Consider the following 57,671-nt stretch of genomic DNA (forward strand, 5'->3'; position numbering starts at 1 on the left):
TTGACGTGCGCTAAGATACCCGCCGCGGTAATGGTAATAACACCATTGTTATCAATGTGATAATAACCATCGGCCGAGGTTTGGCTGCCATTACTGAACGTGTATGTGGTCACATCAGCATTATTCGCTAACGTTCCCACCACGGCATCGGCCACTTGGTTTTCTTCATAACTAAAGCTTTGATCAGCAACACTTGGCGCCGTGTCATCCACATCCGTTTCACTTAAGGTCACGGTAATTGTCGTTTCATTACCCGCGGCATCTGAGGCAATAATGTCATAGTCACCGCTGTTCGCGCCCACCTCAAAATCATTGACGTGCGCTAAGATACCCGCCGCGGTAATGGTAATAACACCATTGTTATCAATGTGATAATAACCATCGGCCGACGTAGTGCTGCCATTGCTGAAAGTATACGTTGCCACATCAGGATTATTCGCTAGCGTCCCGACAACCGCATCGGCCACTTGGTTTTCTTCATAACTAAAGCTTTGATCGGCTATACTTGGTGGTGTTATATCACCATTATCATTCACATTTAATGTAACCGTTGCTGTATCTGTACCGCCATTCCCATCACTAATGGTATACGTAAAAGTCACTAAACCAGTGAAATTTGCTTCTGGGATATACGTTACGACACCGTTAACGAGTGTCACGGTACCATTTAATGGTTGAGTGACTGCCGTAACCGTTAACGTATCGCCATCAAGATCACTATCATTAGTAAGAACATCGATAACGGTCGCGCCATCATTTTTATTGATAGAAACGTTATCATCAACAGCAATAGGGTTATCATTTTGAGGATCGACCGTTAAGGTAACTGTCGCTGTATCAGTACCACCGTTGCCATCACTGATGGTGTAGGTAAAGGTGACAACGCCGTTGAAGTTAGGCTCTGGAATATAGGTAACTACTCCGTTTACAAGTGCCACTGTACCATTTGTCGGCTGTGTTACCGCCGTCACAGTTAAAGAATCGCCCTCAAGGTCGGTGTCGTTGCTTAACACATCAATAATAATCGCACTGCTATCTTCATCAAGTGATACATTGTCATCTACTGCAACAGGTCCATCGTTTACACCATTTACCGTGACGGTAATTTCGTGAGTTTGACCATCAACAGTGCTCACAATAAAGGTTTCAGTAAAGCTTTCGCCAACTCCTAATTCTTGAACAGCAGCAAGTGTATTATCTATGTTGTAGAGCCAATTACCCTCAGCATCGATAGTTAAAACGCCTAGCGTATTGCTACTAGTAACCGACGCAGGATCAAACGCAGCAGTATCACTGGTATCTACATCAGTAACGGTTAAATGACCTGAGGTCGTTAATTGATTATTTACATTCACCGCGGTGTCTTCAGTCACTGAACCAACATCGGTATCGCCTGCTTCAAGGCTTACAACGGATACATCATCAACACCATTTACCGTGACGGTAATTTCGTGAGTTTGACCATCAATCGTGCGTACAATGAAAGTTTCAGTAAAGCTTTCACCCTCATCAAGCGACTGCACTGCCTCTAGAGTATTATCTATGTTGTAGAGCCAATTACCCTCAGCATCGATGGTTAAAACACCTAGCGTATCTTCACTGGTAACCGACGCAGGATCAAACGCAGCAGTATCACTGGTATCTACATCAGTAACGGTTAAATGACCTGAGGTCGTTAATTGATTATTTACATTCACCGCGGTGTCTTCAGTCACTGAACCAACATCGGTATCGCCTGCTTCAAGGCTAACAACAGAGACATCATCAACACCATTTACCGTGACGGTAATTTCGTGAGTTTGACCATCAATCGTGCGTACAATGAAAGTTTCAGTAAAGCTTTCACCCTCATCAAGCGACTGGACTGCCTCTAGAGTATTATCTATGTTGTAGAGCCAATTACCCTCAGCATCGATGGTTAAAACGCCTAGCGTATTGCTACTAGTAACCGACTCGGGATCAAACGCAGCAGTATCACTGGTATCTACATCGGTAACCGTTAAATGGCCTGAGGTCGTTAATTGATTATCTTCATTGACAGCAACATCTTCTGTTACCGCGCCAACATCAGTATCGTCCCCTACAAGGCTGACGATCGATATATCTTCGCTGCCTTGAATCTCTATATTAACGGTATGTTCTGTACCATCAACTGAAGTAACAACAACTGATTCAAATAAACTTTCACCTACATCTAAAGATTGAATAACTGATAATTCATTATTTAATTGAAATTGCCAGTTACCGTCTTCATCAATAGTGAAAACTCCGTATTGAGTTTCTATAGAGTTTACAATAAATTGCGCTTCATCTTCATTAGTATCAATTACATCTAAGCTACCATTAACGACAGTTAATGAATCTTCAATTGCTATGACTTGATCTTCACCGGAAATTATCGCTGGTCTAGGGGCATTTTCATCATCAGCTGGGGGAGTACTTTGAATTGAGCCTTCGCTGTAACTGGTATCAAAACCAGCCGTTACTTCAACTTCTTCGATAGTTGCATCTATTTTAGGTGAAGTAGAAGAGCCTTGATTACCCGCTTCACCTGCGGCAGCTGCTTCAAATTCTTCGACAGAGGTTGGATCAACCCCATTTGCAATAAGCTCTTGTAAGTTATTTATCTCATCTTGGTTTGTAACCGTAGGATCTACGCCATTTAAAATTAACTGTTGTAATTGCTCAACATTTTGCTGTTCTATAGCTAGGACATCACCTGAAATCACTTGAGTTTTAGCAATAGCATTAGCGTTTTCATCCAAAGAAATGCAGGCTATACATGAAGGTTCAATAGCAACAGAATTAGCATGACCATCAAATTGAACAAATACCCTTGCATCATTAGGTGTTAAAATTACATCTCCTGGGCTGACTTTATCCCCAGTTTTTAACGCTCTTTTTTGACCATCAGCATTAATGATTACTACGTTACCAACAACAGAAATAACGTTACCAACTTCAACCAGCTTAACTTCTTGCATACAACTTTTTCCAAGCTTAATAAAAACAGACGGTTTGTTACAAACACGTAAATATAATTGTAGCAATTTTAAGCTAAAAATTAAACAAATTTCAGTTAAATAGCGCCAAAACTATGGTAAACAGCCTCTTAAAAGCAAAATAATGTCTTAACCTTATAAAGACTATAAATGTTAACAAACTGTATACCTTATACCTAAATTCATAAAAATGATTGATTGTATTGGGTAAATTAGCATTATTGCTCTATAGTGCTAGACCATAGAATACTGATTAACTTAAATTAATAATGAGAAGCCAATGAAAAACTTAAACCTTACCCTAGTATTAATACTGATTATTAATCTTTTAAACTTTCGTATTGCTGTTGCTGACGAAGTAACATCAACTATTTCTACTTTTAAAAAATCTGAACAGTTAGCTCCTTTTTTTAAGAATGCTTATGGCTATGCTGTATTTCCAACAATAGGTAAAGGTGGTGTAGGCTTTGGTGGTGCTTATGGTAAAGGCTCTGTATTCAAACAAGGTAAAAAAACTGGCACCACAACAATGACTCAATTAACCTTTGGTTTCCAACTTGGAGGGCAAGCATTTAGTGAAATCATTTTCTTCGAGGATAAGGCGACTTATTACGCCTTTACCAAAGGCAACTTTGAATTTAGCGCGCAAGCATCTGCCGTTGCTATTACTTTAGGTGCTAACGCTAAAGCAAGTACCACAGGCGCTTCAGCCGGCACTTCAACTGACAGTGAAACCCAACAGAAAGGAGTATACCAAAAAGGTATGGCAACATTTACTTATGCTAAAGGTGGTTTAATGTATGAAGCAGCGTTAGGTGGACAAAAATTCAGCTTTACTCCGATAGAAAAATAATATTATCGCATGCAGTAGGCATTGACGCCTACTGCGGATAGCCTGTTATTTCTTTAATGTTTTGATAAATAGGTTTTAATTGTCGATACATTTTTTTATACACTTTTGAATACAACTGATCGTAAAGTTGCACATTGTCTTGTTGTGGAATAAAACTCGCCTCTGTTCGTGTCATCGCCTGAACAGCATCACTATAGTTTCCATATACTCCCATGCCAACTGCGGTATTAATAGCTGCACCTAATCCTGAAGTTTCATAGGTGTGAGGCCTATAAGTAGGTAAATTAAATATATCTGCTGTTAATTGCAAAACAGCATCAGATTGAGAACCTCCTCCTGAGACAATAAGTTGGGTAACCTTACACCCTTGCTTTTTCTGCAAACTTTCTTTACCTTCACGCAACGCATACGCTAGACCTTCAAGAATAGCTCGATACACGTGTGCTCTAGTATGTACATCACCAAACCCTAAAATAGCGCCTTTCGCTTCAAGATTCTTTAAACCAGGCGACCAATAAGGTTGCAACATAAGACCCATAGACCCCGGTGGTACGGTTGCAACCAGTTCATCAAATAAACTTTCAGGGCTAACTCCTAACGCTTTAGCTTGTTGAGTTTCTAATAAACCAAACTCTTCTTTAAACCAGTTAATCATCCAGAAACCCCGATATATCATTACTTCACTGTTGTAGTGATTAGGAATTGCTGAAGGGTAAGGAGGAATAAAACGTAAAGGTTCAATATAGCGGGAGTTATTGGTATTTATGGTCGCGGTAGTGCCATAACTTAAACTTGCTGTATTAGGTGAGATGCACCCTGAACCCAATACTTCGCAGGCTTTATCAGAAGCACTAGCAATTAGCGTTAACCCAACAGGTAAACCCGTAAACTGTGCAGCTTGCTCGGTAATTTTACCTAGTTGCTCTCCTGGCTTCACCAAATTAGGTAGCATTGCCGGTGTGACTTTTAATGCTTTCCATTTCCAATCGAATTTACTAGCCCAACACTGCTTTTTATAATTAAATGGTAAATACCCGACGATACTGGCAACTGAGTCATTAAAATTGTTCGTCAGCTGGTAAGTTAAATACCCTGACAACAACAGAAATTTATCTGTTTTTTGCCAAACATCAGGTTGGTGTTGCGCGATCCAATTTGCTTGTGCTTTGCGTCTAAAGTACTCAATAACGCTTGATTGCCCTATGCAAGTGAAAGCAATACGCCAATACCAAGGCATTTTCTTTGGTTTATCTGCTAAACGCTGATCAAGCCAGAGCATGGCCGGTCTAAGTGGCTTACCATTTTTATCTAAATTAATCACGCTTCCGCGCTGTGTAGTTAGGGTGGCCGCGATGATTTTGGTTTTTAAATTATGTAATAGAACATACTCTTGTTGCCATAGCTCTTGACAGCACTGAGCGAGCATTTGCCAAAAATAGTCAGCATTTTGCTCTGCCCAACCGGGTTGATTTGAGAAATAAGGCGTGAGTGTGATTTGACTTTTAGCAACTAAATTACCTGATAAATCAAATAAAAGCGCTCTTATACTTTGTGTACCATTATCAATAGCTAAAATGAGCTTTTCAGGGATTTTATCTTGATTCATTATTAAATAATAACCGAGTTGACATAAAACCTGAGATAAAAATAAAAGAGGCCTGAATTAACAGAGTTCACTTAAAATGATTACTCACTAACCTTAACGCCTAATAACTGTCGAATAGAAAGCGTTATTTGTTCAATATTATGTACATTGTCTGGGGCGATAAATATTGTATCGTCACCTGCTAATGTTCCTAGAATACCTGCTGATTCTCCCATGCTATCTAACATGCGAGAAATTAATGGTGCTCCACCTATACCTGTTTTTACTATAATCTGCATATTATTATGCTTTACGCTAGTTACCACAGATTCTATTGATTGCTTCGATTTAGGCACTGCCAATTCATCAGGCAAAATATAAATCATTTCATTATTAGCGTTACGTGTTTTGACGGCACCGAGCTTTGACAATAAGCGAGATATCTTAGCTTGTGACATATTCACAAAACCTTGTTCAGCAAGGGCGTCAGCTAATTGACCTTGAGAGCCATAACATTGTTCTTTGAGTAGTTTTTTAAAAGCTTGAACTAGGTTAGATTCAATTTGTTTACGGCTACTATTCATCCAGCGACTTCACATAATTATTCATAAAAACTGTATTCTACACTATTTGTTACCAATTAGGACAGTGTGGTTTGTTGACTAACTTGACTGTTTTCACTTCCTCGCGCAAAATCCATGCTGCAAAAAAGATTAACAATATAATAACATTCACTGTTGAGATATTTCCTATGAGAAAATTAACAAAACTACTTATGCTACCTGTGCTAGCATTTGCTAGTCATACAGCAATAGCTGATGAAGGGATGTGGCAACCACATCAATTACCGACTATTGCAAAGCAATTAACTAAAGCGGGATTAAAGCTAAACCCTAATGATTTAACTGACTTAACAGGTTTCCCAATGGGTGCCATTGTCAGTTTAGGTGGTTGTACCGCCTCTTTTGTTTCTGATCAAGGCTTAGTTGCTACTAATCATCACTGTGTTTACGGTTCAATTCAATACAACTCAACAGAAGATAACAATTTGCTAAAGAATGGTTTTTTAGCAAAGTCTCTTGATGAAGAAGTGCCTGCAACACCTGGTAGTCGTATCTATGTTACCGAAGAAATTACTGAAGTGACTAAACTAGTTAAATCAGGCTTAAGTAACAATATGACAGGTAGCCAACGTTATAAGGCTATTGACGAGAATTCTAAAAAGCTTGTTGCTGAGTGTGAAAATGATGATCGCTACCGTTGTAGCGTTGTTAATTTCCACGGTGGATTAGAATATTACCTATTCAAACAACTAACTATTCGTGATGTTCGATTAGTTCATGCTCCAGCAAGTAGCATTGGTAAATACGGCGGCGATATCGATAACTGGATGTGGCCACGTCACACTGGCGATTATGGTTTTTACCGTGCGTACGTGGGTAAAGATGGACAACCAGCTGACTTTAGCAAAGACAATGTTCCATACAAGCCAAAGCACCACTTAAAAGTGAATAAGAGCAGTGTTGATAATGGCGATTATATTATGGTGCTAGGTTATCCTGGCCGTACTAACCGTTACCGTACAGCTTATGAAGTTGAGAACACATTCACTTGGACTTACCCGCAAGCAAAAGCGTACCGTGAAGAAATTATTAATTTAATTCACACACACTCTGAAGAAGGCAGCGAAGCACGTCTTAAGTATGAAAGCACTTTAGCTGGCCTTGCTAACTATGCTAAAAACTATGGCTCTATGATCCACAGTTTCAATACAGGTACTTTCTTTGCACGTAAACAAGCACTTGAAAGTAACTTATCTCAGTGGGTAAACAGTAACGCTAAACGTAAAGCACAATATGGCGAAGCGTTATCAGGCTTAGACAAGTTATTAAAAATGGACGATGCACAACAAGCTCGTGATTTAATCACAGGTTATATGCGTTATAGTAAAATGCTTACCACAGCTAACCGTTTACATCGCTTAGCCGTAGAAAAGCAAAAGCCAAACTTAGAACGTGAGCGCGGTTATCAAGAACGTGACATAGCACGCTTTGAACAAGGCATGAAAGCGGTTGATCGTCGTTACGATAAAAAAATTGATACTGAAATTTTAGTAGCAATGCTAACGCATTACGTGGCATTACCTAAATCAGATCGTATCACTGCCTTTGACAAGTTCTTTGGTTTAAGCAAAACAACCACTAAAAACTTTAATGAAAAAGCATTACGTAAAACGCTGGCTAAAATGTACAAGAAAACCACGCTTAATTCTCAAGAGCAACGGTTAGCTTGGATGAACAAGTCAGTGAGTGATTTTGAAAAAAGTAAAGACCCTTTCATTAAACTAGCCGTTGCAAGTTTTAAAGAACGCAAAGCGATTGAAGATAAGTCAAAAGAGTTAGCGGGTAACATTAATGCTTACCGTCCTAAATACATGGCTGCATTAATAGCTTACTTTAACGATAAAAACTTACCTGTATATGCTGATGCAAATAGTACCTTACGTATCACATACGGTAATGTTAAAGGTTATTCACCTCAAGACGGTTTAGTGGCTACACCTTACACAACCCTTGAAGGTATTGTCGCTAAAGATACTGGTGTTGCACCTTTTGATGCCCCTAAGAAACAATTAGACCTTATCAAGAATAAGTTCTACGGTGGTTACGAAAAAGAAGCAATTGGCTCAGTACCTGTTAACTACTTAGGTACCTTGGACATTACCGGTGGTAACTCTGGCTCTCCAACACTAAATGACAAAGCTGAATTTGTTGGTTTAGTGTTTGATGGTGTATATGAAAGCATCATTGGTGACTGGGATTACGATACTAAATTAAACCGTTCAATACACGTTGACGTTCGTTATATGCTTTGGGTTATGGAGCATGTAGACGGTGCAACCAACTTAATTGAAGAAATGGATATTGTTGAATAAAGCGCTTAAATATAACAAGGCTATTCAATAACGAATTAAATGTTAAATGCCGTTCACATTATGTGAACGGCATTTTTTTATCTATTTAACACGCCTAAGGCATAGTCAACGCTTGCCACTGACTCATCGCTGCAGGGTCACCATTTTGAGATTTTATATATAAATTAAGTAATTGTAGTTCATTGCTTTGTCTTTCTTCTATTGGTTTAGCTAGCACTTCAATTAAATTAATACCTGCTGTATTTTCAGTCTCGATAAAAGCCTTTTTAAAATCAGCCACGCTTTGGCATGTTTGACTATTACCTTGATAGGCAGACACTAAATGATGAACATTAAACTGCTCATCATTACAGTGATATATTTTACCGTCGCCACTTTTGCCTAAATGAAAAATATTATTGCGCATATAAATAATAGTGACATCGGTTTGATCTTTTAAGAAGTGAATAAGTTCGTTCGATTGAAAATGAAAACCACCGTCACCTATAATTACCACTGCTCGCTCTTTAGCCTGTTGTGATTTAATACGTTGCGCGACAACTCGTGCATAAGGTAATGCAGTCCCCATGGCACCATACCAAGGATTCGTTATCCACGAACGTCCAAGCATTGACTGTTTAACTGTTAAACTATAACTCGCAAAGTAGGAATTCCCCACCTCAGGTAAATAAACATGAACTTTATTACTTTGCTGTTGCAGTTCATTTAAGGTATTGGCTAAATTATTGAAATCAATGTCTTGTAATTCGGCTTCTAACAATGCACTTTGCTCATTAGCTTTTTGCTCCGTTTTAGTAGCAAGGGCTTGAATATCAAAACGAGGAATATCACTATCAAGTAAATAGTTAACTATTTCTATCAGATCTTTCTCAAGTAATGAGCCACCTTTGAGTAAGGTTTTATTGCTAAACCTTTCAATAACATGAGTACCTGTAGCAAAAGCAATATTACTGTCTTGTGCAAAGATGCTGGTAGCAATATCAATTACATAATCAACATCATTTTCTATGTAGTCTTTACCTGAGGTTTGGGTGAATACACCGTTATATGCACCTAAACTTAATGGCGCATACTCGTCAAACAACCCTTTTGCAAACCAGGTTGTTGCATAAGGAATATTAAATTTGTTGGCAAAATCAATAAGTAAACTTTTCAGCTCGGTATTGTGTTTTAACCTGTCACCAATATAAAGCATTGGTTTCTTTGACTGCTGTAATTTTTCAACAATTGATTGCACCACTAACTTAGTACCGCCCAGTACATTGCCACCACAACAAATATGGTCAACAGAGTCTGGCAACTGTAACGGTTGGGTTTTAGCAAACACTTGATCTCTTGGTACCTCGATAAATACAGGCTGTTTACTTTTATACGCTTCAACAACTATTTGATAAAAACGTTGACCGGCAATATTTGGGTGCCCTTCAAGGCGCTGACCTTGTAGCCTTTCTACGCGCATACCTAAAGCAGAAAATGCTTCTAGCGCATTATCATATTCGGCTTTCCATGAAGCGTTAGGGTGGATAGTATGGTGAATAGCCAATTGATTGACTTCACTTTCAGCTGGTGCGCCTGAAATAAACACAACAGGCAAACTTTCAGTTACGGCTAATGCGGCGGCACTAGTGCAAGGTAAGCTGCCTACCATATAGGTAGTTAGGCAAAAACCCATGCCATCTAACTCAGCTTGTGCACATGCTGAAAAGCCAGCATGCATTTCATTACTCGATGGGCAAATATCTATTTCATCACCTAATGCTGAAATAAGGTTTGCAGCAAAATCACCTCCTACACCATAGATATGTTTACCGCCAAAGAATTGAATAACTTCACGCATGACTTCACCTAAGGTGGGTAATTGTTCGCTGTAGGTTTTCCCGAAATTTGTTTCGTAGGACATTTTGTCACCTGAGTATTGATAATAAATAAATCAATACTCTAAAAGAGAAAAAAGTTTACGCGCTGATCGAGATCATAGTTTACCTAAACCACAACAAACCAATGAACACTTAGATGTTCACGGTTTTTTACACTGACTGTAAAGTTTACTTTTGATCGGTTGGCGTAGTAGAAGTTTAGGAGAGCGTTGAAAAAATTTGGCAATAAAAAGGCATGAAAAATCATGCCTTATCTATTTTTCTCGGTAGCGTAACGTAGAACTAATTAGCCATTAGCAACAGTAACTTTTCTTCGACTTTAGTGCAGTATTTTAGTGCGTGGATATTAGGCTTTAATCCCTCTTGATCAGCTTGTCTTCGTTGCTTATTTGCCGCTATATTAATAATAGTCAGTACGTTTTGTTCACCAGATAACTGGCTGATAATTTTCTTATATATATCAGCACCTCCGGTATTATAAAAATCGGTACCTGATCGCTTATGCGCTACATAGCAACTAGCAATTTCACTGGATAATTCATCTTCAGAAACCGCATGAGCATTTGAAAATATATACACACTTAAAGTCGTTATTAATAGCAAACAGCTTATCACTTTAACCATCTTTATTCCTTTAATTCAAATGCAAAAATCCCTAATCAGTTAAAAATATTACTCAATTAACATTGTTTAACTACTGCGCACAGTATAGACATGCCTGAATAAAATGAAACTATTCCCTTAAAAAAATGCCTGAATGCCTGTTTGCGCTCTACCTAAAATAAGCGCATGGACATCGTGCGTACCTTCATACGTATTAACGGCTTCTAAATTCATTACATGACGTATAATATGAAACTCATCGCTCACACCATTACCACCGTGCATATCACGTGCTTGCCTCGCGATATCAAGCGCTTTACCACAAGAATTGCGTTTTATTAATGATATTGCTTCTGGAGCAAGATTGTTTTGATCCATTAGTCGCCCTACCTGCAAACAAGCCATTAAACCTGTTGTAATTTCAGTTTGCATATCAGCCAATTTCTTTTGAATTAACTGTGTTGCAGCTAAAGGTTTGCCAAACTGCTCCCTGTCTAAGGTGTATTGTCTTGCGCCATGCCAGCAAAACTCTGCTGCGCCTAATGCGCCCCATGCAATACCATAACGAGCCTTGTTTAAACAACCAAAAGGCCCTGATAACCCTTTCGCTTTTGGTAGCATATTTTCTTTAGGTACAAAGACATTGTCCATGACAATCTCTCCGGTTATTGAGGCACGCAACGAAAATTTACCTTCAATTTTTGGTGCTGATAAACCTATCATGCCCTTTTCAAGAATAAAGCCTCGAATAACCCCCTCTAACTTCGCCCATACAATAAAGATATTGGCAACGGGTGAATTAGTGATCCACATTTTACTACCAGTAATTTGAAAGCCGCCCGAAACCTCGACTGCTTTTGTCGCCATGCTCGCTGGATCAGAACCTGAATTAGGCTCTGTTAAACCGAAACAGCCTATGTATTCACCAGAAGCAAGTTTGGGTAGGTATTTTAATTTTTGCGCTTCACTACCATAAGCATGAATGGGGTGCATCACTAAAGACGATTGAACACTCATGGCGCTACGATAACCGCTATCAACTCGCTCAACTTCTCGCGCGATTAAGCCATAAGTCACATAATTAACACCAGCGCAGCCATATTTTTCTTCAATCGTAGCCCCTAGCAAACCTAATTCACCAAATTCCTTCATGATATTCACATCGAATTCTTCATTGCGATTGGCAAGTAAAATACGTGGCATCAACTTATCTTGGCAATATTGATGTGCGCTATCACGGACAATGCGTTCTTCTTCACTGAGCAAAGAATCGAGCAGTAATGGATCTTGCCAATTAAAACGAGGTTTTGATGATTGTGATTGAGTCGCCATGTTCTTCTCTATTATGCGCAATAAAAATTTAGCTGAAATAGTAATTGAAAGCGTGCACAAGTCAATTTAAAGCACAATGAGACATGCGCTAGAACAATAAAACAATGTCATTATATTGTCTGACAAAGCAAAACAGTTTAGCGATATTTACATTACTGTTTCACACAAGCTTACTTTGCATGCTATGCAAAAAACATCGACTAATAAATCTCAACACGAAATAAGCAAGATGACTCAGTAAGCTATTTTCGCGCTGTCATACATTGCTTTTTGTGCCAATAAAAAGTATTGACTTAGCCGTTAACGTTATCTTTTAAAAATCAACAGCCATCATCATTTACACTTTTTAAACAAATAAGCATCAATGGGCAAAGTCAGTGTCAGTTACATTATGGTAACATGTCGGCAAATTATCATTAATTAATCATGACTATGCCTAGTAAACAATGCTTATCAACCGCTTTATCGCTCTTTTTTGCTGCCTGTTTACTTAGTATTTCTTTACCAAGTTTTGCCGATAACGAAACTTCGCCAGAGCAAACAGAGAAATCCGGCGCATTCGAATGGCAAATAGTATTGGATTTAGCGTTGGTTTATGACCCTAAAATTATAACGGGAATTGAACAAGAAAAACCATGGCACTATATGAAACCAGGGCTGTTAGTCGACTTATCGTATAAAGGTTTTTTTCTGCAAAGCAACCAGCGTCGCACTAACTTAGCATTAGGCGGTATTGAGTTTGGTTACCACATTCAAGAGAAAGAAGATTGGCAGCTTGATATTCTAATCAAAAGTTATATGGAAGGCTTTGATTCGGAATCTTTAATTGAGTATGGCAGTGGCGATGATGCCCTAAAAGGGCTAAGTAAGCGTGACAGTATCGTTGGCGTTGCTTTAAGGTATTCATATTATACCGATGATGCATTATTAACACTCGATATTGCTTCAGCTCAAGCAGGTGATGATGAAAATGGTAATCATGTCCAAGGCTTTATTTTTGATAGTTTTTATAGCTACTTAATTCAGCATCGTAACTGGGATATTTATGTGGGCGGAGGCTTTACATATTATTCGCAAAATATAATGGATTACTACATTGGTGTTAGCTCTATAGAGGCCAATGAGAACAGAACAGAATTCACCGCTGACGAAGGTTACAGAACACAATTAGAGCTATATGCGCAACACCCTATTTCTGAAAGTTGGTCTTTTAATACTGGAGTAACACATAGCTATTTTTCATCGAATGTAAAAGATAGTCCGCTCGTCGACACAAACCAAGTTACTCAGGTCATGGTTGGGGTGCTCTATGTGTTCTAATCTAGGCAAAGGAGTTGTCTTGTTTTGGTTTTTATTTGTGAGTGTACCGAGTAATAGTAAAGCCTTAATTGAAAAGCAAAGCAAAAGCATGCCTTTAGCTGAAGCTTTAGTTAACGTGAGTGAAACTCCCCTCAAACAAATTGAAGAAACACCTATTAGTTTTAAAGCTCAACCTGAACAATGTGTAACATTACGACAAGGAAGAAAATGTTTTGCCAGCGTAACACTTGAGTGGCAAGCCGAAACAGAACAAAGCTTGTGTTTACACGAATATGGTCATCAAAAAGAAATTGCCTGTTGGCAAGGTAATAAAAACGCCAAAGTTGAGTTTGAATTTGAGTCTAATGAGACTGTCGTTTATCAACTGATAAGCAACGAAAACCAAGAAATTATGGCGCAAACACAAATCAAGGTAAGTTGGCTACATAAAAAAAGCTCTCGCAAAAAGCGCTGGCGACTATTCTAAGAAAACAGTGCACCGAGCACATTAATTAGCATGTATTAAGGAAATTCTATGCACCATATTTTACTTGTTGAAGATGATATGAGTTTAGCCAACTGGGTAAGTGAATACTTAACGGAACAAGGCTTTACAGTAACCCACAAAGCACGTGGCGATGAGGTACTCGATGTTATTCTTAACACACCGATAGACTTAGTATTACTCGATGTTATGTTACCTGGTTTAAATGGCATTGAAGTATGTCGTGCCATAAGACAACACAAATCATTGCCTATAATTATGTTAACCGCGCGGGCTGACGAGTTTGATGAAGTCATAGGGCTTGAAGCAGGTGCTGATGATTATGTTATTAAGCCCGTACGTCCTCGTGCTTTACTCGCGAGAATTAATCGCCAATTAACAAATAAACAGCTCAATACCCCCCCAGATAACAAATTAACTTTTGGTGAACTAGTTATCAACCAAGAAGCCAAACGAGTCACTTATCAAGGTGAAGAAATTGAACTATCAACCAGTCTATTTTCTTTTTTAACCTTTTTGGCTGAACATGCAGGTACCGTTGTAGACAGAGACTCTGTTTTTAAAGCGCTTAAGAAAAGAGAATATGACGGGCAAGATCGTCGTTTCGATGTAATGCTTTCAACCCTAAGAAAAGTCTTTAACGATGATCCTCAAAAACCGCAAAAGTTTAAAACGGTATGGGGAAAAGGTTATTTATTTGTCAGTGACGCTTGGCAAGAAAATTCAACTACTCCCAAGTCTGAAACTTAACAGAGTCAATAAGCTTTATGCGCACGCTTTACCTTAGTATTATTTTTACTGTATTAGGCTCTCTCTTTATTATTGGCCTAGGGCTAGATAAATTAGCTGAGAAAGTTGAACAAGCTCAAGTTTCTCATCAAAAAAACTACACCACTGACGTATACCAACAACTTATCAATGGCTTAAGTAAAGAATTAAACCAATTTCCCGTGCACCGTTTACCTGAAAAGTTGCATAACTTTCATCAGCTCTATCAGTTTAATGTATCACTAATCTCACGAGAAAATATAGCCTTACCCGTTAGCTTGCATCAAAAGCTGGAACAAGAAAGTAGCTTATACCTTGCAACAGATGATGCACAGTATTTACTGAAAACATTAGCCTCTCATCCGCAATTATTATTGCAATTAGATATACCTGACGAACCTGAAATAGACAGTTCATTCAACTTTGTGCTCACTGTAATTTTGTACCTCAGCATATGCTGTATATTGATTATTTGGTTGTTCCCTCTTACTAGGCGCCTTTATTTATTAAACCAAACCGCGGCTAAGATTGGTGCGGGTCAACTTGATGCCAGAATAAAGCCCAGTACTATTTCCTATATCAAAATGTTTGAGAATAGCTTCAATGATATGGCTAACAAAATAGAGAAGTTAGTCGCAGACAATAAACTCCTAGCAAGAGGGTTATCACATGATATTCGCACACCTATTGCCTGTTTACGCTTTGGTTTAGAAGCCGCTATTGATACGCCAACTATTGAAAAAAAGAATGAATATCTCAATAGAATGGAACACGAACTAACCCGCATGGAAGACATGACCAGCGCATTTTTAGATTTTGCTTCAATGGAAAGGCAGGCATTACATCTTAAACAAAGTAAAGTCTCTGTTTTTGAATTACTCTCATCAGTTAAAAATGATTGCCAACCGCTCGCTATCAAAGAAAATATCACTATTAATTTACATGTTAATCATCAGGAGAATACTAAGCAAATTCTTGATTATCACTGGTGTTATAGGGCTCTGACAAACTTATTAACCAATGCAATAAGTTATGCAAATAGTACCGTTGAAATAACGTTAAAGAAGCAAGCCAAGCAACTCATTATAACCATTGAAGATGATGGAAAAGGCATTGATGAGGATAAGTTAGATATTATTTTCACACCCTTTGTAAAATTAGATACTGATATCCCTCGAGAACAAGGCCATTTTGGTTTGGGTTTGGCAATTTGTGCCAAGGTTATGCATTGGCATAAGGGCAGCATTTATGCGAGTCGAAGCGACAAACTAACTGGTGCTTGTTTTACCCTTAAATTTCCAAGCAATTAACGGTGTATAATTGGCGGTATACTATAAGAATACGTTGAGTAAAGTTACGCTTAAATGAAAACATTAGTGATATTAGCCGCTGGTTTAGGTTCTCGATTTGGTGGCGACAAGCAGCTAACAGAATTTGGCCCACAAAGTAAAACCCTGATGGAATACAACATAATTCATGCTGTAGAGGCTGGGTTTGAACGATGCTTATTTGTTATTCGTCCAGCGTTACAATCTTTCTTTGATAAGCAAATAGTTCCCCGACTACCCAAATCACTCACTGTCGATTTCGTTCATCAAACAACCCATGATCTACCTTTAAATTGCTCAATAGCAGAGACTCGACAGAAACCATTAGGCACTGCCCATGCGCTATGGTGTTGTCGCAAAAAATTAACGGGTAATTTCGCCGTAATAAATGCTGACGATTACTATGGCGCTGATTGCTTTAATCAACTCATTTTACATTATCAACATACAACTAATAACTATTTAATGGTTGCTTATCAACTTGAACAAACACTCTCTCAATTTGGCGGTGTTAACCGAGGTATATGCAAACTGTCCGATCACAACACGTTACTTTCGATTGAAGAAGGTAAAAATATTATTGAACACAATCATAAAATAACTGCAATATTTTCAGATCACACCAGAGAATTAACAGATAATAATTTAGTTTCGATGAATTGCTGGTTGTTCACTTCAGATATTTTCTCAGCCATTGAACAAGTACTTTGTTCGTTATTATCAAACGACGCCGTGGATAAACTCAATCAGTCGGCTGAATGTTACTTACCCGACGTTGTTATGTCACAAATCAATACAGTGCAAAAACAAGTTAAGGTGGTAACAACCTCAGCAAAATGGTTTGGCTTAACATTTAGGGAAGACACTGACCTTGTAGAAGAAAAAATAACTGCTCTTTTTTCTAAAAAAATGTAGAATAGCGGCCTAATTTGCAGGTTGTTATTAAACAACAAACAATCATTTCTCACGATTTTCCCGCAAAATCAGTTTGAGCAGTATCATTAAGCATAAATAGTTATATGGATGATAAAAATAAACCTTACAGCAGGGATATCCAGCTGTTATTAAGCCAATTTGAGCAAGACTTCAGCACAGCCTCAATTGCTCCCTTAGGAAACGGCCATATTAATGATACATTCAAACTAACGACAACAACGAATCACTTTGTTATTCAGCGTGTTAATCATACGGTATTTCCTGATCCTGTCGCGGTATGTAATAACACACAACATATTAATCAACACCTGAATAAGCAAAAACTTATCGGCAATTACCCATACTGCGTGCCACAGCAATTACAAACAAAACGTGGTGAAAGTGCGGTAAAAATTGGTGATAACTATTGGCGTATTATGGAGTTTATTGAAAATTCCTACACCTTAGAATCGGTAACTTCTGCTAAACAAGCGGCATTAGTTGCTCAGGCTTTTGCTCAGTTTAGCCATGCATTAAGTGAATTTCCCGCAAGAAATTTATCGGTAATCATTAAAGATTTCCATAACATATCTTCACGCATGGAACAGTTAAAACAAGCCACTTCAAAAGATGAGCATAATCGCTTAATGCACTGCCAAGTAGTGGTCGACTTTTGCTTTTCACAGCAATCATTCATTGACCATGTAATGACCTTATGTCAAAAACTACCTATTCATGTCACGCATAATGACACTAAAATAAACAACCTACTTTTTTCTTCTTCAAGTCATCAGCCCTGCGCCGTTATTGATTTAGACACTTGTATGCCTGGTCTACTCATGCATGACTTTGGTGATATGGTACGTACCTGTTGTAGTAATTTAGCTGAAGATGATACTGATATTCATAATATGGTTTTGAATTTAAGTATTTTTGAAGCGTTAATTGTAAACTATCAAGAAACGTTTGCAGATAATATTACTGCATTAGAAAAACAAAGCCTCATTGTGGGTGCTAGACTGTTACCTTTTATTATTGGTACGCGTTTTTTAACTGATTATTTAAATGGTGATACATACTTTCAAACAGCTCATACAAATCACAACCTGGATAGAGCTAAAAATCAATTTCAATTATATAAATTAATCACTGAAGCAGAAGACAATTTACAACAGTTTATACAATAGGTTTTATCAAAAGAACTTGTAAGTATTGATATTTACTAACCGCTTGAAGATAGTTAACAGTGTGTTTGCGCGCTTAGCGCTAAAATATTTTGCTGAGCATCCACTAACTGACTACTCACATGTTTACCTTCTGAAATAGCACTGGTTAACAATACATGGCTCATAGCACCTTGCTGCTCAGCTATCATTATACCTGTTTCACCAGCAATCACTGCCTGTACTGCACAAACACCCATTTTAGTGGCTAATATCCTATCTTTTGCAACAGGTGAGCCTCCGCGTTGAATATGCCCTAACACACAGGCTGTACATTCGATGCCAGCAAACGTTTGTAGTTGTTCAACAAGCTTTGTCGCACCACCTGACCACAAGTTTTCTGCCATCACTATGATATAACTACCATGTCGATTTTGTTGCGCTTGCTGTATTTCTTCGGCCAGTTGCTTTAACTTACTTGCTTCATTTTCCTGAGAAAAATTTTCAAATGAGAGAACCTGCTCTGCTGCGCACGCAATACCGACATTAAAGGTAATGTGCCCGCTATGCCTACCCATTAATTCTACAATAAAAACACGTTCAAAGGCGTCAGCGGTATCTCTGATCTTATCAATAGCTTCAATACCCGTGTTGACTGCTGTAGAAAAACCAATGGTAAAATCTGTATTTGCTAAATCATTGTCGATAGTGCCCGGCACACCAATAACTTGTCCTTGCCATAATTGTTGAAGAGCTAGCAAGCCTGTAAAAGAGCCATCTCCACCAATAACGATAAGTGCATCAATTGCCTGTTCTGTTAAGGTGTTTGCAGCTTGTTCTAAGCCTGACCTTTCTAGCATCATTGGGCAACGTGCACTTTTTAAAATCGTCCCACCTTGGTGAATAATACTGTTTACATCATTCAAGGTAAGTGTCTTGCTTTGGGATATATACTCTTCTAGTACTAAACCATTGTACCCATGAACGAAACCTATCACATCGATATGATAATGGTGCGCAGCCAAAACTACAGAACGAATGGCCGCATTCATGCCGGGTGCATCACCGCCACTGGTTAACAACCCTATTCGTTTTACTTGCTTTGTTGCTGATGTCATCTAAAACCCCGTCCTAATTTATAGTCGTGCTTAGGTAATTAATTATGTTAAGAGTAATTAACTGCAACAGGAATAGTAAGAATTTTTTTACCTTGTTTTTTAAGCCACATATAAATACCGACAAAGACGAGTATAGCGATAGTAATAGTCGCCATTGATGTCGTTGGAGACGTAGAAAAGCTGCCTAGTTGATAACAAATAGTGGCAACGAGATAGGCAAGAGTAAAACTCCAAATACCTGCGAATGCAGCCCAGCGACTTCCAACTTCATTTTTAATAGCCCCCATTGCTGCGACGCATGGTGTATAGAGAAGAATAAAAAGTAAGTAACAAAAAGCGCCAAGTTTACCTGCAAACGCCGCCTGCATAACATGGTAAGTACTTAGTTCAACATCTTGTTCAAGTGCTGCAATAGATAAGTCACTGACTTCACCAACCGATATCCCCAATGGATCTTCTGGTTCAATACCTAATAAGTTCAGCTTAATGCTTTCAATAGCCTCATGCCAACTATCACTAAAAGTTAGCTCATCTTCATCATCAGAATTTACCGGTGAATATAAGCTATTAAAAGTGGCAACAAGTACTTCTTTCGCAAATATACCGGTAATAATGCCAACACCTGCTTGCCAGTTCTCTTCTTTCACCCCCATAGGAGCCAGCGCTGGCATCACAACTTTAGCACTAGCACTTAAAATAGATTGCTCGCTATCTTGATGGCCAAATTCACCGTCTGTCCCTATTGAGTTTAAGAAATTCAAAAGACAAACCACAATAACAATCGTTTTACCTGCGCCAGTAACAAATCCTGAAGTTCTCTGCCAAACTCGTTTACTAATATCAGACAGTTTAGGTAATTCATACTGAGGTAATTCCATTATATTCAACGAACTATTACCACTTAGAACCGTCGCTTTAAGCAGAAAACCAGTAAATAATGCTGCAGCTATACCAATTAAATACAGTAAAAAAACTAAATTTTGCCCGTTATCAGGAAAAAAAGCGGCAGCAAATAAAGCATATACCGGAAGCCTTGCACCACAAGACATAAAGGGCGACATCATAACCGTAGTAATACGTTCTCGTTCGCTGTCTAATACTCTAGCTGACATCACTGCAGGTACGGTGCAACCAAAGCCAACAATTAACGGAACAAAAGCTTTACCCGGCAAACCGATTTTTTGCATAACAGTATCAACAACAAAAGCCGCTCGCGCTAAATAGCCAGAACTTTCCAATAAGGATAAACCAATGAATAAACAGGCGATGACTGGTACAAAGGTCGCAACCGTTTGCAGCCCAGCACCGAGTCCTTCAAAAATTGTAGCTAGCCATGCAGGTAAGTTTAGTGGGCTTAATAACTCACTAGGATAAGAAACAAAAATAAAGCCACTTAAAATATCAAAAAAATCAATAAATGCGCCACCAACATTAATGGCAAACATAAAGAGTAAATACATCATCATCAAAAAAACAGGTACACCAGTGATGGGATGCAAAATAAAGTTATCTAGTTTATCGGTGATTGTTGACGTTTTTGCAGAGCCTAGGTGGGCTCTTGATAAAACATCGGCAACGTAATCATGACGTGCTTGAATATGACTAACCGATGATCTAGATGTTGAATTAGCAGCGTCATTATTTAATTGTTCAGAGGTTTTATTTACTTTAGCTAATTGTAATAACTGCTTAGATAATATGGACTTGTCGACTTTATTTTTAGCACTCATTGCCACAACAGGGCAACCTAATTCATTTGCAAGTAATTCAATATCTACTGGAATATCATCTTCAATATCCACTTTATTCAACACTACAAGTGTAGGTATACCTAACTCTAATAATTGACTAGTTAGATATAACTGACGGCTAAGTTGGTTAACATCGATAACATTAATCAATACATCTATTTCAGCGTTCTCGATAAACTGTTGAGAAATTGTTAAATCTTGGCCTTGCTCGCCATGTTTATTCAATGAGCTTATGCCAGGTAGGTCAGATAAAAAGGCGTTTTCATCATTTAATATAATAGGAGATTTTTTTGCCGCAACGGTCACACCAGACCAGTTACCTACCTTTTGATGATTCTTTTTTTGCGATTGTTTATCACTTGATTGTAACAATGCATTAAACAGCGTACTTTTACCTGAATTGGCAAAGCCAACTAAGGCAAAGTGTTTATTAGTGCTCATTTATAGCTCACTTGAGAGAAGAAAACAGAACGAAACCTATATGATTAAGCATCAACCATAATTTGTTTGGCCACTGCACGTGCAAGGCTAATTTTGGTATTGTGTAAACGAAAGGCAATAGGACCATTAAAGGGCGCTTTATGAGCTAAAGAAATTTCGGTTCTAACAGCAAAGCCTTGTTCAAGTAGCTGAGCAGCTAATTGCTTATTTTCTGGTAAAGCCAGTATTTTTGCTCGTTTATTTTTAGGTAAATCAATTAATGTCATGCATTACCTCAGCACAAAAAGAATAGTTAATGATAATTACTTTCGTTTAGATTATACCATCTTGTTGTTAAAGCCCATAGCTAAACTAAGCTAAGTTATTTGATTTTGATCAACCGATAGTCTCACTGTTGGTAAAGTTACATAAATAACTTCAAAAATAGCTATCCTTTACTTTACCGTAATGAAAATAACTCCATTGCCCTACTCTTCTCAAAGGTGCAAGCGGAAACTTAGGTAAAGGGGTTTGATAAAGAGGTAATTGAGGTACAGGTTTTTCTGCTACTTTTTCAGCTAAGCGCTTACCTGCTTGGGTTGAAAAAGACACCCCACTACCGCAGTAGCCCATCGCATAAAATACTTGCTGATTTTCATCTTGATATATATGTGGAATATCATCTAATGACATGCATATCCAACCAGACCATGCATAATCAAACTTTAACCTACTAAGTGAAGGAAAGCTTGTTTTTAACACTGAAAGTAATCGGTTAGCGTAATAGGGATCATCGGCTTTTTCTCCTGTAATAGCTCCTCTACCACCAAATAGAATACGATTATCAGGTAATTTTCGGTAATAATACTTTAACGCTCGCGTATCCATAACAACATTGGAAGTAATAAAATTGCATTGTGCTATTTGCTCATCACTTAATGGCTCAGTAACAATAATTTGAGATAATACCGGCAAGCTTCTTTTTTCAATTAGTGGATGAAAGCCTTTTGGCGTATAACCGTTTGTCGCTATCACAACTTTTTTTGCTTTTACATTCCCTTTTGGGGTGTGTAATATTTGCTTATTATTACTTGTAGACCATGACTGTACAGGCGACGAAGTATGAATCGTAACACCGGCCTTAAGCGCTATATCTTGATAACCCAAAGCTAGCTTCAAAGGATTTAACCCAAAACCATCATGGTATCGGATGGCTCCGTATGCATTTTTGTCATCCATATAACGTTGGCGAACATCCTGCTCACTAAGTACTTCAACTTGGTAGTTAAACATTTGCTGTTGAAGTTTTGCTTGTTTAATTAATGTATTCATCATTTTAGGCTTGTGAGCAACCTTAATAAAACCCGTTTCTTGTTGCTGACAATCAATACCTTGAGCAATCAGAGTATTAACAGTTTCGACTCCTTGACACATTTCTTGATAAATACCGTACATGACTTCTTTGCCCCACTCTTTAAGCATACTAGAGTAGGGTTTTCTTCCTGAAGATTTTAAAATAAAACCAGCATTTCGTCCGCTACATCCCCAAGCTGTTTGATTTGCTTCTAAAACATGCGCTTTTATTCCATGGTGCTGTGCAAGGTGAATAGCGCATGATAGCCCTGTATAACCAGCTCCAACAATTGCTACATCAACATCGATATCTGCATTAAGTATCGATGTTTTTTCATTCTGATCAGACCTTTTATTGGTTTTAGAGAAGTGAGAATCTGCCCAGTAACTTTTAGGATAAGGCTCTCCACAACCTGGTGAATGGTGAAGTAATGGGTCATACATAAACAAACCTTTAAGTTATTGGTACTTTGATTAATTATCTAAAAAAAATTTATAAAAATCTAAATAAAACTACTACAATTAATACAGTTATGTTACTTATGAAAATAAAAAAAGATGCAAAAATGATAAAAAAATATAAATTAATTGACTAATACTATCGTGATGAGAACACTATTTATGACAAATAAAATTCACGAATATTCTACAACTCTTTTTAAGCTTACTCTATTAATAGCTTGCGGTTGCCTTTTAAATATATCTGCAATTTCAGCGGGTATAGCCAGCGAATCACACTCTTCTTGGATGGAGACCTCTTTTGAGCAATTACAAGAGCTAAATAAAAAAGATCCCGCGCTTGCCTTGGATTTTGCAGAAAAGCTCTATGCTAAATCATCTGATAAAATGAACAATGCCGACAAAGCATCACTATTTGCTAAAATGGCACTATATTGTTCGTTTTTAGGTAAGTTTGATCAAAGCCAAGAATTTATTAACACCGCAAACACACTTTCTCCCGAGCAAAAAAGCCCAACCGCTATATCTCTTTTACTGACTCAAGCAAGCATTTACGATTCACTAGGAAAAGCGAAAGAAGCATTAACTCTCTATAAAACAGCAGAAAAACACGCTAAAGAGAGCGAAGATTTTAGATCCCTCGCTGACAGCTATAGCTATTTAGCTGGCTATTATTCAATGAATCATAACGATATTGAAGCGATAAAATATTTTAACAAAAGCTATCATTTATTCGATCAACTCGGTGATGAACTAGAATTAGCTTATTTAAAAATACAGATGTCTACCTCGTACTCGTTACTTTATGATGACGAACAAGCAATACGCTACGCTAATGAAGCACTTGAATACTTTCTGAAACATGAATTGTTTTTTGATGCCTTATTTGCACAAAACGCACTCGCTTATAATTATTTACGTAAAAAGTCTTTTGAATTAGCCAAAGAATCATTTTATAAAGTCATTCAATTATCAAAAAAAGCCAACAATGAAAATTATACTGCTAGGGCATACTTAGGGTTAGCTAAAGTATTTTTAAACGATGAACAAAATGACAAGGCTCGATATTACTTTAATAAATACCAACAATATCAAATTCCAGTTAATACGCCTCATGCCACAGTAAATGACTTTTTATTGCTGGCAGAATTAGAATTAAATGATTTGCAATTAGATCTAGCGGAAAACGCAATTACCAGTGCAGAAAGAGTATTACTAACGTTAGAAAAAGAAAATACATTATCAATTTACAGAAGATTTTATGATTTAAAGGCTAAATTAGCAACGCTTAAAGATGATTACAAAACTGCATACGCGCTACAATCAAAAGCAAGAAAACTACAAACTAATTACAGTAACACTGAACGAGAAAAAGTACGTTCTAAATTAAAAGTTATTTTTGATACTGACCAAGCATTATTAAAAAACAAATTATTAGAACAAGAAAAACAACTTAATAGTATCGCGCTTGAAAATGCTCAAAATGAACAATGGTTACAAAACCTTATTATTGCAATTATTTCAGCCCTATCTTTATTGCTAACTTATTTTGTTTATCGACAATTAAAAACAAGTAAAGGGCTACAAATGCTCGCTAATACTGACTCGTTAACGGGCTTATCGAATCGGCGTTTTGCTTTTAGCCAAGCAGAAAAGTATTTAACTCAGGCAAAAAAAATAAAGAATAACTTTGCAGTGATTATGTTTGATGTTGATTTTTTTAAACATGTTAATGATGAATATGGTCATACGGCAGGTGATACCGTTTTAAAAAGCTTATCTGTCTTAGCTTGTGGGTATATAAGAGCAAACGATATTATTGGCCGAATTGGTGGCGAAGAGTTTCTTATTATTCTTCCTGGCGCATCTTCAGAACAAGCAAAGGTTATTGCTGAGAGAATACGTTGTGCTACTGAAGACTTGATAGTCACCAATGATAATCAAGAAATTAAAATTACCGCGAGTTTTGGTGTTGCTCACTTAACCCAAAAAGAAGAGTCGTTCAGTGAAATATTTAACAATGCAGATACTGCTCTTTATCAAGCAAAAGAGCAAGGCCGTAATAAGGTTGTAGCAATTTAGAGAGGTAGTGCATAACTACCTCCTTAAATTAGTTGATTAACCTCAGCTAGGGATAATAAATAGCTCCCTAACAGCTATTTTTTCTTACTTCTGTGTTAAATTCATAAACAAAAGAATAACTATTCTTAATGAATTTTCCTTGAATGAAAAAAACTATCAAGCTAGTGAGTTGCTAAAACCACTAGTCTAACAAATTTCAAACAATTTACTTATCTCTTAACCCAAACTGAGGTTAATTATGCTTGAATAACGCTTTGAAACTTACCTCATCAGTGACTTTTTCTTTAGCACCGTTAATTATTCGATGTGTACCATGACAACGAGCACAGGCCAATACAGCTAAAGTACCTAAATGTCTTCCTTGCTCTTTTAAAGTACCCGATGTTATTGCGGTTTCTAAACTTACCATCGTTGCCTTCATAGTTTCATCAGGATACGTCCTTCTATCCTTTTTATGGCAGTCAACACAGACTTTACCCAATTCATTCATCTCAACTTTTAACGACTCCAAAGAAGATAATGCTAACTCGGTAAAACCATCTTGAGAAGAAATTTTCACTTGGTTTACTTGCTGAGTTAACTTATTCATATGCTCTGTAAAGTCCTCTCCACTTGGTAGTGTTTTATTGGAAAAATCTGGTGCGCGATATGTTAATGCCGTGATTGCTTGATAATCGTTATGGCATGAATCACAGCCTTTCTGCAGAGTATCCAATTCTTGCGAAACCTTTTTATAATCTTTCGCTATAATGGCATTTTCTAATTGCTGCATGCTAGATTCATTGAGCAATTTCTTCCATGGAGGCACCATTTCAGCAATACTTAAGTAATGTTTTTTAAAACCTTCATTCCACTGCTTTAAATGAATATCATCTTCTTTTGCAGCATAAAATGACATGGCTTGCATTTCTCTTCTTAAGGCAAACATCGTATGTAACCAGACATGGCGTTTACTTTCAGGCTTATACCATTGCGCTAACTCTTCGGGAGGTGTTTTGATAAGAGTAACTTTGTCTTCATGTTGATAAACAACAGCCACGACCACAGACAAAATAATAATTTGTAAAATAAAAAAGTAAGACCAACGCATAATAAGCTCTTAAAATAAAAGACATAATTTGAATAAAGCATAGCAGTGTAACGTATGCAGGGCTTTAATGAAATGTTGATATAGCCTTTTTATATCAACACAGTGAGCAAAATAACTTGTGCGTTAATAAATAAGGCTACTGTGTATTTTTCAGTAAGAAAACACTCCCTTCTACACGCCCTAAAATGATGCAGTCTATTTTTTAAAGTAATAACTTTTAAAAAACACCTGTTAAACGGGCTTGCCAACTTTCAACTTTTCCCAATTCTAATCGTTGTTGTATATAGTTTTTCCAATGTTGAGACAATGATTCAAGTTCAATTATTTGCTGTAATGCTTCCTTGTCCATAGGGTTATTAAAAAAAGTATCTGCAACATTATAAACAGATAAACTTTGATTTACCCTACTCACTAAGTCTAGCTTAGCATTAGTATTAATAAAGCCGGGTTTAATTACACGATACAGCCAACCACAACGACTTGTTTGTTGAACCTGCAAAGCAAAGTCCTTAACTTCCATAAAGAGACTTAATTTATAACAAGGAGACCTTGGTTGGCTTACCTCAATGATGGCATCTCCAAGTTGATACTGATCGCCAATAAATACATCTCGCTCAGTCATACCTATAGTACTAATATTTTCCCCCATCGCTGATGCATGAAATAATGATTTACTTTGCGGATAAAGGGATTGCCAATAATGATAGTGCTCACAAGGGTATTGATGCAAAGCCCGCTCAATTCCTCCATGATGTTTTGTGTCAGCACAAACATCACCTTCCACCCCCTGTTCTGACAGATAAATTTTAGAACTAATTAGCGATTTTACAATCGCAGTCTTAATTCCTTTATACTCCTTTGCATTGCCACGATATAGTGTGACATCACAACTGTGCTGGGTAGGCATTAGCGATTTTTCCTTATAATTATGAGTGTTATTGTTCACAGTACACGATAATTATCCTTTTGTACTAGGAGTACAAAAGGATAAAAGTATTATGACAAAAAAAACCACTGTATTAACAGTGGTTTTTTATAAACGGACAACTCAAAACATATTAACTAGAAGGTAGTTCTTCTTGTTTGGTTCCATTACTATGTTCAAGTGCTTTTTTCTTGTGTTTTTTTCTTGAAAACAATTGGCGAATATCTTCAATAATAAGGTATAGACAAGGAATTAACCCTAATGTCACCACTGTTGCAAATAGTACACCAAAAGCCAATGACACAGCCATTGGGATTACAATTTGTGCTTGCATACTCGTTTCAAAGAAAATGATCGGCGCAAGTCCAATAAATGTTGTTAATGAAGTTAACAGTATTGCTCTAAAGCGTTTAGTTCCTGCATGCATAACAGCATCTTTGATACTTTCACCTCGTCGCCTTGCGTTATTAACATAATCAACCATCACTAAGGAGTCATTAACCACAACACCTGCTGCCGCTAGAATCCCCATAACAGATAGTGCATTTAAGTTCATACCTAGAATTAAATGACCAAATACAGAACCTATTATTCCAAAAGGAATCACTATCATAATCATAAAAGCTTGCGAGTAAGATTTTAATGGTATGGCAAGTAATGAGAAAATAACCATCAATGATATAGCAAAATCACGTAATTGATTATTAATGCTATCCATCTCTTCTTGAATACTACCTGTTACTTCACTTTTAACTAATGGGAATTGACGTAGCAATTTAGGAATAAAGTTGTCACGAATATCATTAGCCACTTTAAATGGTTCCACTTGCTCAGCATCTACACTAGCCCATACGTTAATAGTACGGTTACCATTTTCACGTCGAATACGGGTTACACCGTCAGTCAGTTTTATCTCAGCTAATTCTGATAGTGGTAGCTCAGCGCCATTTGGTGCTTGAATCATTACATCTTCAACATGTCCCACAGAACTACGTTCTTCTTGCGGATAACGAACCATCACTTTAATTTCTTCTGTATCACGAAGAATACGCTGAGCCTCTAAGCCATAAAAGCTATAGCTCACTTGTGATGCGATATCTGCTAAGGTTAATCCCATAGAGTAAGCTAATGGCTTTAATTCAAACTGAACTTCTTTAGCACTCGTTTGACGTGAGTCATTTACATCCCCCACCCCTTTTAACGAGTTAAGTTTGACCTTTAACTCTTTTGCTGCGGCAAGTAGTTGCTCGTCATTTTGAGACTCTAATCTAAAGGCTATATCACCATCATCACGACCACCGCCAAAAAGGTTGTCACTTATGGTTAGCGATTTAACACCGGGATAGTTTGGAATAGCATTTCGCCATTTATCGGCTAATTCAAAAGTATCCATTGCACGTAATTCAGGATCAACAAGTTTAACCATAACGCGACCGCTGGTTCGGCTTTGTAAATCAACTTGCATGTCTGAAATCATGCCATTGCCATGCTCTGCTTCAATTTCTTGATCAATTCTATACAGCACATTTTGAATATTTAGTACCGCTGAAAGGGTTGCCTTCTCAGATGCATCAATATTCATCTCTACTGAAACGCGAGGAAAGTCATGGGGAATTTTTGGTTGACCAATAAAACGAACCAAACCACCTTGGAACAAACCAGCACTTAATAACATAACACTAATAAAAAACATCAATACGCCATAACGATATTTAATGCATACTGCTAGCGTTGGGCGATATACGTTATCAATAAAACTTTTTAATGACTTATCAATAATAGCTCGAAGTCTATCTAAAGGGTTTTTCGGGTTGAATTTTTTCATTTTCATCTGCGCTAAATGCGCGGGTAAAATCAGTTTAGATTCAATAAGTGAAAATATTAAACAGAAAACGACAACAAAACCGATAGATTTGCTAAACGCAGAGCCAGGTTCATTATCTAACACGAAAGGTAAAAAGACGGCTATTGTGGTTAAAACACCAAAGGTTGCTGGCATGGCAACACGTTTTACGCCACGTATTACATTATCAACACTATGACCTCGCTCTTCAATTTCATCATGAGCACTTTCGCCCATTACTATTGCATCATCGACCACAATACCTAGTACTAAGATAAAGGCGAATAAACTGGTAATGTTAATCGTGACATTAACGAACTCCATCGGCATAACCAGTAATGTACCTAAGAAGCACACAGGTAAACCCATCATGACCCAAAAGGCTAATCGAACACGTAAAAATAAAGCTAACATTAAGAAAACCAGTACCGCACCACTTTTCATATTGTCCATCATCATTTCTAGACGACCTTCAAGGTAGTATGTCATATCTACCCATGTCTCTAGCTTTACGCCTTGAGGAAGAAACTCTGATTTTTTCTCAACAAAATCATTTAATACCGCAGCAACATCGGTAATACTCTGATTCTCTGATGCACCGATGAAGAAGGTCACTGAATTTTTACCATTAAATTTCGAGTACTGTAGCCCTTCTTCGAAACCATCATTAATCGTCGCTAAGTCACTAAGCATAACCTTAGTACCATCTTCCAAGGTCACTACAGGTATTTGTTCAAATTCATGGCCATAATACGCTTGTTCTTCAACACGTAAATTGATGTAACCATTTTCAGCGCGAATTTGACCAGCAGACATGTTACGGGAATAGCCTCGAACTGCATTAGCAACATCTCTAAAACTAAGATCATATTCTCTTAATTTATCTTTACTGACTTCAATAGAAATTTCGTAACCTAATCCGCTAAAAAATTCAGAGACATTAACTAAAGGAAGCTGTTGTATTTCATCATGTATTTTACGCCCTAGTTCTTTAAGTTCTTTATTAGTTAAATCACCAAACAAACTGATATACATGACTTCTTGACGGAACTTTTCACGCTCGACTTTGATGCGTTCCATACCGTCAGGAAAGCTTGGGATAGAATCAATTGCTGATTTCACTTCTTCTAATACAATTTGAGGATCATAGTCAGTATCCACTTCAAACCAACCATTTGAATAACCACGGTTTGAATAAGTAATCACACGTTTAAGACCTTGAACTGACTCAAGCGCCTCTTCAATCTTAATGGTGATACCTTCTTCAACTTCTTGTGGCGCGGTTCCTGGGTATGGTGCAGCGTAAGAAATCCAATTGATTTTAACTTGTGGGAACATTTGCTTGTTTATGGTATTGATCGTTAGAAAGCCACCAACCAAGATAAAAATCATTAATAAGTTTGCCGCAACACTATTACGGGCAAACCATGCAATTAAACCTTTATGGGTATCAATACCATCAATGTTTTGACTATTCACGTTATCTTTTTCTAACGCATCGTTACTAGGCTTATCAGAAGAGGCCATATTTATTCTCCTGACTCATTATTTGCAACTTGAGTTACCGGTTCTTTAGCTTCTAACTCTTCAGCCTCTGGTGTTTCTTCTGCACCCGCCAAGGCCAGTTTCATACCATTAATTGGGTAGTCAAGTGCAGAAATAATTAACTGATCACCGTCAACTAGACCTTTACCTACAATAACATTGCTTCCTTGTTGACGAACTATGTCAATAGAAGCAAAATGTAATTTTGATTCACTGTCTAATAAAGCTACTTTACCATCAACAACTAAATATCTAGGAATTGACGCGGCTGAAGCAATATTCAACCCAACAATATTAGCGTTTACATAACTTCCAAAACGAAGTGGAGATTCACCATTAGCTGGCTGTGACAATAGGTAAGGATCATTAATTTCTGCCACCAAATAAGTCATGCGACTTTTATTATCAACTACACCTTCACTACGTGCTATCTCAGCTTGCCACTGTGTGTTTTGTCCAGCAAACTTGCCATTTAAATGGACTTTCGCTTGTTTACCTTGCTCAACTAAATATTGAAGCTGATTATCGGCAACTGGCAACCTAACTTCTGCAACAGCCGTGCCTAATACGTGTCCTAACTTGCTACCGACACTGACAAAAGATCCTAAACCAATATCTCTGCTATCAATCATCGCATCGTAAGGTGCTCTTATTTCTGTGCGTTCTAAATTACGCTCGGCTCTTAATTCTGCCGCTTGTGCCGCTTTTACACGAGCAAGCTCTTGTGCAAGTTGAGGCTTACGTAAACTTAACTCTGTTGGTGAAGTATCCGTAATTTGTTTCCACTCACGTTCAGCAACTTTACCCTGTGCGACTTCTTTTTCTAATGCAGCTCTTGCTGACGCCATATTAGCTTGGGCATCGATAAGCGCAGCTTGATAATCACTTGGATCAATACGAGCAAGTAATTGGTTCTTCTTAACAAAGCCACCGCGTACAAACGTATCACTTAACTCAACAATTTGGCCGTTAACTTGGGCAACTAATTGAGTTTCATACTTAGGCTTAACGATACCATGAGAGCTAACTTCTAATGTTAACGGTGCAACACTAATGTTTTCCACGGCAACAATAGGTGTATTATCTACTTCAGCTTTTTCTTCTGGTGGTTTTTTCATACTAGAAAAACCAATCATGGCAAGAACGCCGGCAGCTAAAATGACAATTGGAATAATTATTTGTTTTTTACGAGCCACTTTTTAAATCCCTAATACTAATAAATTAACAGATACGGTATTGTAATGCTTCATAGCATAACCAGTTTTTGGTTACATGCATTAACAAAGTTGTAACGCTCTATTACAAAATTCGCACCACTTTCGACTTCTTTCTAAGAAACCATAGACAATCTCAAATTTAAACATTACATATCAATACATTACAAATTATTTTTTATTTCATTGTTTACAATAACCTTAAGTAGAACCAACGAAGTTTTTTTTGCATTGGCATGTTTAACCAAAAAATCATGCTTTTACTCAATTATTTATGAAATATATACTTACTAAAGGTCTAAGACTTCATGAATAATAAGTCGTAGAATATTAAATGTTATTTTTCATATAAGGTTTAGTCTATGTTTTCTCAATTGAAAGATTTTTTTTCAAGCTTGCATCAAACAGAACAAAGCAGCACGACAATATCTACTGAATTGGCTTGCGCTGTCTTATTTTGTGAAGTCATGAGAGCAGACGACAATTATACGAATGAAGAACAAGAAAAGCTCACTTGCCTATTACAAAATCAATTCTCACTCTCTAATGACCAAGTTACAGATATTCTTGAACAAGCCATTCAACTCAGTGAAAATGCAAACGATTTTTATCAATTTACCAGTCAGCTTAACCAACATTTATCATTAGACGACAGGATTAACATTGTCGTTTTGCTGTGGCAAATCGCTTATGCTGATGGAGAGTTAGCGAGCATAGAAGAACATATTATTAGACGTATTGCCGATTTATTACATTTAAGACATAGTGAATATATCGCGACCAAAATCCAAGCAGAGAAAAAATTTGTATCTACAAACTAGGTGTTGAACTTTGTTTAATAATATCAACAAAGCTCAACACGCCCTAATATGATTAAACAATTAAACCACATTGCTCATTTGTCTTTCGACCTATTATAGATATTACGTTACAATAGACACTTAGATTTTTTTATTGGTAGTATTAATGACTCAAGACACCATCACAAACCAAGCTGAAATTGGTAAATTCAACACCTTAAAGGTTATCGCAAAAACAGATAACGGTGCCTATTTAGATGCTGGTGATTTAGGTGAAATTTTATTACCCAACCGTTTTCTCCCAGATGACTGTGAAGTTGATAGCTTAGTTTCTGTATTCATCTACTTAGATTCAGCAGATAGACTTATCGCAACAACCGAAAAACCTCTTGCTCAAGTAGGCGAATTTGTTTCCCTTAAAGTCGCACAAGTTAATAAGATGGGAGCTTTTCTAGACTGGGGGCTTCCCAAAGATCTATTAGTTCCTTACAACCAACAACATACCAAAATGGAAGTAGGTAAATATTATTTAGTTCGTGTATTTCTTGATCAACGTACTGAGCGTATTGCCGCATCAAGTAAGCTTGATAAATTTATTGATGTTTGGCCTGCAGAATACACTGACGGTGAAGAGGTCTCTTTAACTATTGCTAATAAAACAGATCTTGGTTTTAAAGCGATTATTAATGATTTGCACTGGGGCTTACTTTACGATAATGAAATTTTTCAACCACTTCGCGTTGGTCGAAAAATCACTGGTTATATAAAAAAAGTTCGAGATGATGGTCGCCTAGATTTAATATTAACACGTGGTGGTAAAGGTAAAGTTATCGATTTTGCCGATAAGTTTATTCGCTTTTTACAAGACAACGATGGTTTTACAACGCTTAACGACAAAAGTAATCCTGAATTAATCAAAAGAACCCTAGGGGTAAGTAAAAAAACATTTAAGGCTACGGTTGGCAATTTACTAAAAAAAGGAAAAGTTTCAATAGAGAAGAATGGTATAAAACTACTGTAATATGAGAACAAAGTTAACTGTCTTTCTGATAATAATCAGCCTATTTTCATGCCGAGTTAACGCAATTAATGTCACTTATATTGCTGATACCAATGAAATCACCCCTTTTTGGCAAAATGTTCATGATATTGCTCAGGCTGCTGCTCAAGACTTAAATATTAACTTAACCTTCGTTCGAGGTGAGGGGCATCGTCTATATCAAGATGAAGTCATAAAGAAAATAGTTGAGGCAAAAACTAAGCCTGACTTACTTATTTTTATGGCGCATAAACGCAGTGCCTTGAGAAATTTTACCCTACTTGAGCAAGCAAAAATTCCTTTTGTGACTCTTTCTCATTTTACCTACAAAGATAATCTTAACCTCAAACCTCAAATTGGCTACCCACAAGAAAAGTTTAAATTTTGGTTGGGTGAGCATTATGATGACCACACTCAAGGGGCTTATTTACTGATGAATAATTTGCTCACACGCGCAAAAAAAGTAAAGCCTGACAACCCTCTCATTAAAGTGTTAGCAATAAATGGAGATTTTGCTGCGCAATCACTGCAAAAAACAGCAGGATTTACCAAAAGTGTTAACGAGGATAATCAAGCCATTCTTGTACAAAATATTGTCGCTTATTGGGATTATGACAAAGCCGAAGATTATTTTATAAACCTATATCGGCGACATAAAGGCATTGATGTTGTATTGGCAGCATCAGATCATATGGCTGTTGCAGCGATTGAAGGAGCTAAAGACATTGGCCTGATACCTAATAAAGACATTTTTATTGGTGGTTTTGATTGGGATAGAAAAGCGATAAGAGGAATTAAGCAAGAACAATTAACAGCTTCGGCTGGCGGTCATATCTATAGTGTAGCTTGGCTAATGGCCAAGGTTTATGATCATTTTCAAACTAAAACTGTGTTTCATCCAGGTATTCAATCTCCAAGTAGTGAATTTAGTTTGATTGATATTCACAATGTAAATGCCATGGAAAAATTGACCTATCAAAACGACTTTTTCCATATTAACTTTTATTGCTTCACTCAAACGTACACAAAAGAAAGTGTTTATAACTTTTCAATTAACGCATTAAATAGGCAAATAAATCGCGCATCTAATCATACTTGCCATTAAGGCTTTTGGGATTCTAAGCATATTTTAGCTTCTCTTGACTAAGGCGTATTAACCTTTGCTGATATTTTCAGCAATGCGCTATTTTATTGATAGCAAAGCAGTATGAGCGCAATTTGGTTGTTCCAAATAAGTGAATACTCATACCGCTAGTGTTAAAAAAGCTATTGCCCTTAGGGCTGAGGCTAAAATCACTTTACTCTGTGTTAAAAGCTACTAATTTAGTGGGGGTTAGTGAGTTGTTTTAACCATATGTTAACAATTTCATCTCAGGTTAACTTATCTCTTAACCTGAGATGAAGCTATAAAGTAAAAGATATTGTTTTGCTTTATAGCGTTTATAACTATTTCAAGCGCTGATTACCCTGCTAGAAACTACCTCGAATACCCACACTAAAGCTTCTTGCGGGTAAAGGAGCTACATTTTTTAAAAATGACGAATGTACTCGAGCATTTTCATTGAGTAAATTTTGCCCCTTAATATACAGCACTAAATCATCACCAATTCCATCAATATAATAATTTAAGTGAGCATCGAACATCGTATAAGCCTCTGTTGTTGTTTCAAGCTTAGCAATATCATCTTGCTCAAAATAGTGACTAAGACTTAATTCACCATCAAATTGCTCACCTTGATAGTTAAGTAAGCCAGCGAAACGCAAAGGAGGGATTCTTGGTAAATTATCATTTTCACCATCTTGTACATCAGTTAGCTTGGCACGAATGTAATCACCTAACACAGTCACTTTAAATTCATCTGAAATTTGATAGGCAACTTCGGCTTCAAAACCATATAGTTGCGCATCAGATTGCACATACTGCATAACAGGCAAGCCAGATGATTCCTCTGTATGTTCTTCATCAACATGCTCTTCTTCGCCATGACCGTGTTCATCATGAAAAACAAATCCAGTATCTTGTTGATAGTAATAATCATCAATTTGGTTATAAAAAGCACTTAACACAAAGCCAAAATCACCTGAGAATTTTCGCCAAGTTAAATCTAAATTAAATGATGTTTCAACATTTGGCTCATGATCAGATAACTCAACATGCAGTTCTTCACCTTCCTGCTCAACCTCAAACATGGCGCCAACTTCATAAGTATTCGCACCGATATGTGGACCAAAGGCAAAAAGTTCGCCGGCACTAGGCGCTCGTTGAGAGATAGCAGCAGAAGCGCCAATATTATATCCAGATTGATAATCCCAGACCAAACCTACCGATGCGCTTAATGGCGTGAATGATTGATCTGACAACGTTAGGTGTTCTTCTTCGTGCTCATGATGATCGTCTTCATGCCCATGTTCAAACTCATATCCATCAATATCAATCATGACATGCTCAATACGTGCCCCTAACTGTATCAAAACTTGCCCTACATGCTTCTCTTCAAGCCATGCAGCAGCAATATTTTGAGTAAGAGATGGTGGTGTGAAAGCTTCTGCTCCTTGCGCAGAAAAATCACTTTGCTTGTAATGTAATGTCCAAGCCCCTTGCCAGTCATTCATCGCTTTATGATAGATATCAGCTCTTGCTTCGAACGTTTCATTATCAAAACGTGTGCCTACCTCACCATCATCAATTTCTTCATGGCTATAGTCGGTATAAGCTAGCTTAGTTGCTAACTTTGAAATAAAAGTATTTTCAAATTTCAATTCACTCAACATTTGAAGTCTATCTTGGTTCATCTTGGCATATACGCCATGCTCTTCTTCATGCTCTTCTTCATGCTCTTCATGAGCCTCATGTTCATCGTGTTCTTCTTCATGCTCACCATGTGTATGTCCTGGTATGCCATATTCTCGCGTCATATTGCCATAAGAAAAACCAACAAAACCTTGATCAAACAAATAGCTACTGCCCAATGTAAAACCATTTGATTTTGATGCGCTATTAGCTAACCTTTCACTGTGCTCTTCTTCATGCTCATCATCATGAGCTTCGTGATCATCGTGATCATCAAGCTCTGCTTCACCAGCAAGCTTATAATCTTTAGATTCTCGCCAAAAAGCATCACCATGAAATGCCCAATTATCAAACCCTGCTTGTAAGTTAACTGCAGCTTGTTGCTCGTTAGAAACATCATTATATTGCAACATCCAATCGGCTATGGTTTCATTACTTGTAGGTACACGATTATCAACAACATTTACCACCCCGCCTATCGCACCACTGCCATAAAACAATGTTGCTGGGCCTCGTAATACTTCAACTTGTTGTGCTGTACTCGTTTCAGCAGCAACAGCGTGATCCGCTCCTAAACGTGATGCATCACCAGCATCAAGTCCATTTTGTGTAATGAGTACTCTGGGTCCATCTAAACCTCGAATGATAGGAGAGCTGGCAACAGGGCCGTAATAGCTAGAATGAACACCCACTTCATTTTTCAGTGTTTCGCCTAAAGTAGAAGCTTGCTTTAACTTTAGCTCATCACCACTGATCACATTAACAGGGAGTGCTGACTCTATAGCTGATGCATGTAACACACTACCTTTCACATCGATAACTTCAATTACAGAGGGTAATAATGATACGCTAAGGTTACTTATATTCTGGTTTTCAACTTTTACTATTAAGGAGTTATGACTGAAGTTTTTAGCACTGGTGTGTAATTCGAAAGTACCCGCAGAAATATCGTTAAAAATAAAATATCCCTTGGCATCAGTTAGCTGACTTTTATCTAACCCTTTTAAACTTACTTTAGCATTAGCAATTGCATTGCCTTGTTTATCGACTATTTGTCCTGAAAGTTCAGCTGACAATACCTGACTACACCAGACTAAAGGGAAAGCCGTTATAGCGGAAACTACAGCTGCTCGGGTTGTTTTGCGTGATTTAAGTTTATTTTTTTTTATAGCAGAAGCTTTACTCAAACTATGTGTTTGAGTAACTAATTTATTAAACATCTTATATTCCAGTAATTTTACATAACAAGCGGTAACTCAGAAATACTAAGTACCTAATACGTTCTTCGTGATGATAAAATTAGAAACGTGGTGGGGCTCTTAACTTCGCTAAACCAAAGTAAGGAGTATGCGCGAGCATTAATTCTGTATGTATTACTACATTTTGAAAGTGTTTAACTACGAAAATACTAACTGAGTTATTAGCTTCTACCGTATCTAAGCCTTGATAACAAAGGTAACAGTCTTGCTGTTCAAACTGGGAAGCTTGCGAAGTAATATGGTCACTATGAGAAATAAAAGCACATAAAAAAACCATTAACACAAGTGTACTAATGTAACGGTTTAGGCGTCGTCTTTTTGACAACATTGTAGAGTTTTTATCAATAGAGCACATCATAATGTTTGTTATATTATAACATCTGATTTACCGCATCAATAATAATTCAACAATATTCATTGACTAACACCAGTCGCCAAGACTAACCTTAAAGAGTACCAACCCATCATCTTCTGTTTTTTCATTAATTATTGGTAACTTATGTCAAAATCATTATCCTCATTATTACTAAAAAAAACGAAAAGAATCTCACATTTACCTCGCAGATTAGGCCAAGCTAGTTTTGCTATTTTTATCCTTACATCATCTGCTACAAGTATGGCTGAAAACTTCAATGCAAGAAGAGCAGGTCAAGGTTTCACAGGGATAACTCTTGACTATACCAATGCCTTAAGCAACCCAGCCCTACTGACGGAATATACAAGTAAAGATGACTTCTATTTTTCACTCAACCTTGGCATTTTAGCTTCAGACGAATTTAATGTGATTGATAAAGGTGGCAATGTTGCTCAAGACTTAGCAACTCTTTCTGATGGCATAAATGCTGGCATTCCTTCAGATATTCTCAACACACAAGTCGATAGTATTATTCACGAATTACAGGCTATAAACTCTCAAGTAGTTAGTGGACAAAATGGTTTAAGTTTTCAGGTAATTGTACCCAATAAATATTTAAGCTTCGGTTTATTCACTAATCAATATGGTCGGTATAATGGTGTAATCAATTATAATCAAACCGATGAGCAACTATTGCGCAATGCAATAGATTCAGGCGATTTAAAACTTGATGAGTTAAAATCTACAGCGACAGGCATAGGTTACTCGATTGCAGAGGCAGGCGTTATGCTCGGTGGCGAAGTGCATAAAACTAAGCTATATGATGTCTCAGCAGGCATTAAATTAAAATATCAACGCATTGATTTACTTTTCAATACTAAAAACATTAGTGATTTTAATGATAATGACTTTGACTTAGGAAATGAAGACAACATTACTGATGACTCTAATGGCAATATAGATTTAGGTCTTTATTTTGCTTGGGGTGATGAAAGACAATGGCATGCGGCTGTCGTATCAAATAACTTGATTTCTCATGAAGTAAAACACCCTAAAGTCGGGCTTGCTTTTTTGCTTGAAACTACCAGTATCGCAGGGTTAAGCTATCAAAATGATTGGTTAACTTTAGCCACCGAATTTGATTTAACTGATAGAGAGAGCTTAATTGAAGTAAAAGCATCAAAATACGCTAGTATTGGTGCTGAATTTACGGTTAATAACAGTTTACAATTAAGGCTAGGCTACCGTGCAGATTTAAATGATGTTGATGCTGATATTATGACAGCAGGTCTTGGCATATCTCCATGGGATGTTGTTTCAATCGATATTGCAGGCTATATGGGTGATCATCAAACATATGGTGCTGCTATTGAGTTTGGTTTGAAAATATAGCTTAAAAACCCCTGACAGGGATTAATCATTGATAAACAAAAAGCACACAAAAGTGTGCTTTTTGTTTAATCGTCTACTCGCATAGAAGTTGGCACTAATCAAGTACAAAGAAATCGCTAAATACTTTATATAATTCAGTGCCCTGATTCACACTTGCTGAAGCAAAATGCAAAATAGGTAGCACTGTATGATCTAAGGTCACATAGTGTAACGGGTCACCATCACCGTAATTATCCATTCTTAGTATTCTGGCCAGTGGTTCACCCGTAGCTAGAGGCTCGCCGAAGTTTGCTAGAAAATCAACCATACCACCCATTGGTGAATATAGCGCTTTATAATTTTTTAAATAGCAAGCATACCGAGTCATCTCTTGTGGCTTATATTCAGCCGCATTAATAACGCCCTTATGTTGCAAATAACTTAAAATTCCCATGGCATCTTGATGAGCTACATCCAAGTCAATTTGTTCTTGAGAGCCTAACTCAACAGTAAAGCTTTCTTTATTGAAAACCCCTTGCCCCATAGTAAAAGTACGGCCTTTTGCTACAAACGCTTGTTGTAAATGCCACCAAGGACAAAAAGTCGCTTCATCCATTGCGCCATCAAATTCATTTGGGATAAGAATAGTGTGCGGAATATCAAAGTAACTTGCGCTAGTTTGTGCATATTCAGGGCAATATAAATGCTTACTGGAAATGGGGCCTGTATGTAAATCTAACACTAAATCGGCTTGATGGGCTAAACGTTGCAACTGATAAGCAATACGCTGACCTGTGGTTAAGCCAAAAATATTATGATCAAGCTTTTGCTCAATCTCATTAATCATTAATTGCTTAAACTGATGTTCAATATCAATATCGGTTGCATTAATGTACTGTTCGGTGAAAGGTAATATTATGGATTCATCAAAATGATACATACGGTTCCAGTTTACACCGGTTATGGGATCAAAACGCCCTAAGGTATATTCACCATTTTTGTGATTACAAGCCACAGGATTAGCATAAGGAACTAAAGTAATATTCCCTTGAATATCACAGTCTTTCAATAACTCTAACAACTGAAAAATAACAGCATTGCCCTGCACTTCAGCACCGTGCATATTCGCTTGAATATAAACGTTTGGCCCTTGAGGGTTCGGTGTTTTATAAGAATAAACTGGAACCGTTAATTTTGCCCCACTGGCCATCTCACCAACCGACATAACGGTTTTATTAAATATATTTTGATTTTTTGACATATTAATATCGTTTCTAAGATTAAGCTAAATAACTCGCCGCAGCTTTTGCTGTACGAACAGGGATCATTTCACCTTGTTCAAAGACATACTCAGCAGCAAGTTCATGGCACAAGAAAAATGGCATACTTTCTGTGAACCCATAGGCACCACAATAGCCAAAAACAAGTTTATCTCCGACATCGACATCTTTAGGTAATGCTAGCTGTCCTAACTTATCCATGCTCGTGCATAAAGGTCCATGGATATCGAACATTTTTGATTGTTGCTTTGAATCGCGAAGTAATTGCACAGGAAACGGCTGTTCTGTTATGGCTGGACGCAATAAATGGTTTATACCTGCTGCCAACACTAATTGTTCTTGCTGATAATTTTCTTTTCTATCAACAACTGGCACAATGTAGTAACCACATTCTGCAACAGCATATCGTCCTAATTCTAACCAAAGCTCATCAACACCTGCTTGCGCTTTAATCACAGCAAGGTCATCAATGGTTTGCTGCCAGTTTAACTGTTGACCTTCTGCTAGGTAGTCAATACCTAAACCTCCACCTAAGTCCAGCACTTTCAATGGCATACCTATGCTTTTGGCGAGTTCGACTAATGGTGTCACCATTTGCGCCCATAAAGAAAACATTTTTTCATTGCTAAGCATATTGCCCCATTGAAAAATGTGTAAGCCACAAATATCTAAAGCAGGGTATTGCTCAAGAGAGATACTTTGCCATTGCACTACTGACAAACCAAAAGGCGTCAAACTATTTCCGCCAAGTGGGTTCTTCTCTCCCTCTTGCCACTGTAACTGAACCCTTAATAACACTGTCGGCTTTATTGCTGAACCGGTATTTAGATTATGTTCAGCTGTAGCCTCATTTAGCCATGTTAGTTGGTTTAAACTTTCGACAACAAAAGTTTCAACTCCTTGCTTGATGAAAGCAGCGAGTTGTTTTTTGGTTTTTGCAGGTCCGGTATTAAGGATACGGTTTGCTGAGACACCTTGCGCTAAAACTTGATTGAGTTCACCTGAGCTTGCTACGTCAAAGTTAAAGCCTGCACCATCTAATGTTTGTAATATTTTAGATAATGGATTTGCCTTAACTGCAAACCACAGTTTAATTACATCTTGCTGCTGTAGCTTTTCTAAATGTGATTTCAATGCATCTAACTGATAGACAAAAAGTGCTTGTTCATCATCAGGTGAGCTATGTTGCTCTAGCGCCGAAGCAATATTGCTATCATACCAATCTGGGGTTATTGTCATTTTAATCTCAACTTATTTTCAATTAAGGCATTCATCTTTAAAGCAGGTAAGTAATTATCGTAAAATCGATTCTAACTCTAACGCTGCATCACTTTTTTCATCACGATATTTAACAATTAACGCACAAGCCATGTTTAAACCTTGCTCTTGTGCCCATTCACTTTGCACAGGACGTGTACCTGGAACAACAATAGCGCCTGCTGGAATTTCAGCGCCTTTTTCACGCATTACCTTATTAACACAATCATAAACAGGTACAGACTTAGATAGCGAAACACCTGGTGCCAATACAGCACCTTTTTTCACTACAATACCTTCAACCACAACAACACCGGCACTTAAAAAAGCATTGTCTTCAATAATAACAGGGCTAGCGCCAACAGGCTCCAATACACCACCAATTTGTACCGCGGCTGATACATGTACATTTTTACCAACCTGCGCACAAGAGCCAATCAGTGCATGACTATCAACCATAGTGCCACTATCAACAAAAGCCCCTACATTGATATAAGCAGGAGGCATAATAATAACACCAGCAGCAACATGCGCTCCTGCTCTAACCGATGAGCCACCAGGAACTAAACGCACATTATCACTCGGTGAAAATTGACGTGCAGGTAAATTATTTTTATCGACAAAACCTTGATAGTTTTCACCAAAAGCAATATTTTCACCTGCTTTAAAGGCAGCTAAAATACCTTCTTTGACAGCAACATTTGCATGCCAATTACCATTTTCATCTTGATTTGCCGCACGTAATGTACCTGCTTCTAACTGTGCTAAAACATCTTGCCAGTTCATATATTTCTCCGAATTTCTAATAATAAATAAAAGGGTTTTAACGTTTTAAGCAAAACGTTTTGTTGTAGGTAAATTCTCTGTTAACCACTGTGTAATTTGTAAATCAAAATGCAGCAGTTCGTGTTTGTCTGTTAACTCTTCATGAGTTAACGGCGCACGCAAATTTGGGGTGTTAATGCATTGTTGATGATGCATAAGTACTTTTGCAGGAATAGGGTTTGCGACACTAAATAGCGCGTTAACCGCATTTTTCCATAAAGGAAATAATGCTTGATTTTGCATAGAAGTGCCTTGTAAACACTGCTCTACATAAGCATTTGTTGCTTGAGGCCAGACGTTAGCACACACTGAGACCAAGCCTTTAACACCTGCAGAGGCTAAATAAGGCATCATGGCATCTTCACCACTAAATAGTTCAATGTTCGGGCAATATTCGCGATACTGTAAAAATTGGTTAATATCGCCACTGGCTTCTTTCATCGCCCAACAATTAGGGTGATTTTGTAAAGCTTTGACAGTATCAACAGGAATTGCAATACCGCTTCTAGAAGGCACGTTATATAACATGCAAGGAAAGTCTGCTGTATCGAGTAACTCAGAAAACCATTGGGTTTGTCCAACCACGCCAGGCTTTGCGTACATAGGCGTACCTAATAAAAACGCATCAATAGTTAGGCTATTACAACGCTTTACCCAGTCAACTTGCTCAGGAAGGTTATAGCCTGCTACAGCAACCATTAAAGGTGTATTAAGTTTGAGACTACAGACATAGTCAACAATGGCATATTGCTCATCTGTTGTTAGCGCTAAGCCTTCGCCAGTACTGCCAAGTAACAAAATGCCATTTCCTGCATCGGCTTGTGCAATAGCAATCTTCTCTAAACTAGTAAAATCAACACTATTATCTTGATTGAAAGGTGTAACTAGCGCTGTCCATAATGGACATGTAGTGGTTCGCGTAGTACGAACTGAGGTAGAATTATGTGTATTCATTACTCTCGAACTCATTAGTTGCCAACAATTGGCAGTGTTAGTTCGGAGAGATCAGGCGTTTACAATGAAGAGCTAACACTCATTAAGAGTGTGTTTGGCTGATAATGCAAAGGCCAGAAGCTCTCCACTCATATACCTAATTTATTAGGTAACAGGTGACAGTTGTTGGGATTCAGCCCGATATTAACAATTGCAAAATATACTGTTAATAAACAACCGACAAAACCATCATCAAATATGGTTTTATCTCGGCGTTAATCCCCCTCGTTATAACTACTAGAGTTTGATCTCTATGTTTTATTACCTAAAACAGTTATAACTACCTGGTTAACGCTCCTCTTCTGACCCCTTTGATAGTGCGTTGCTAACTATTTAAACGTAGACAACAAACCATCGAATAGGGACAAGCGCTATTTAATCATTTTTTTAATTTCAGTTCAATCCGTAATACAGGCTTAATTCGCAATACTTGTGGGCTCTTGGGCTTTTCAGGTAGAATGCTTTCTTCTAACTTATGTAAGTATTTTCTTGTTTAGTACCTCACTCACCGTTATTAGGTTTTTATGTCACATAGTCAATCTGGTTTATCCAATATCAGCCAAGTACTACTTCGCACCCCACATTTACTTAGCGGACAATGCCCATTATTGGTCAATATGTCTGAAGATGGCTTTATAAACGAATACCTTGCGCTTAATCCAAAAAGTAAAATAAGCTGTTATAACACTAATTTCATTGACTATAGTGCGATATCCTCTCGTTATAAAGAGAATGTACACTGTGTTTTTGACAGTCAATATCAATCAAAAACCTTACACGATTTAGTCATTATTACATTTCCTAAAAGTAAGGCCGAACTCCCCTTCACCTTAGCAATGATTGCCAATAGCTTAGCACCCAATGCAACCATATTAATGGTTGGAGAGAAGAAAGGTGGAATTCAATCAAGTAAGAAAGTTGTTATTGATTATATCGATAATTACCAAAAAATTGACTCTGCTCGCCATTGCATGTTATTTGCTGGAAGTATAGCTGAACAAGCGCGCTCAACCCCCTTTGACTTAGCGTCTTGGTATAAGCAATATCAACTTAATATTAATAACATTAGTTTAACAATTGCTTCTCTTCCTGGCGTTTTTAGCCAAAAACAGCTAGACATAGGAACAGAATTATTACTGCAAAACTTACCACAAAAGATGTCAGGAAAAGTATTAGATTTTGGCTGTGGTGCAGGGGTTATCAGCTGTTTTATTGGCAAGACACATCCTGATTGCCAACTTTCTTTACTCGATGTTAACGCATTAGCTTTAACCTCTGCGATGAAAACACTCGAGATCAATGAGTTAACAGGTCAGGTATTTGCTTCTAATAGTTTATCTAGCGTAACTGAAAAGTATCAACATATTGTTTCTAACCCTCCTTTTCACCAAGGCATAAAAACACATTATCATGCTACTGAGCAGTTTTTGTCAGGTATAAAAGCCAACATGTTACCCAAGGCTAATATCACCATTGTCGCGAACAGTTTTTTACGATATCAACCAATTATGGAGCAATATATCGGCTCAACCGAGCAATTGCTTTGTAAAAAAGGATTCTTAATATATAAAACACAGTGTTGATAAGTTATTAACATTCGAAATAATAGTCGTGTTGAGTATGATAAAGGTTGAATTCTTAAGCTTTTTAAACAATTATCATATATAGATTCCTACTTATTTGAATAAGCTGGTAAGCCCAAATATGTCAACGATTACAAAAATAAAATCTCTGCGTAGTTATTACCTTAATTATATTATTGGTCTTATTGGTGTGGTTTTATTGACTTCATTTATTGTCATTATTGAAAAAAGTCACGAGTTTGAGAGTCAACTATTAGAACAGGAAGCGCAATCTTGGGCTAAATATATCGCTAAGCAAAGTGCACCGTATTTACAAGGTAATATTGAAAAACATCATGGTGAATTAAAAGATAAACTCAAGCAAATTCTGTTTACCCAAAAAATCAATAGAGTTCATATTTACCGTGTTACCGAAGATCAGAATGCGGAGTTTTTCACTAGCTATAACCGAAACCACAACTTTCCTGCCATTACAAACAAAATTGATGAAATAGGAAAATTAACATCTGTTCGTTATCAAGGTAACTACTTAGAGTTGATGCGAAAAATAACAGTTAATAATAAAGTGGTTGGTCATGTCTACTTACAAGCAAGTTTAGCTGATACAAATAACCTGCTAAAAAAACTAACTTATCTTGCCTTTATGCTTATGACGATTGCGATTATATTAGCAGTATTTATCGCACTAAAAATATATAACAATTCTCAAAAGCCGGTTATCTCCTTAATTGAGGGGTTACAGCAAATATCTCAAAGCAAAAACTATAGCCTAAGACTCGAACAACAATCCTTCACTGAACTTGATATATTAGCGCAAAATATTAATATTTTACTCAACAGAACAGAAAAGCATATTGCCAACATTGAAGATGCACAAAAACATGCGATTGACATAAACGATGAGTTAAAAGAAAAGGTAAATTCAAGAACTGATGCCCTGAAGGAGTCAAACCAAGAGTTATTATCTACGTTAGAAAAGCTTCATCAATTCCAAGGTCAGCTTGTTGAAACAGAAAAAATGGCTTCTTTAGGTGATATGGTGGCAGGTATCGCTCATGAGGTTAATACCCCCATTGGCCTTGGCGTAACTGCATCGAGTCTACTTGCCGACAAACTTAAAGAGATAAAAACCGCCTTCGAAGAAAAAACATTAAAATCCAGTCAGTTGAAGAAGTTTCTTAATGATGGTGAAGAAAATGTTTCTATCATTTTTAGAAATTTAGAACGGGCCGCCAAGTTAATATCAAGCTTTAAGAAGGTTGCCGTTGACCAATCTAGTGCCGAATCAAGAACGTTTAATGTTAAAGAGTTATTAGATGAAATATTAATAACACTCGCAGCGAAACTTAAATCATCTTCAGTCAGTTACCAATTAGAATGCCCAAGTAATTTAGTAGTTACTAGTAAGCCAGGACCTATCAATCAAATTTTAATTAACCTTATTTTAAATTCTATTTATCATGCATTTGAAGGTGTTGAGGACAGAGCTATTGAAATTAAAGTCATGAGCTTGAGCGATCAACTTCATATGGTATATAGCGATAATGGTGTCGGTATTAATGAGGCGATTAAAGCGAGAATTTTTGAACCCTTCACAACAACCAAACGCGGCTCAGGTGGCAGTGGCTTAGGTATGCATTTAGTCTATAACCTTGTAACACAAGCGTTAGATGGTCACATTAACGTAGAGAGTGAGTTAAATGAAGGGGTAAGTTTTGATATAACTTTCCCTGTAAAAATTGAAGCCTATCAACAAAATGACAACTAAACCTATGTCTCGATTGTTTTTTTGAACTGACTTAGCTAACATAGTTAAATAAATGTTAATAATGTCCAGCACTTCAATCTATAAGGTTCTGACATATAAAACTGGTGTATAAAAAAGATGGAAACTTACCAAATTCTCATCGTTGAAGATGAAGATGTAACTCGGTTCAACTTACGTAATTTATTTGAAGCTGAGGGCTATCAGGTATTCGAGGCGATAGATGGTGAATCCATGGCTCAACAGCTTGAGCAGAATGCTATTAATTTAGTCATTATGGATATTAATTTACCAGGAAAAAACGGGTTATTACTTGCTCGTGAACTCACTAAAAATAGAGATTTAGGGCTGATTTTCTTAACTGGAAGAGATAGTGATATAGATAAAGTTTTAGGGTTAGAAATAGGTGCAGATGATTATCTCACCAAACCATTTAACCCTAGAGAGTTAACAATAAGAGCTAGAAATATCTTAAACCGTATTGGCCAACCGAGATCAGAAGAAGAAACCAGCAGTGTTATTACTTTCAATCAATGGACATTAGATGGTAACTCTCGACAAATGACTAGCCCAACAGGTGAAATCATTGCTATACCTCGAGGTGAATTTCGTGCGTTAAACTTGCTCATTAAAAATGCAGGTAAAATTATATCTCGTCAAGAATTGATTAAAGAAATGACCGGAAGAGATCTTCGTGAAAACGATAGAACTGTTGATGTAACGATAAGACGTTTACGCAAGCACTTTGAATCTATAGATAATGCCAGTGAACTAATTAATACTATTCATGGTGAAGGTTACCGATTTGTAGGCACAATAGATTAACAGCTAACTAAACATACAAGCATAAATAATGAAGGGTGGCCTATTAGCCACTCTTTTTTTATATTCTTTACAGGGTCAATCCAAATTAAGCCAATCTTGAAATGCATTGATAGCAAGTTGGTTTTCATTTTCTAACACTAACAAACACTCTGCTTTTTCAGCTTGACTTGCAGTGGACTTTTCTAAAGCAACTAATTGCTTATGTAACTGTAATAAACCAACACTTGCTGATGCACCTTTCATTTTATGACAATGCTCTTGCCAAAGCTGACTATCATCTGCTACTTGTGCTTTTTTTATATCTGCCAAGTATACTTTTGCTTGTTGTTGATAAAGCGCGAACATTTGTTCAACAATATTTTTTCCTAGGCTATCTACATATCCCTGTAAAAGTGCAATATCAAGTAGTGGTAGTGTTTGTTCTGAATTCACAGCAACCCCATTTATAATATGAAAGAGCACCACTTTACCTAAATTAGTTCACTTCAACAAGCCAGTAATAAGTCACTGAAAAGCCGATTTTTATTCTCGTAAAACCTTCTTTACAAATTTAGTTAATGTACTGAAAAATATGGCCATATTGTATTTTTATAACAATTAATACTAACCTAATCACAACAATAGTTAGAACAATAATGATCCGTATTAAAAAATAAGCTAGAATATGCGCCCTTAGATTTACTTGTGGTAGGGGCTTAAGTTAATCCTTGTTTAGCTTTAACGCCTACCTACTTATTTTATATATTTTTATTAATGCGGAGCCGTAATGCCGACATCCATGCCTGATATTGCAAACCATACTACAGCCCAAACCGAAGGTACGCTCGATTGGGTTGGCATGAGTAATATAGAAATGCCTATAATGGTTGCCTCTAATGGTGAAGCAGAGCGTATGGTTTCAGCGCATGTTGATGCTTTTGTAAACCTAAAAGAAGCGCAAGCTAAAGGCATTCATATGTCTCGCTTATATTTATTACTTGATGAGCTTTCAACTAATGGCACGTTAACTTACCAAAGTTTAGTTACCTTGTTAGATGGCTTTATTTCAAGTCACGATGATTTATCTGATCAAGCTAAAGTGCAATTCAATTTTGAATACCATTTACGTAGAAAGTCATTAGTTAGTGGTAAAGAAGGTTGGAAAGCTTACCCTGTTACCATAACAGGTCTTCTAAATAAAGGTCAGCTAACGGTTGAACTAGCAATTGATGTGCGTTATTCATCAACTTGTCCTTGTTCAGCTGCACTAGCAAGACAATTAATTCAACAAGCATTTCAAGACAAATTTTCTACTCAAAATGAACTTGCTTTAGCAGATGTTCACGAATGGTTAGGCACCACTGAAGGAATAGTCGCAACTCCGCATTCTCAACGTTCTGTTGCTGAGGTTAAAGTAAAACTTAATAGCGAAGTGAATGATTTTCCTATTACTTACCTAGTTGATGTTATAGAAGAGTCATTGCAAACTCCCGTGCAAGCGGCAGTAAAACGTGAAGATGAACAAGAGTTTGCACGTCTTAATGGTCAAAACTTAATGTTTTGTGAAGATGCGGCAAGACGTTTACAGTACAGTATGAATCAAACAACGCAGTTTGATGATTTTTGGCTCAAAATAAACCACCTTGAATCTTTACATGCTCATGATGCGGTGAGTATTACAACCAAAGGTGTAACTGACGGTTATCAGCCTTAATATTAACTAGCCTATCTTCAATAACGCAAAACAAGAATAGTTAAACATTAAACCAATAGTAACTCCTATTGGTTTTTTTATGTTTGCCAATCAAGTTGCAAGCAGCAATGCCCGTTCATCAAAGGGCAATACATGCATCTCATACCTATAGTTGATAAAACATTCGACCGCTTAAAGGCTTAAGGTTTCATTTCTAGTTTTCTTTCTGTACTTCTATTTTATATCAAACATTAAAAAATAACATAGATATCCTGTTTTACACTATTATAAACTGAATAAATATTGAATATTCCTAAAAACTATATAACCAACCAAAATGTAATAAAATTACAATAAAATAGTGTTTTATTTGTAATTTAAATAACAAAAAACACATTAAGCACGGAAAAACAATAAGTTAACAATATAGGTACTCAATAATAATTATTAAAAGCTTACAAATAATGAAAATAAATTACGAGCAAAAGCTCTATTTAAATTGACCTTTCACCTATTAGTCGGTAATGTTGAAAGTTCCACTTACTTTAAATAAGAGTATTTATGCATTTTTTTCATGCCTTTATTCTCTTCCATTCGTCCTGTGAGTAAGTTGAATATATTTTAGGAGAAAAAAATGCAGCTTTATGATCATAGCGTCCAAAAGGACAATTGTGGCTTTGGCTTAATTGCCCATCAACAAGGTGAAACCAGTCACAAATTAATTAAGACAGCTATTTCTGCTCTTGATCGTATGCAACATCGCGGCGGTATTGCTGCCGATGGTAAAACAGGTGATGGTTGTGGATTATTATTACAAAAACCAGATAGTTTTTTCCGCGCCGTCGCTGAAGATAATAATTGGAAGCTAGGTAAGAAATATGCGGTTGGGATGATTTTCTTAAATCCAGATCCAATCGAAGCTGCATTATCTAAAAAGGTTCTAGAAGAAGAACTCGCCAATGAGAGCTTAACTCTAGTCGGTTGGAGAACAGTACCTGTTGATACCTCAGTATTAGGTGAAATAGCCTTAGGCAATTTACCAAAAATAGAACAAGTATTTGTTGATGCACCTCCAGGATGGAGAAATAGAGACTTAGAACGTCGCTTATATATGGCACGTCGTCGTGCAGAAAAACGTATCACTGATGACAGATTCTACGTTGCCAGTCTGTCATGTTTAGTAACTATCTACAAAGGCTTAATGATGCCGGTAGATTTACCAAACTTTTATTTAGACCTTGCTGATATTCGTATGCAAACAGCAATATGTGTATTTCATCAACGTTTCTCAACCAATACTTCTCCTCAATGGCATTTAGCACAGCCATTTCGTTACTTAGCTCATAATGGTGAAATAAATACCATTAATGGTAACCGTCAGTGGAGTCGTGCACGTACTTACCGATTTAAGTCTCCGCTATTACCTGATTTACAAGATGCCGCACCTTTTGTTGGTCAAAGTGGCTCAGATTCTTCATCATTAGATAACATGCTAGAACTATTTTTAGCTGGTGGTATGGATTTATACCGTGCAATGCGTTTGCTTATGCCTCCTGCTTGGCAAAACAATCCCTTAATGGATGACGAATTACGTGCTTTTTATGAATTTAACTCGATGCACATGGAACCATGGGACGGCCCAGCAGGGGTAGTTATGACCAATGGCCGTCATGTGGCCTGTAACTTAGATAGAAACGGTCTGCGACCTGCCCGCTACGTTATTACCCGAAACGGTTTTATCACCTTAGCTTCTGAAGTTGGTATTTGGGACTATGGTGAAGATGAAGTCGTAGAAAAAGGACGCGTTGGACCCGGCGAAATGCTCGCTTTAGATACCTACACAGGTAAGTTGTTTAACTCGTCTGATATTGATAACGATCTTAAAGAGCGCCATACATATCGTGACTGGTTAAACAAAAATATTCGACGCCTTGTGCCATTTGACGAACTTGAAGCCAACCTCATTGGCACGCGTGTTTTTTCAGATGAAGAAATGGCGCAATTCCATAAAATGTTTAATTACAGTTATGAAGAAATTCATCAGGTGATTAAAACACTGGCAGAAAATGGTCAAGAAGCTACAGGTTCTATGGGTGACGACACGCCAATGGCTGTGCTTTCATCACAACCACGCACCATTTACGATTATTTCCGTCAACAGTTTGCTCAAGTTACTAACCCACCAATTGATCCATTACGTGAACGTTATGTCATGTCATTAGGTACCTGTATTGGTCGTGAGCATAATGTTTTTAATGAAACCTCAGGGCATGCCGATCGTATGCTCTTTTCAACGCCTGTACTTATGTACACAGGCTTGAAGCAATTAAGAGAGCTTGATCCTGAGCATTATCGTTCTGACACGCTAACATTAACCTATGATGCTGAAGAAGGTCTAGAAGCAGCCATAAAACGACTTTGTAATGAAGCAGAGAATTTAGTAAGAGATAAGCACACTGTAATATTAGTTTTATCAGACAGACAAATCCATCCGGGTTTACTCGTTATACCTGCAGCAATGGCTGTTGGTGCTGTACAAAAACGGTTAGTCGACCAACAACTTCGTTGTGACTCTAACATTATTGTTGAAACCGCCTCAGTACGTGATTCACATCAATACGCTGTACTACTTGGATTAGGTGCAACGGCAATTTATCCGTACTTAGCGTTTGAGACCATTGAACAGCTAGTAGAGCAAGGTCAAATTGATTTAAGTGCTCGCGATGCTATTGTCAATTACCGAGAAGGCATTAATAAAGGCTTGTTGAAAATCCTATCTAAAATGGGCATCTCAACAATTGCCAGTTATCGCTGTGCTGGCTTATTTGAAGTTATCGGTCTTAATGACGACATCATGCAATTGTGTTTTAGCGATTTACCAAGTCGAATTAAAGGTGCTGACTTTAAAGATATTGAACAAGACCTGATTAACTTAGCACGCAAAGCCTTTTTACCACATCAAAAAATGAGCCATGGTGGTTTATTAAAATACGTTCATGGTGGTGAATATCACGCCTTTAATCCTGATGTGGTTAACTATTTGCAACGTGCAGTACAAAATGGCGACTACAGTGACTATAGAAAATTTGCCGAAGAAGTGAATGAGCGCCCTATCGCTATGCTTCGTGATTTACTGCAATTTAAAGAAGACACTGAACAAATCAGTTTAGATAAAGTAGAAAGCGAAAGTGAAATGTTTAAACGCTTTGACTCTGCTGCAATGTCTATTGGTGCATTAAGTCCAGAAGCACATGAAGCTTTAGCTATCGCAATGAACCGTTTAGGCGGTTATTCTAATTCAGGTGAAGGTGGTGAAGACGAACGCCGTTTTGGCACCGTTAAGAATTCTCGTATAAAACAAATTGCCTCAGGCCGATTTGGCGTAACACCGCATTATTTAGTAAATGCTGACGTGCTACAAATTAAAGTAGCACAAGGCGCTAAGCCTGGTGAAGGTGGTCAATTGCCGGGTGATAAAGTATCTCCGCTTATCGCTAAATTGCGTTATTCAGTCCCTGGCGTCACCTTAATATCTCCACCGCCACACCATGACATTTATTCTATTGAAGATTTAGCTCAGCTAATTTTCGATTTGAAACAAGTTAACCCGAAAGCTGTCATTTCAGTAAAACTGGTTTCAGGCCCAGGTGTTGGTACTATCGCTTCTGGGGTTGCTAAAGCCTACGCCGATTTCATTACGATATCTGGTTACGATGGCGGTACAGCTGCTAGCCCGCTAACCTCAGTTAAATACGCGGGTTGCCCTTGGGAGTTAGGTTTAGCGGAAGCGCACCAATCACTAGTAGAAAATGGTTTGCGTCATAAAGTACGCCTGCAAGTTGATGGCGGTTTAAAAACCGGCGTAGACATTGTAAAAGCCGCTATTCTAGGTGCTGAAAGCTTTGGCTTTGGTACAGCGCCTATGGTTGCTTTAGGGTGTAAATTCTTAAGAATATGTCATTTAAACAACTGTGCAACAGGTGTTGCTACACAAGATGAAGTATTACGTGAACAGTTCTTTAAAGGCTTACCTGATCAAGTCATGAATTACTTTAAGTTTATTGCTCGCGACGTGCGTGAAATATTAGCCAAACTTGGTGTTGAAAGCCTAACTGATATTATTGGTCGTACTGACTTGTTAGTGCAGGTAGAAGGCATCAGCGCTAAGCAACAAAAGCTTGATTTATCACCTATTATTGCCCCTGTTATCGCTGGTGAGCATACGGCATTACATCAAACAGAAAAAAATACTGCCTTTGATGAAGGCAAGTTAAACCAACAAATGTTAGCTGCTTGCCAAGATGGGGTTGCCCATAGTAGTGGTGGTGAACACCGCTTTACCATACAGAATACTGATCGTTCAGTAGGTGCTACCTTATCAGGTGAAATTGCACGTCATCATGGTGACCAAGGTATGGCAGCTCATCCAATTACCATTCACTTATCGGGTACTGCTGGCCAAAGTTTTGGTGTGTGGAATGCAGGTGGTTTACACCTGAACCTAACGGGCGATGCCAATGATTATGTGGGTAAAGGCATGACCGGTGGTAAGTTAACCATTAAACCACCTCGCGGTGTTGAATATTTAAGTCATAAAACCATGATCATGGGTAACACCTGTTTATATGGAGCAACTGGCGGTAAATTATACGGTTGTGGCCGAGCGGGTGAACGTTTTGCTGTTCGTAACTCTGGTTGTCATGCCGTTATTGAAGGCACTGGTGATCACGCCTGTGAATACATGACAGGTGGCGTTGTGGCCATATTAGGTAAAGTTGGCGTTAACTTTGGTGCTGGTATGACTGGTGGTTTTGCTTATGTGTTAGATGAAACTAATGATCTTGATGTGCGTTTAAATAAAGAGTCTATTGAAATGCTAGCCATCGATGAACTAGCTATTCACCAAGAACACTTACGCGGCATTATTAATCAACACTTTGAAGAGACAGGTAGCTTAAGAGCCCACGAAATTTTACATGATTTCGATACCTTTGCACCTATGTTCAAACTTGTTAAACCTAAAGCTACTGATGTGAAAACCTTACTTGGTCATCGCAGTCGCTCTAGTGCAGAACTGCGTGTTCAAGCGCAATAATTAATAAGTTGATAACAGAGGAATAAAATTATGAGTAAAAATGTTTATCAATTTATTGATGTAAAACGAATCGATCCAGCGAAAAAATCCATTGCCGATCGTAAAATAAATTTTGTAGAAATTTACCAACCGCTAAGTAAAGATCAAAGTATTGGGCAAGCCGATCGATGTTTGGATTGTGGTAACCCATATTGTGAATGGAAATGCCCAGTGCATAACTACATTCCACAGTGGCTTGAATTAGTCACTGAAGGAAAAATTTTTGAAGCAGCAGACTTATGTCATGAAACCAATAGTCTACCTGAAATGTGTGGTCGAGTATGTCCACAAGACAGGTTATGTGAATCGGCATGTACCTTAAACGATGAGTTTGGCGCAGTGACTATCGGTAATATTGAAAAGCATATTACCGATACCGCGTTAAGCCAAGGTTGGAAGCCTGATTTATCACACGTCGTTAAAACAGGAAAACGCGTTGCCGTTATTGGCGCTGGACCTGCCGGTTTAGCCTGTGCTGATGTGTTAACCCGAAACGGTGTTGATGTTGTGGTTTTTGACCGTCATGCGCAAATTGGTGGCTTGCTTACCTTTGGTATTCCGTCATTTAAACTTGAAAAAGAAGTCATTCAAACGCGCCGCGAAATACTTGAAGGCATGGGCATTGAATTTAGACTTAACACCAATGTCGGTACTGATATTAGCTTTAGCGACCTAAGCAACGAATATGACGCAGTTTTCTTAGGTCTTGGTACTTATAAAGACATGACCGGTGGTTTTGATAATGAAGACGCTGAAGGCGTTTATAATGCGTTAGATTTCTTAATTGGTAACACACAACAATTAATGGAAATCACTGAAAATGCTAAACCTTACGTTAATTTTAAAGACAAGAAAGTCGTCGTTCTTGGTGGTGGTGATACCGCCATGGATTGTGTACGAACCTCGATTAGACAAAATGCTACTGAAGTGACTTGTGCGTATCGTCGTGATGAAGCCAACATGCCAGGCTCACCTCGAGAAGTGCAAAACGCCAAAGAAGAAGGGGTTAACTTTGCCTTTAACTTGCAACCTATTGATATTGCGGTTGATGAGCAAGGTACAGCCATTGGCGTGCGCTTTGTTAAAACACAACTAGGCGCACCTGATACTAACGGCAGACGTAACCCAGAGCCCATTGAAGGCTCAGAATTTGTCATGGAGGCCGACGCCGTAGTGATTGCCTTTGGTTTTTTACCCAGCCCACCACAATGGATGATAGATGCAGGAATAGAGCTAGATTCTCGTGGCAGAGTACTCGCTAGAGACAACTCTGAATTTGCCCTGCAAACCAGTAAACAAAATATTTTTGCTGGTGGTGATATGGTACTTGGCTCTGACTTAGTAGTTACCGCAATTGATCAGGGTCGAAAAGCAGCGCTAGGTATTTTGGATTTCGTAACCAGTAATTAACTAACCAGTAAATAACTAGCTAGTAATTAAGTAAAAAGCCGATAACAGATAATGCTATCGGCTTTTTATATGCTAAATATTGTCTATTTAAATACGTTCATAAACACAAAAGTCTAGTTGATAAGCATTTTTTTCATCACTTGGTCTAACTTCACTACTAACCTTTTTCCAGCTGCCATCGTTATAATCAGGAAAGCGAGTATCCCCATCAATTTCAGCATCAATATGAGTAATGTAAAGTCGTGTTGCAGCAGGTAAACAATGCTTATAGATTGCGCCACCGCCAATGACCATTATTTCAGCGACGTCTTCAACAAGTGCCAGTGCTTGCTCAACAGACATTACCGTATCAATGCCGTCTCTTTGATAGTTTTCGTCACGAGAGATCACAATATTTCTTCGCCCAGGTAAAGGTCTACCAATAGATTCATAGGTTTTTCTCCCCATGATTATCGGCTTACCTAAGGTCACTTTTTTAAAGTAGGCTAAATCAGCTGGTAGGTGCCAAGGCATGTCATTGTCTTTACCAATCACGTTATCAGCAGCTGTTGCCACTATCATAGATAAAATTGTCATCTTGATCCTAAAAATATGTTTTGATCGTTCACTATTAAAAAAGGCTGTGATTCATCATCACAGCCTTCGTCATATATTCTTGTTTTTATGGGCGATATTCAACTTCTACATCGTAGTCATCTTCGTCCCAATCATCGTCATCAAGATCATCAGAAAGATCATCCATAGCATCTTGATGGTAAGTATCCCATTTAAAGTCAACAGCTTTCTCTTCTACTGTTTCTTCAACTTCTTCTGGTAACTCTTCAATGAAGGTCATCACTTTTTGACAAAGTGATTCAGTTCCCATCTTATTAAAGGCTGAAATACTATAAACATTACCTTCCCAGCCTAGGCCTTCGATAATACTGTCAGTTAATTCTTTTGCTTCTTCTTCTAATAAAAGATCTAGTTTATTGAAAACGATCCAACGTGGCTTATTTGCTAGCTTTTCATTATGCTGTTCAAGCTCGTTGATAATAGTCTTGGCGTTTTCTAAAGGATCTGAACCATCGGCTGGCATTACATCAATCACGTGAAGTAATATTCGACAACGCTCTAAATGCTTTAAGAATTGAGTTCCTAAGCCAGCTCCATCTGCCGCACCTTCAATTAAACCAGGAATATCGGCAATAACAAAACTACGTTGTGAGTCTAAACGTACTACACCTAAATTAGGCACTAAGGTAGTAAATGGGTAATCTGCCACTTTAGGTTTTGCCGCTGATACGCTGCGAATTAAGGTCGATTTACCAGCATTAGGTAAACCGAGTAAACCAACGTCTGCAAGTA

At 37.6% G+C, this 57,671-nt stretch carries 42 protein-coding genes and 1 riboswitch (1 of these 43 running past the window's edge); of the genes, 19 read left to right on the forward strand and 23 right to left on the reverse strand.

Going from position 1 to position 57,671, the window contains the following annotated elements; genetic code table 11:
• The coding region (locus D1094_RS05665; RefSeq protein WP_118959132.1) for a retention module-containing protein at positions 1 to 2,984 on the reverse strand (2,984 nt) is incomplete at its 3' end.
• A gap of 298 nt (positions 2,985 to 3,282) precedes the next feature.
• Between D1094_RS05665 and D1094_RS05670 the strand changes: the two genes are divergently transcribed.
• Positions 3,283 to 3,855 (forward strand): YSC84-related protein, encoded by a 573-nt coding sequence (locus D1094_RS05670; protein ID WP_118959133.1) that lies wholly within the window; start codon positions 3,283 to 3,285, stop codon positions 3,853 to 3,855.
• Between the two features lie 28 nt (positions 3,856 to 3,883).
• Here D1094_RS05670 and D1094_RS05675 read toward each other — a convergent pair whose 3' ends face one another.
• On the reverse strand, positions 3,884 to 5,461 hold the full coding sequence (locus D1094_RS05675) for an FGGY-family carbohydrate kinase (RefSeq protein ID WP_118959134.1): 1,578 nt from the start codon (positions 5,459 to 5,461) through the stop codon (positions 3,884 to 3,886).
• Between the two features lie 80 nt (positions 5,462 to 5,541).
• Positions 5,542 to 6,024 carry a transcriptional regulator ArgR gene (argR, locus tag D1094_RS05680; protein ID WP_118959135.1) on the reverse strand — a complete coding sequence of 161 codons (483 nt, stop codon included), beginning with the start codon at positions 6,022 to 6,024 and terminating at the stop codon, positions 5,542 to 5,544.
• Positions 6,025 to 6,191: 167 nt separating this feature from the next.
• Between argR and D1094_RS05685 the strand changes: the two genes are divergently transcribed.
• Complete coding sequence (locus tag D1094_RS05685; RefSeq protein WP_118959136.1) at positions 6,192 to 8,375, forward strand: S46 family peptidase; 2,184 nt, start codon at positions 6,192 to 6,194, stop codon at positions 8,373 to 8,375.
• A gap of 94 nt (positions 8,376 to 8,469) precedes the next feature.
• On the opposite strand, the gene D1094_RS05690 is transcribed toward D1094_RS05685, so the two are convergent.
• The 3 genes from D1094_RS05690 to D1094_RS05700 form a co-directional block, all read right to left on the reverse strand.
• Positions 8,470 to 10,275, reverse strand: a complete 1,806-nt coding sequence (locus D1094_RS05690) for a thiamine pyrophosphate-dependent enzyme (RefSeq protein ID WP_259337833.1) — start codon at positions 10,273 to 10,275, stop codon at positions 8,470 to 8,472.
• Between the two features lie 259 nt (positions 10,276 to 10,534).
• Positions 10,535 to 10,876 (reverse strand): hypothetical protein, encoded by a 342-nt coding sequence (locus D1094_RS05695; RefSeq protein ID WP_118959137.1) that lies wholly within the window; start codon positions 10,874 to 10,876, stop codon positions 10,535 to 10,537.
• Positions 10,877 to 10,993: 117 nt separating this feature from the next.
• On the reverse strand, positions 10,994 to 12,187 hold the full coding sequence (locus D1094_RS05700) for an acyl-CoA dehydrogenase (protein WP_118959138.1): 1,194 nt from the start codon (positions 12,185 to 12,187) through the stop codon (positions 10,994 to 10,996).
• 426 nt (positions 12,188 to 12,613) lie between these two features.
• Here D1094_RS05700 and D1094_RS05705 point away from each other — a divergent pair, with 426 nt between their 5' ends.
• The 6 genes from D1094_RS05705 (at position 12,614) to D1094_RS05730 (ending at position 18,189) form a co-directional block, all read left to right on the forward strand.
• The gene (locus tag D1094_RS05705) at positions 12,614 to 13,507 is read left to right on the forward strand and encodes a MipA/OmpV family protein (RefSeq protein WP_118959139.1); all 894 of its coding nucleotides are present in this window, start codon (positions 12,614 to 12,616) and stop codon (positions 13,505 to 13,507) included.
• Entirely contained in the window at positions 13,497 to 13,973 is a 477-nt protein-coding gene (locus D1094_RS05710) for a DUF3019 domain-containing protein (protein WP_118959140.1), read from the forward strand. The genes D1094_RS05705 and D1094_RS05710 overlap by 11 nt, the downstream gene beginning before the upstream one ends.
• Positions 13,974 to 14,021: 48 nt before the next feature.
• Complete coding sequence (locus D1094_RS05715) at positions 14,022 to 14,741, forward strand: response regulator transcription factor (protein WP_118959141.1); 720 nt, start codon at positions 14,022 to 14,024, stop codon at positions 14,739 to 14,741.
• A 17-nt stretch (positions 14,742 to 14,758) separates the two neighbouring features.
• Entirely contained in the window at positions 14,759 to 16,069 is a 1,311-nt protein-coding gene (locus D1094_RS05720) for an ATP-binding protein (RefSeq protein ID WP_118959142.1), read from the forward strand.
• Positions 16,070 to 16,123: 54 nt separating this feature from the next.
• Entirely contained in the window at positions 16,124 to 17,002 is an 879-nt protein-coding gene (locus D1094_RS05725; RefSeq protein WP_118959143.1) for an NTP transferase domain-containing protein, read from the forward strand.
• 104 nt (positions 17,003 to 17,106) lie between these two features.
• Positions 17,107 to 18,189, forward strand: coding sequence for a phosphotransferase enzyme family protein (locus D1094_RS05730; RefSeq protein WP_118959144.1), 1,083 nt, complete (start codon positions 17,107 to 17,109; stop codon positions 18,187 to 18,189).
• A gap of 53 nt (positions 18,190 to 18,242) precedes the next feature.
• On the opposite strand, the gene D1094_RS05735 is transcribed toward D1094_RS05730, so the two are convergent.
• The 4 genes from D1094_RS05735 to D1094_RS05750 all read right to left on the reverse strand — a co-directional run bounded on the left by D1094_RS05735 (position 18,243) and on the right by D1094_RS05750 (position 23,251).
• A complete protein-coding gene (locus tag D1094_RS05735) occupies positions 18,243 to 19,283 on the reverse strand; it encodes a 6-phosphofructokinase (protein WP_118959145.1) in 1,041 nt (346 codons plus the stop codon).
• Positions 19,284 to 19,330: 47 nt separating this feature from the next.
• Entirely contained in the window at positions 19,331 to 21,475 is a 2,145-nt protein-coding gene (gene feoB, locus D1094_RS05740) for a ferrous iron transport protein B (protein WP_118959146.1), read from the reverse strand.
• Positions 21,476 to 21,519: 44 nt separating this feature from the next.
• Positions 21,520 to 21,741: a FeoA family protein gene (locus D1094_RS05745; protein ID WP_118959147.1), complete on the reverse strand. Its 222-nt coding sequence runs from the start codon at positions 21,739 to 21,741 to the stop codon at positions 21,520 to 21,522.
• Positions 21,742 to 21,892: 151 nt separating this feature from the next.
• Positions 21,893 to 23,251, reverse strand: a complete 1,359-nt coding sequence (locus tag D1094_RS05750; RefSeq protein ID WP_118959148.1) for an FAD-binding oxidoreductase — start codon at positions 23,249 to 23,251, stop codon at positions 21,893 to 21,895.
• A 177-nt stretch (positions 23,252 to 23,428) separates the two neighbouring features.
• On the opposite strand from D1094_RS05750, the gene D1094_RS05755 reads away from it, so the two are divergent.
• Positions 23,429 to 25,348 (forward strand): GGDEF domain-containing protein, encoded by a 1,920-nt coding sequence (locus tag D1094_RS05755; protein ID WP_182440101.1) that lies wholly within the window; start codon positions 23,429 to 23,431, stop codon positions 25,346 to 25,348.
• Between the two features lie 232 nt (positions 25,349 to 25,580).
• Here the strand turns inward: D1094_RS05755 and D1094_RS05760 are convergent, their stop codons facing one another.
• From D1094_RS05760 to D1094_RS05775, 4 genes are all read right to left on the reverse strand, one after another.
• On the reverse strand, positions 25,581 to 26,438 hold the full coding sequence (locus tag D1094_RS05760; protein WP_118959150.1) for a hypothetical protein: 858 nt from the start codon (positions 26,436 to 26,438) through the stop codon (positions 25,581 to 25,583).
• Positions 26,439 to 26,655: 217 nt separating this feature from the next.
• Positions 26,656 to 27,345, reverse strand: coding sequence for an MOSC domain-containing protein (locus tag D1094_RS05765; RefSeq protein ID WP_118959151.1), 690 nt, complete (start codon positions 27,343 to 27,345; stop codon positions 26,656 to 26,658).
• A 151-nt stretch (positions 27,346 to 27,496) separates the two neighbouring features.
• Positions 27,497 to 30,733: an efflux RND transporter permease subunit gene (locus D1094_RS05770; RefSeq protein ID WP_118959152.1), complete on the reverse strand. Its 3,237-nt coding sequence runs from the start codon at positions 30,731 to 30,733 to the stop codon at positions 27,497 to 27,499.
• Positions 30,734 to 30,735: 2 nt separating this feature from the next.
• On the reverse strand, positions 30,736 to 31,947 hold the full coding sequence (locus D1094_RS05775) for an efflux RND transporter periplasmic adaptor subunit (protein ID WP_118959153.1): 1,212 nt from the start codon (positions 31,945 to 31,947) through the stop codon (positions 30,736 to 30,738).
• Positions 31,948 to 32,327: 380 nt separating this feature from the next.
• Here D1094_RS05775 and D1094_RS05780 point away from each other — a divergent pair, with 380 nt between their 5' ends.
• The 3 genes from D1094_RS05780 to D1094_RS05790 all read left to right on the forward strand — a co-directional run bounded on the left by D1094_RS05780 (position 32,328) and on the right by D1094_RS05790 (position 34,909).
• Positions 32,328 to 32,786: a TerB family tellurite resistance protein gene (locus D1094_RS05780; RefSeq protein ID WP_118959154.1), complete on the forward strand. Its 459-nt coding sequence runs from the start codon at positions 32,328 to 32,330 to the stop codon at positions 32,784 to 32,786.
• Between the two features lie 145 nt (positions 32,787 to 32,931).
• Positions 32,932 to 33,786 (forward strand): S1 RNA-binding domain-containing protein, encoded by an 855-nt coding sequence (locus tag D1094_RS05785; RefSeq protein ID WP_118959155.1) that lies wholly within the window; start codon positions 32,932 to 32,934, stop codon positions 33,784 to 33,786.
• 1 nt (position 33,787) lies between these two features.
• Positions 33,788 to 34,909, forward strand: a complete 1,122-nt coding sequence (locus D1094_RS05790; protein ID WP_118959156.1) for an ABC transporter substrate-binding protein — start codon at positions 33,788 to 33,790, stop codon at positions 34,907 to 34,909.
• 365 nt (positions 34,910 to 35,274) lie between these two features.
• On the opposite strand, the gene D1094_RS05795 is transcribed toward D1094_RS05790, so the two are convergent.
• Together D1094_RS05795 and D1094_RS05800 are read right to left on the reverse strand one after the other, a co-directional pair.
• The gene (locus tag D1094_RS05795) at positions 35,275 to 37,815 is read right to left on the reverse strand and encodes a TonB-dependent receptor domain-containing protein (RefSeq protein WP_118959157.1); all 2,541 of its coding nucleotides are present in this window, start codon (positions 37,813 to 37,815) and stop codon (positions 35,275 to 35,277) included.
• Between the two features lie 79 nt (positions 37,816 to 37,894).
• Positions 37,895 to 38,212 carry a hypothetical protein gene (locus D1094_RS05800; RefSeq protein WP_118959158.1) on the reverse strand — a complete coding sequence of 106 codons (318 nt, stop codon included), beginning with the start codon at positions 38,210 to 38,212 and terminating at the stop codon, positions 37,895 to 37,897.
• 141 nt (positions 38,213 to 38,353) lie between these two features.
• On the opposite strand from D1094_RS05800, the gene traF reads away from it, so the two are divergent.
• On the forward strand, positions 38,354 to 39,601 hold the full coding sequence (gene traF / locus D1094_RS05805) for a conjugal transfer protein TraF (RefSeq protein ID WP_118959159.1): 1,248 nt from the start codon (positions 38,354 to 38,356) through the stop codon (positions 39,599 to 39,601).
• A gap of 94 nt (positions 39,602 to 39,695) precedes the next feature.
• Here traF and D1094_RS05810 read toward each other — a convergent pair whose 3' ends face one another.
• The 4 genes from D1094_RS05810 to dapA are packed head-to-tail and all read right to left on the reverse strand — an operon-like array spanning position 39,696 to position 43,896.
• A complete protein-coding gene (locus D1094_RS05810; RefSeq protein ID WP_118959160.1) occupies positions 39,696 to 40,841 on the reverse strand; it encodes a succinylglutamate desuccinylase/aspartoacylase family protein in 1,146 nt (381 codons plus the stop codon).
• A gap of 19 nt (positions 40,842 to 40,860) precedes the next feature.
• Positions 40,861 to 42,099 carry a PLP-dependent decarboxylase gene (locus D1094_RS05815; protein WP_118959161.1) on the reverse strand — a complete coding sequence of 413 codons (1,239 nt, stop codon included), beginning with the start codon at positions 42,097 to 42,099 and terminating at the stop codon, positions 40,861 to 40,863.
• Positions 42,100 to 42,153: 54 nt separating this feature from the next.
• Positions 42,154 to 42,903, reverse strand: coding sequence for a 2,3,4,5-tetrahydropyridine-2,6-dicarboxylate N-succinyltransferase (locus D1094_RS05820; RefSeq protein ID WP_118959162.1), 750 nt, complete (start codon positions 42,901 to 42,903; stop codon positions 42,154 to 42,156).
• A 45-nt stretch (positions 42,904 to 42,948) separates the two neighbouring features.
• A complete protein-coding gene (gene dapA / locus D1094_RS05825; protein ID WP_118959163.1) occupies positions 42,949 to 43,896 on the reverse strand; it encodes a 4-hydroxy-tetrahydrodipicolinate synthase in 948 nt (315 codons plus the stop codon).
• Positions 43,897 to 44,005: 109 nt separating this feature from the next.
• Positions 44,006 to 44,245: riboswitch (Lysine riboswitch) on the reverse strand.
• A 214-nt stretch (positions 44,246 to 44,459) separates the two neighbouring features.
• On the opposite strand from dapA, the gene D1094_RS05830 reads away from it, so the two are divergent.
• From D1094_RS05830 to arcA, 3 genes are all read left to right on the forward strand, one after another.
• On the forward strand, positions 44,460 to 45,518 hold the full coding sequence (locus D1094_RS05830) for a methyltransferase (RefSeq protein ID WP_118959164.1): 1,059 nt from the start codon (positions 44,460 to 44,462) through the stop codon (positions 45,516 to 45,518).
• Between the two features lie 121 nt (positions 45,519 to 45,639).
• Positions 45,640 to 47,286, forward strand: a complete 1,647-nt coding sequence (locus D1094_RS05835) for an ATP-binding protein (RefSeq protein ID WP_118959165.1) — start codon at positions 45,640 to 45,642, stop codon at positions 47,284 to 47,286.
• Between the two features lie 117 nt (positions 47,287 to 47,403).
• Positions 47,404 to 48,108, forward strand: coding sequence for a two-component system response regulator ArcA (gene arcA / locus D1094_RS05840; RefSeq protein ID WP_118959166.1), 705 nt, complete (start codon positions 47,404 to 47,406; stop codon positions 48,106 to 48,108).
• A 75-nt stretch (positions 48,109 to 48,183) separates the two neighbouring features.
• Here arcA and D1094_RS05845 read toward each other — a convergent pair whose 3' ends face one another.
• Positions 48,184 to 48,540, reverse strand: coding sequence for an Hpt domain-containing protein (locus D1094_RS05845; RefSeq protein WP_259337836.1), 357 nt, complete (start codon positions 48,538 to 48,540; stop codon positions 48,184 to 48,186).
• 334 nt (positions 48,541 to 48,874) lie between these two features.
• Here D1094_RS05845 and folE2 point away from each other — a divergent pair, with 334 nt between their 5' ends.
• The 3 genes from folE2 (at position 48,875) to D1094_RS05860 (ending at position 56,324) form a co-directional block, all read left to right on the forward strand.
• The gene (gene folE2, locus D1094_RS05850) at positions 48,875 to 49,801 is read left to right on the forward strand and encodes a GTP cyclohydrolase FolE2 (protein WP_118959167.1); all 927 of its coding nucleotides are present in this window, start codon (positions 48,875 to 48,877) and stop codon (positions 49,799 to 49,801) included.
• A gap of 613 nt (positions 49,802 to 50,414) precedes the next feature.
• Positions 50,415 to 54,875, forward strand: a complete 4,461-nt coding sequence (gene gltB / locus D1094_RS05855) for a glutamate synthase large subunit (protein WP_118959168.1) — start codon at positions 50,415 to 50,417, stop codon at positions 54,873 to 54,875.
• Between the two features lie 30 nt (positions 54,876 to 54,905).
• Positions 54,906 to 56,324, forward strand: a complete 1,419-nt coding sequence (locus D1094_RS05860) for an FAD-dependent oxidoreductase (RefSeq protein WP_118959169.1) — start codon at positions 54,906 to 54,908, stop codon at positions 56,322 to 56,324.
• An 87-nt stretch (positions 56,325 to 56,411) separates the two neighbouring features.
• Here the strand turns inward: D1094_RS05860 and folA are convergent, their stop codons facing one another.
• Both folA and cgtA read right to left on the reverse strand, forming a co-directional pair.
• Positions 56,412 to 56,900 (reverse strand): type 3 dihydrofolate reductase, encoded by a 489-nt coding sequence (folA, locus tag D1094_RS05865; protein WP_118959170.1) that lies wholly within the window; start codon positions 56,898 to 56,900, stop codon positions 56,412 to 56,414.
• Positions 56,901 to 56,985: 85 nt separating this feature from the next.
• Positions 56,986 to 57,671, reverse strand: partial view of an Obg family GTPase CgtA gene (gene cgtA, locus D1094_RS05870; RefSeq protein ID WP_118959171.1) — the 3' portion only. The gene runs 472 nt beyond the window's last position; the window shows 686 of its 1,158 coding nt (coding positions 473–1,158); its start codon lies beyond the right edge, outside the window; it ends in the stop codon at positions 56,986 to 56,988.

It is taken from the genome of Colwellia sp. RSH04, assembly GCF_003545765.1.
GTDB lineage: Bacteria > Pseudomonadota > Gammaproteobacteria > Enterobacterales > Alteromonadaceae > Colwellia.

Bases quoted from the DNA above. Each gene is read 5' to 3' on its own strand.
- feoB (WP_118959146.1), bottom strand. From the start codon at position 21,475: ATGAGCACTAATAAACACTTTGCCTTAGTTGGCTTTGCCAATTCAGGT.
- gltB (WP_118959168.1), top strand. From the start codon at position 50,415: ATGCAGCTTTATGATCATAGCGTCCAAAAGGACAATTGTGGCTTTGGC.
- D1094_RS05670 (WP_118959133.1), top strand. From the start codon at position 3,283: ATGAAAAACTTAAACCTTACCCTAGTATTAATACTGATTATTAATCTT.
- traF (WP_118959159.1), top strand. From the start codon at position 38,354: ATGTCAAAATCATTATCCTCATTATTACTAAAAAAAACGAAAAGAATC.
- D1094_RS05770 (WP_118959152.1), bottom strand. From the start codon at position 30,733: ATGGCCTCTTCTGATAAGCCTAGTAACGATGCGTTAGAAAAAGATAAC.
- D1094_RS05780 (WP_118959154.1), top strand. From the start codon at position 32,328: ATGTTTTCTCAATTGAAAGATTTTTTTTCAAGCTTGCATCAAACAGAA.
- D1094_RS05735 (WP_118959145.1), bottom strand. From the start codon at position 19,283: ATGACATCAGCAACAAAGCAAGTAAAACGAATAGGGTTGTTAACCAGT.
- D1094_RS05745 (WP_118959147.1), bottom strand. From the start codon at position 21,741: ATGACATTAATTGATTTACCTAAAAATAAACGAGCAAAAATACTGGCT.
- D1094_RS05755 (WP_182440101.1), top strand. From the start codon at position 23,429: ATGACAAATAAAATTCACGAATATTCTACAACTCTTTTTAAGCTTACT.
- D1094_RS05720 (WP_118959142.1), top strand. From the start codon at position 14,759: ATGCGCACGCTTTACCTTAGTATTATTTTTACTGTATTAGGCTCTCTC.
- dapA (WP_118959163.1), bottom strand. From the start codon at position 43,896: ATGAATACACATAATTCTACCTCAGTTCGTACTACGCGAACCACTACA.
- D1094_RS05835 (WP_118959165.1), top strand. From the start codon at position 45,640: ATGTCAACGATTACAAAAATAAAATCTCTGCGTAGTTATTACCTTAAT.
- D1094_RS05795 (WP_118959157.1), bottom strand. From the start codon at position 37,815: ATGTTTAATAAATTAGTTACTCAAACACATAGTTTGAGTAAAGCTTCT.
- D1094_RS05690 (WP_259337833.1), bottom strand. From the start codon at position 10,275: ATGTCCTACGAAACAAATTTCGGGAAAACCTACAGCGAACAATTACCC.
- D1094_RS05815 (WP_118959161.1), bottom strand. From the start codon at position 42,099: ATGACAATAACCCCAGATTGGTATGATAGCAATATTGCTTCGGCGCTA.
- D1094_RS05790 (WP_118959156.1), top strand. From the start codon at position 33,788: ATGAGAACAAAGTTAACTGTCTTTCTGATAATAATCAGCCTATTTTCA.
- arcA (WP_118959166.1), top strand. From the start codon at position 47,404: ATGGAAACTTACCAAATTCTCATCGTTGAAGATGAAGATGTAACTCGG.
- D1094_RS05730 (WP_118959144.1), top strand. From the start codon at position 17,107: ATGGATGATAAAAATAAACCTTACAGCAGGGATATCCAGCTGTTATTA.
- D1094_RS05765 (WP_118959151.1), bottom strand. From the start codon at position 27,345: ATGCCTACCCAGCACAGTTGTGATGTCACACTATATCGTGGCAATGCA.
- D1094_RS05700 (WP_118959138.1), bottom strand. From the start codon at position 12,187: ATGGCGACTCAATCACAATCATCAAAACCTCGTTTTAATTGGCAAGAT.
- D1094_RS05685 (WP_118959136.1), top strand. From the start codon at position 6,192: ATGAGAAAATTAACAAAACTACTTATGCTACCTGTGCTAGCATTTGCT.
- D1094_RS05810 (WP_118959160.1), bottom strand. From the start codon at position 40,841: ATGTCAAAAAATCAAAATATATTTAATAAAACCGTTATGTCGGTTGGT.
- folA (WP_118959170.1), bottom strand. From the start codon at position 56,900: ATGACAATTTTATCTATGATAGTGGCAACAGCTGCTGATAACGTGATT.
- D1094_RS05785 (WP_118959155.1), top strand. From the start codon at position 32,932: ATGACTCAAGACACCATCACAAACCAAGCTGAAATTGGTAAATTCAAC.
- folE2 (WP_118959167.1), top strand. From the start codon at position 48,875: ATGCCGACATCCATGCCTGATATTGCAAACCATACTACAGCCCAAACC.
- argR (WP_118959135.1), bottom strand. From the start codon at position 6,024: ATGAATAGTAGCCGTAAACAAATTGAATCTAACCTAGTTCAAGCTTTT.
- D1094_RS05820 (WP_118959162.1), bottom strand. From the start codon at position 42,903: ATGAACTGGCAAGATGTTTTAGCACAGTTAGAAGCAGGTACATTACGT.
- D1094_RS05715 (WP_118959141.1), top strand. From the start codon at position 14,022: ATGCACCATATTTTACTTGTTGAAGATGATATGAGTTTAGCCAACTGG.
- D1094_RS05750 (WP_118959148.1), bottom strand. From the start codon at position 23,251: ATGTATGACCCATTACTTCACCATTCACCAGGTTGTGGAGAGCCTTAT.
- D1094_RS05710 (WP_118959140.1), top strand. From the start codon at position 13,497: ATGTGTTCTAATCTAGGCAAAGGAGTTGTCTTGTTTTGGTTTTTATTT.
- D1094_RS05705 (WP_118959139.1), top strand. From the start codon at position 12,614: ATGACTATGCCTAGTAAACAATGCTTATCAACCGCTTTATCGCTCTTT.
- D1094_RS05695 (WP_118959137.1), bottom strand. From the start codon at position 10,876: ATGGTTAAAGTGATAAGCTGTTTGCTATTAATAACGACTTTAAGTGTG.
- D1094_RS05800 (WP_118959158.1), bottom strand. From the start codon at position 38,212: ATGATGTGCTCTATTGATAAAAACTCTACAATGTTGTCAAAAAGACGA.
- D1094_RS05675 (WP_118959134.1), bottom strand. From the start codon at position 5,461: ATGAATCAAGATAAAATCCCTGAAAAGCTCATTTTAGCTATTGATAAT.
- D1094_RS05725 (WP_118959143.1), top strand. From the start codon at position 16,124: ATGAAAACATTAGTGATATTAGCCGCTGGTTTAGGTTCTCGATTTGGT.
- D1094_RS05830 (WP_118959164.1), top strand. From the start codon at position 44,460: ATGTCACATAGTCAATCTGGTTTATCCAATATCAGCCAAGTACTACTT.
- D1094_RS05860 (WP_118959169.1), top strand. From the start codon at position 54,906: ATGAGTAAAAATGTTTATCAATTTATTGATGTAAAACGAATCGATCCA.
- D1094_RS05760 (WP_118959150.1), bottom strand. From the start codon at position 26,438: ATGCGTTGGTCTTACTTTTTTATTTTACAAATTATTATTTTGTCTGTG.